The following is a 57,671-nucleotide window of genomic DNA, read 5'->3' as shown; positions in this document are numbered from 1 at the left end:
TAGCAATTTTTTGCTCTGCCTTTGTAGCTTTTGCCTTAATTAAAACTGGGCCAGCTATAGCCCCTGCTGCATTTATATCACCTAAAACATTATATACACTAGGAATAATCACAGATGGATTTATTTTAAAGACTTTCATTATTGGAATAAAAATTCTGATTAGTGCATCTGTAAATCCTAATTTCTCTAAGATTCTACCTACTATCACACTTATAATAATTGCTACACCAACTTCACTTAATAGAAATACATTTACTACTATTGGGAATACCTGCTTTGTAATACTATCGAATAAACCTGATATAGATTGTGGAGATACTAAAAGTGTTATAAAGGATAAAATAACTAATGCTAGACCTAATATTTCAATACCTCTCCACTTCTTCCTAGAATTCTTGTTTAATTCCATTTATATTCTCCTAATATTTTTGTGTAATATATACTATTAGTAAGCTTTAAAATTGTTTACTTTAGATTGTAATATCTTCTAACCGATATCTTCTTTTAAAATATTTAATCATGGCCACCAAAGTAATATTGTATATAAATTGTAAAATTGCTTTAATTTTACTTTTATTGCTGTATAATAAATATATAGTCTAAGGAATCATTGTTATATATGGTGCTAACCTATAAAAATATCAAAAAATTTGAATTTAGGAGGTAATTTTATGAGGCAAGACAAAAGATTTGAAATTATATCTACACAAGGAGCTATAGAAAGTTATAGAGTAATAGTTGATAAAGAAACTGGTGTTAATTACCTATATGTTAGTAATGGAACTTCTGGTGGATTAACTGTTTTATTAGACTCTGAAGGAAAACCAATCATAACAAAAGATAAATAATAACTCTTAATATTTAAGTTGTTTTACACAAAACTATATATAATTTATATCCAAAAATATTGAAATTTATTATAATATAAGACAAGCTATTATATAATTAGTGTGTATTAAGAAAATCGTTAGATAAGTATAATTAAATTATAATAATAGATTGGGGGTAAATTTTAATGGCTGAAAATGGTAATACTGTAGTGAAAGAGACTATTAAAAAAGGAATTTCTTTCGGCTCTTGTTTAGCAATGATTATATCTTATACTGCATGGAAATCAATACCTTGGGCAATTTTTCACGGTATTCTAAGTTGGATGTATGTTATTTATTACTGGATTACATATTAGTAATATAGACTGTGTTAGATGAATGTGTTGATAATATATTTTTAAGAGAAGTCATTCTGATTTCTCTTAATTTGCATAATAAAAGAACCCTATTTCTAGAGTTCAATTGTTATCTTAGTTCCCAATCCTACTTTACTTTCTATATTAATACTTCCACTATGCCAAGTTATAACTTCTTTAGCTATTGCCATTCCAAGTCCTGATCCCTTAGATGATGAACTTGTATTTACACCTCTATAGTATCTATCAAAGATATTTTTTAAATCCTCTTCTATTATTCCTTGTCCATTATCTTCTATTATTATTTTTATATGTCCTTCTACTTTTAAAATAGATATATCAACTATAGTATCTTTAGAATTATGCTCTAATGAATTAATTACAAGATTATTTAATGCTCTTTTTAAATAATTTTTATCACAATTTAATAGTATTTTTTCATCATCATAATTAAAGTTTATTTCTCTTTCACTGTACTTACTATTATTTAATAAATCTATTATAATTTCTTGAGATAAAGCTACTATATTCTCTTCTTTAAAACTAATTGGTAGTACCTTATTTTTTAATTTGTAAATTAAGGATAAATCATTAACTAATTCTTGAATATACTCACTATTGTCTAAAATACTACTACCATACCTTTTAGCATCTTCAATATTTATTTCATATGCATCACCTTTTAGAAGTTCTGCATACCCCTTAATTGAGCTTAGTGGAGTTTTTAAGTCATGACTGATATTAGCTATCCATTCTTCCTTTGCTTTATCTACTTCTTTACGATGAATTTCATTTTCCTTTAAAATAACAGATAAATCATTTATATTTTCACTTACTTCTTTATATATTCCTTGCTTATTTTTCTTATCTTTATATATTCCATTTTTTAAATCATCAATATCCTCAACTACTGATACCATTGGTTTAACTAAATTCTTGCTGAAGATATACGATACAATAATCATTACAATTAAAGCAAAAATTATAATTGCTATATGATACTTTAAACTTTCTTCTGTGAAAGTCATCTTAACTTTAAAAATCTTATTTATTGGTAATCCAACTAATAATGTATAGCTTTCATTTCCACTAACTATATTACTTGTTGATATAGTAGTAGGTGCCTTACTTTCCCATGGGTTTTGTATAAATTCTATTAAATCTGCTGTTAAATAGCTACTTGGTACATTTTCTGGTTTATTTACTTCATATACTTCATTATTTTCTTTGTTTAAAACTTGTATCCAAATATTATTTTCTATTAATGTATCAATATTTTTATCATCTAAATTAAATTCATTATCTCTCTCTAAATCTTCTATATATGTTTCTACAAACTCTGAAGGTCTAAATGATACGCTAAATAGTTTTTCTCCAAATGTTATATTACTATTATATATTACTAAATTTAGCACTATATAAACTGTCATAGTTATATAATAAACTAATACCATAGATATTAGTAATTTTATCGTTAATTTTACTTTCATATTAATCAACTAGCTTATAGCCAATCCCCTTTAATGTTTTTATATGCTTTGGATCACTTGGATTATCTTCTAGCTTTTCTCTTAAATGTCTTATATGAACCATAATGGTGTTATCATAACCATCATAATCATATCCCCAAATTTCCTCACATAGTGAACTTTTACTAAATACTTTGTTCTTATTTTTTGCAAGATATAAAATTAGTGAATATTCCTTTGCAGTTAGTGATATATTTTCTCCTCGCTTTTTTACTTCTCCTGTATCTTCGTTTATAGATATATCGCCAAATACATATATCTTTTCTTTTTTTGTTTCACTGATGATATTTCCTCTTTTTAACTGTGATTTTACTCTAAGTACAACTTCTTTAATATTAAATGGCTTAGTTACATAGTCATCTCCACCAGCTTCTAACCCTTTAATTTTTTCTTCATCCTCACCCTTTGCTGTTAAAAAAATTATTGGACACATTGAAAATTTTCTAATTCTATCACAAACTTTGTATCCATCTATATCAGGTAAATTAACATCTAAAATTATTATATCTGGATTTGTTTCTTTAGCTAATAAAATTGCATCTATTCCATTATCAGCCTCATATATTTCCTTAAATCCTTCTTTGATAAATACTTCTTTTAATAATGATAATAATTCTCTTTCGTCATCTACTAGCATTATTTTTTTGTCTAATATTTCATCTATAGCCACGATAGTTCAGCCCCCTTATCATTAGTTGTATTTTACCATAATTAGACTTTATTTTATATCTGATTTTGTAAAACTTATAAAATCTAAAGAGAACATTGCTAAAGATAATAGTATAGAAGCACCTAATATTATATATCTTTGTGAATTTGTTATGTTACCTCCAACTACCATCATGGAATATGTCCATGGAGCATAAACCCAAAAGCTACTTTGTGCAATAAATATATTTGTAATTAGCATAATAACTCCAGCAGATATTACTGGTATTATACTTGAAAAGTTTCTACCAATTATAAATAGTAAAATTATTATTGGTAATGTTGTAATAAAAATTTGTACTCCATAAGATAATATATTTAAATTAAAGCTTACGCTTTTGCTTATATAGAATCCTCCTAAGGTTGTGCAAACAATATATGATAATAATGAAGTAATTAAAGTAATTATCATTACCCTGTACTTAGAGAAATAAATACTACTTTTCTTAATAGGTAAAAGCATTAACTGTTTCCAGCCACTATTGTCATTTTCAACCTTTGTTATTACACATGCTGTATATATATTTAGTAGTGGTAAAAGTAGTGACAAATAAGCAACTGATGAAAATACTAATATTGCTTCTGAAGGATTTAGTCCACCTACAGAGCTTAAGTTTTGTGCTTGCTTTACAACTATTAATATTATTGGTATTGGAAGAAGTAACGCCATAAATAATAATGAGCTCTTTTTAATTTTTAATAATTCTACTTTTAATAATTCCATTTCTATACCTCCACCTAATAAACTTCCTTATTATTAAAATATCTTTTTATTAATAAGGAACCTATAAAAATTATAACTGCTGATATAATTAAAACTAAAGTTATTTCATCTCTACCTTGAGTTATTGAAAGTAATGAAAAACCATAAGGATTAATATTTTTAATAAAGTTTTCACTATAGTATAAATTTGAAGAAACAATACTTAACACTGCAGCTATACCTAAGGATACAAGTAAGTTCTTATTTTTTATATTTAAGAATAAATGTATAACCATTATTACTAATGATGCTATTAACTGTATAGCAAACATAACTATAAAAAATCTCCAAGGTATAGGCTCTTGAAACTTAAATATTTTACCTACTGCTATTAAAGAGAAAATATTTAATAATAACATTACTATAGAATAAAAACTTGCTACTATATATTTTGATAGTAAAATATTTGTTCTCTTTATTGGTTGAGTTAATAAAAATGTCCAAGAATTATTTTTATATTCACTTTCAAATACTGTTGCTAAAATCAACGCTGCAAATATAGGCATAAAGTCATTAAAATATAACATTCTTTGCTCCTTTATTAAAACTTGCCATGATGTTAAGCCATTTTCAATTGCTTTTGGTAATAGCCAACTTTCATATCTTATTAATAAATCTACACCTAAAAGCACAGATACTCCTAAAGGAATAGCTAGTACAAATAAAATAACTAGATTTCTTTTTTCCTTAGCAAATTCGTTTTTTATTAAACTTATTAGCATGCTTCACCCTCCTTAGTTAATCCTAAGAATATTTCTTCCAAAGAGCTTTTTTCTTCTGATAAATAATTCAATGCATATCCTGCCATAACAAGTTCTTTGCAAATTGTAGATGCAGATACATTATTTCCTTTAACCTTTAACTTACCACTTTCTTCATTAACTCTATAACCTCTTGAAACTAATAGCTTACATACTAAGTCATTTTCCTCATCATTTTCTATACCTATTAATACTTCATTAGTTGAATTTTTCTTTAAATTATTTAAAGAGCCTTGATATAGTAACTTTCCTTTATTTATTACAGCAACTTCAGTAGCAACTAATTCAATTTCACTTAATATATGACTAGAAATTATTATAGTAATATTTTTTTCTTTAGCTAAGTATTTTATTAAATTTCTTATTTCTATAATTCCAGCTGGATCTAGACCATTTGTAGGCTCGTCTAATATTAAAAGCTTTGGATTTCCCATAAGAGCTTGTGCTATTCCTAACCTTTGCTTCATACCTAGTGAAAACTCTCTAACTTTCTTATTTCTAGCATCCCATAAATTCACTAGCTTTAACTTCTTTTCTATTTCTTCTTTATTTACTTTTAATACTCTTCTTAATATATCTAGATTTTCATAAGCTGTTAAATGACCATAATATGATGGGCTTTCAACTAAAGCTCCTATATCCTTTAATATTTCTTCTCTATTATTTCTTATTGATTTTCCAAAAACACTAATTTCTCCACTAGTAGGCTTTACTAGCCCTAGTATCATTTTTATTGTTGTAGATTTTCCTGCACCATTTGGTCCTAAAAACCCATAAACCTCTCCTTCTCTAACCTTTAAATTTACATTATCAACGCTATTTGCATTATTAAATTTTTTAACTAAATTTTCTGTTTTAACAATATATTGACTCATAATTACTCTCCTCTTCAACTTTATGAGTTAATTATAAGTTGCTAACCTTAATGTAAATTTTAGGTTACCTTAATTCTAGCTTAATTTTAAGACTCTATTAGATTAAAATCTTGATTGGTAAAACCAAATAAGGTAGTCAATATTGACTACCTTATTTTAATTAGAACTTAATTATCTTTAATTAAATCTATATGGATTTTTCTTTTTCATTAAACAATAGCACATATATATACCCCAAACGATTATAAATACAAAAGAAATTCCTTCACAGAAGCCAAATGTAAAATCTGATAATGAACTCTTTAATATATGACTTAAAGATAAAATCAAGTAACCCAATGCTGAAAATAATAGCATTACAAACTGAAATCTTTTATTCATTTTACTAACCCCCATAAAATTATTATATATCATTCTACTAAATTATATGACTATCTCAAATAAATTGAAATTAATTTATTGCTTATTTAAATTACTAATATCTTTTATCTCCTATCTTCTTCACTATTCCCGTAATTAAAGTTATCAGTGGCCAAGATAATACTACTAAAAATAATGCTATAAACATAAATACACCACTTAAAGGAGTAAATATGAATACGTTTCTTGCTAAAGGAATTATAAAACTTATCATGAAAATGCCTATCATACTTACCACTAGAGTTAGTCTCCAAATATTTAAAGGATAAGCTACTCTAGCTAATACTACAAGACCTATTCCACCTGCCACTATTACAGATAATGTTCTGCATTCCTCTAATGAAAGGCCTGCAGTATATGTAAGAATAAATATGGTTACTGTACTTAATGCTATTACCACTCCATTAGGAATGGAAACTTGTAATATTCTCTTTAAAAATCCTTTTTCCACTCTATCCTTATTAGGTCCTAATGCTAAAAAGAAAGAAGGAATTCCTATGGAAATAGATCCTATAAGAGTTAGTTGTATTGGCATTATAGGGTAAGGAAGAAGTGCTATTGCAAATATAGTGGATAGGATTATAAAATTCATTGCCTTAGTTAAATACAACTCTGATACTTTTTCAATGTTATTTATCATCTTTCTTCCCTCTGACACTACTTCAGGTAAAGCACTAAAGTTAGAATCAAGCAAAACTAATTGAGCTACTGCCCTTGTTGCATCACTACCTGATGCCATGGCTATACCACAATCTGACTCCTTTAATGCTAATACATCATTAACCCCATCTCCAGTCATTGCAACTGTATGCCCCTTTGACTGAAGGGCTTTAACTAACTCTTTCTTCTGATGAGGAGTAACCCTTCCAAATACAGTATTTTCCTCAACCACCTTAGCTAATTCCTCTTTGTCATCTGGCAAAGTTCTAGCATCAACATAATTTTTAGCTCCTAAGACTCCAGCTCTCTCTGCTACTGCAGCAACTGTAACTGGATTATCTCCAGAAATTATCTTTAAAGTAACTCCTTCTTTTCTAAAATACTCTAATGTTTTTGGAGCTTCTTCTCTAATTATATCCTCTATTAGTATAAGAGCTCCTTTCTCCATATTATTAGGTAACTTTTCACTTAATTCTTCTCCATTAAAGTTAGCTAATAATAATACTCTTCTTCCTTTTACTGCTTCTTCCTCAACCTGTTCTCTTATATCTTCGTATGAATCTCCTAAAATCATTTCTGGAGCCCCTAATACCCAATTTCCTTTATCTTCAATGGTTATTCCACTCCATTTTCTAGCTGATGAAAAAGGTACCTTTTTTAATATATTTAAGTTTGATGAAGTGCTATATCTTTCTAAAATTGCATGTTGAGTTGGATTTGTGTGAGGAAATGCATGAACTATAGCTGATAATACCTCGTCTATATCTTCCTTACCTCTTTCACCTAAGGCCACAACATCAATTAACTTTAAAGCTCCCTCTGTTATAGTCCCCGTTTTATCCAAACAAAGTACATCAACTCTAGCTAAAACCTCTGTAGCTGGCAGTTCTTGAACAAGAGTTTTCCACTTGGATAATCTAACTACGCCTACAACAAAAGTTAAGCTTGTTAATAATACCATTCCTTCTGGAACCATTCCAACTATTCCAGCTGTAGTCCCTATTACTGCTTCCTGCCAGCTTCTCTCACTAAAAAGAATTTGCGTTGTTACCAACAATCCTCCTATTGGAATTATTAACCACATTATTATTTTTAATATTTTATTTGTGGCTCCTTGAAGCTCTGAATTAATCAATTTAAATTTTCTTGCCTCATCCGCAAGTTTTGCGGCATATGTATTGGCTCCTACATTGCTTACTTTAGCATAACCCTCTCCTGCTACTACAAAGCTTCCTGATAGAAGATTACTATTTTCTTTTTTCCCAACAGAATCTGCTTCTCCAGTTAATAGTGATTCATCTACTTCAAATTCACTATCTTTAAGCACTATTCCATCTGCTACTATTTGATTTCCTGGAGTTAAAATCATTACATCATCTAAAACTAGTTCTTCTACATATATCTCCTTAGCCTCTCCATTCCTAATAACCTTAACCTTAGACATATTAAGTACAGAGAGCTTTTCTAGTATAGACTTTGCCCTAAGTTCTTGTATTATTCCTAATAAAGTATTACTTATTATAACTCCTGCAAAAAGTGCATTTTTAGGAGAACCTGCAGTTATTACAATTACTGCCAGCACTGCATTTATAGCATTAAAAAGAGTAAATAAGTTTGCCCTTATTATTTGTCCTATTGTCCTTGAGGGTGCTTTAGGAAGTATATTTACCTGTCCTTTTTTAATTCTTTCCTGTACTTCTCCTTCGGTTAAACCTACAACTTTTGCCCCTAGTTTGTCATTATTCACTGATTCATCCTGAGTTTCTAAATTTCTATCCATCTATCGCTTTAACTCCTTATTATAAAAACCTAAAATTAATACTTTTAATCTTTATTAACTTTAAATAATTCTATTTAACCATATATTAAATATACTTATCCTTTAAGAGGATTTTAATACAATGTAGTCACCTTAATTTCTTTGCTTTATAAATATTTTATATCATTAATCTTCACTTAACCTTAAAAACTTCTTAATTTTTACTTAAAATTTATTTTTAAAATAATTAATTCTTATTTTGCTGCCATTGCAAGTTGCATTGATATTCTAATAGGTAATGACGGACCTCCCATTTGATTTAAGTCACCTACAAAAAACAAATCCTTTTGAGGATAATAAAAAGCAAATGAACCTGTTGATCCTGTATGACCAACTAACTCACCTTCACCTGAAAAGAGCGTCACTACGCCACTCAAAGGAACTTGCATATATCCGCCTCCGTATCTAATTGGTCCCATTAAAAATTGTAGCTTTCTATATATTGATAACTTGCCAAAAATAGCTTTGCTAAATAATTTTCCTCCAAAGAATGCTTTGATAAATATCATCATTTCACTAGCAGTAGTAACACCTCCCCCACTTGATCCACAACAAGAAAGGTATTTAGGACGTTTCAATACTGTGTTTTTATAATAAATGTTAGGCACAACATTATCTTCATTTTCTATAAGATATGTTTTCTTTAGTCCCAAAGGGAAAAATATAAATTGCTCATATGCTTCCATTAGCGTAGTACCATTTACCCTTTCGACAATTTTACCTAACATATCAAAATTTATATCAGAGTAATAAGCTTTTCTCTTTGTTCTTGGTGCAAAGTGTGGTTTTACTTTCTTTATACACTCTACAGTTTCTTCAAATGTAATACAGAAATCCTTTTTTACTATTTTATTCTTCGTGGATGCTTTTCCCTCTTCAAATATATCTGGCAAACCGCTTGTTTGGAACATTAAATCTGATAATGTAAGATCAAAAGAGTATTCTTTCCCATAATAGACATGTAATCCCCTTAACATAGAATTGTTAAAATACTTTGTAATCTTATCATCAAATGATAGCTTACCTTGTTCTTGTAATACTAAAATACAAGTAGTTGTAAATAATTTTGTAATGCTAGCCATTAAAAGTGGAGAATCTAACTCTTTTCCACCATAACTCTTACTAAATGAAAAGTCACCACTTGTATTTTCAATAAATAGCACACTTTCATGAATTTTTTTTAGGCTTGTAAATTTATTAAAGATTTTTTCAAACTTTTCTATTTTATTTATTTTCATAGACCCTCCTTTCCAAATTACATATACACTATATTAGGATTATATTCTTTATTATCTGTAAACTAATATAATTTAGCCATATAATATTCATCTACATACTTTCCATCAACTATCATAGAATTCTTTTTAATTCCTTCTACATTAAAACCATTTTTCTCATATAGATGTTTTGCAATAGTATTAGGATACATTACTGTTAACTCAAGTCTTGTAACAGAGTTGTCTTTTGCCCATACATCTAATTCTGAAAATAGTTTCTTGCCAATTCCTTTACCACGAAAAGCCTCACGAATACCAACAACAATATAAGCTGTATGTTTAATTCTTCTTGGCACTCCCCTTTGAGCAGAAATGAATCCAATAATATTATTATCTTCTGTTGCAACTAAAAGTAAATTACTACCTTCAGTACATTGTTTTATCATTCCATGTATTCTACTGACATCATTAGGCCTCTCACCTGGTTCAAGCATCATATATTTTGTTTCTTTATCTAAAGCTAATAACATATTTAACAAATTATCTGCATCTTCAATTTTTACTTTACGAATATTCATTAATGCTACCTCCATTATAATTTTATTTTACTATATCTTATAATTATTTTTCTATTAAATTCCAAAAATTTCATCAATTATACCAATTATATATAAATTATTACGTTTTTAAAATTACTATTAAACATAAAATAAAGGAATCTCTTTAGGGATTTTTCATTGTTATTAAATAAAAGCTTTGAAACTAGCTGCATATTTTGTAGGAATAAATTCAATAATTTCATAACTAGCTATTTTTTCTTTGTAAAATTGGTCTTCACTAATAAGTTTGATATAACTGAGACTTAGTATAAACATATTGATTCTATCATTTAAATGGGTTATTATAATGAAAAAAGTTATTCTCTATAAGAAAGGATTATAAATATGAGCAAAAATATTGTAGTTATAACAGGTGCTGGCAGTGGATTAGGTGCTGCATTAGCCAAAAAATATTCCAGTTTAGACTATCACGTATGTTTACTCGGTCGGACTAAATCAAAGCTTGAACAAACAGCAAAATTTTTAACTAACAGTTATTCTATTTATGAAGTAGATGTTACTTCAAAACAAATGGTATCTCAAGTAATTCAATCTATACAAGATGATTTTGGATCAATTCATTTACTTATTAATAACGCTGGCGTTGGATTTTTTGATTATGCAGAGAACTTGAGTGAAGATTCAATCCACCAAATGATTGATATTAATTTAAAAGGAACAATTTTTTGTACTCAAGAAGTGTTAAAAGGGATGAGAAAACATAATGAAGGAACAATTGTAAATATTGTTTCTACAGCTGGTAAAGAAGGAAAAATAACAGAATCCGTTTATTGTGCAAGTAAATTTGGTGTAAGGGGATTTACAGAGAGTCTATCCCTAGAATTGAAAAAAACTTCTATTAATGTATTGGCTGTATACATGGGCGGTATGAAAACTGAGTTTTGGGATGGTGTATTTTCAGAGGAACAAGCCAAGAAATTAATGGACCCTAATGATATCGCGGATATTATCATTGATAATATTAAACCAAGAAAATATTTAGCTGTAACCGAAGTTGTTATTAAAAATCAAAAGGCTAATTGAGCTAAAAAAAGTAGTTACTAAAGCTAATAGATTTAGTAACTACCTCTCTTTTAATACTATATTTAGATATGTATTATAGACATTTGTATTTCTAGATTTATTAATGATATTAGATATTATTTTTAATATATTCTTGAACTTCATCAACATCAATATCTAAAACTATTGCTAATTCCTCATATAAATGCTTTCTTGCACTAATCATAATATCTTCATCAGTTTTATTAAGTTTTTTACCTAATAAATTTTTTTCATTTTCTTCTATTTTTATAGAGTTAATAACCTTTATAATTTCTTCATTATTTCCACTTTTAATAATAGATTTAAACTCTTCGTTTCTCCTTCTTGTATCCTCTATATCAATAGTCTCATTTTTAGAAATTCCTTCTATTAAATTCATTACTTCACTTTTTGTTAGGAGTTCTCTCATTAAAATTTTCTTATTATTTACAGGAATTTTAATAGTCATTTTATTATTATAAACTGGAGATAAAATATAATATTCTAACTCTTCATTTCTTGAAGAAACCTTTTCTATGTCTATAATTTTGCAAACACCGTTTGAACCATATACAACATAATCATTTATTTCAAACATAAATTTCCCTCCTTATATATTTACTTTATACTAAAAAAAGTAGCCCCTACAGCTAAAAACTTTTAGGAACTACCTGTTGTATATTAATTATACCATAAATATAATAATATTGCTTAAATCTTTCTAATAATATATATTGTTAAATATTTACTTTATAATAATTCATCACTGATTCTTCTTTAAAGCCACAGGATTTATATAAATTTAGAGCATTTTTATTTTTAACTTCTACATCTAACTCAACATCATATATACATTCTTTATTTAAATTACTCAAAACTTCCATCAAGGTTTGTCTTCCATACCCCTTACCCCTTAATTCTGGAATAATTCCAAATCCACTTATGAAGGCCGTATTTTTATCCTTACTTACTTTTATTTTACCAATAGTTTTCTTATATAATTGGATTAAATAAGTAATAGTATTATTCTTTTCTTCATCTTCTGGTAATATTAATTCACTACTTACATATCCAAAGAAAACCTTATTTAAATTTTCAACTTGATCTATATCTTCATTTTTACACTTCACTAAAGAAATATCTTTATTATTTTCCCGTATATCATAGTTTAAGCACTTCATTCTACATTCAGAAAAGGAATAAATAGCTTCTGTATTTTTTATAAATTCTATTGCTGAAGTTGACTTATCATCACAAAGTAATAATATCTCATTAAAATTTCTTTTCTTACATTCATCAATAACTAGTTTAATAAGTTTTGCAAATATACCTCTTCTTCTAAAGCTAGGATGAACTATTCCATTTATTTCAGCAACATTTGCTCCAAAGCTTGAAATTCCTATATATCCTATTAAATCATCATTAATATAATATAAAAATTCATTTACATCATTTAATGATTTTTCATAATCTTTATAAATTTGTGTTCTATACTCTAACTCTAACTTCAAATTTACTTTATCTTCTTTTATACAAATATCTTCTAACTCTTTTATTTCTCTATGTTCCTTTTCATTTATATACTTTTTAAGAATAATATGCTGATCTAATACTTTATTATTTATATTAACCAAACAAAGCCCCTCCCCATATTTATATTTACTCTTCCTCTTTCATAAAAAAATAATTTATATAGTAAGTCCTTCAAAGAAACACTAAACTTCTTTACATCTTTCAAAGCCTCATTAAAATGTTCTTTTAATTCATTAATATATATATCACTTTCAAACGGGAAAACAGTGGTGATATGTGGGTCAATACAATTTGCAAGTGGGTCATACTTTTCCCTTATATTTTTAATAATATTAATGTTATTGAAATCTAGAAATAAAATTACTGACCTTTTCGAAATATGATTCCTATAAACTTATAATACATTTAAAACTTGTGAAAATTAAAATATATACTAATTATAGCATTATATTCATATATTATTTCAATATAATAGTTAAATTTATAATTTTTGTATATAATATATATTAGAATAGTGGAGGTGATGATGTATATGAAAAAGTTAAATAATTATACAAATTGGGGATTGCTATTTTATGTTATTTTCTTGCTATCAAATTGCTTTAATTTATTTCCAGAATTTATAAAAGGATTAGGTGTAGGATTAGGCTTTACATTAATCTTTATTGGAATATATTCCAAAAAACACGATATGTCTAAATTAAGAAATTATAAAAAAATGCTATTAAGACGAGTATTATCAAAATAGCATATGCAATGAATATTTAAATCTATTTTTTATCTATAATAATTCACATCATAAGAATAGGATGAATTTTAAATCAATGCATTAATCTAAATAATTTGAGTTTTTAAAGTATGTTTGATTGCTATAAATAAGTCCTATTCCAATCAATCTTTTATCAATATCTTCAATAACAAATTCATAACTACCATAATCTGTTTTATGTGGTTTTGATACTATATGAACACCTTTGGAAACAAACTCTTCATAAATTATATCAACTCCACCAACTGTGTCAGTATCAATATAAGCATCATAACCCGCACCATATCTTTTAGTATTTGATTGTATTTGCCCAAACTTCGATTGTACAATTACAAACTCAATAGAATCTCTATATATCGTTGCAAAATTATCACTCTTATCATAATGTGCTGCAAATTTAAATCCCAATTTTTCAGCATAGAAATCTACAGTTTTTTGTACATCTTCAGATATAAAAACTGGACATACATTTATTAATTTAACTTCATTATTTTTCAATAAGTTCCCCTCCTTAATTTTGTAATTAGCAATGTCAATATTAGAATATAATTATTCATAGTATATTAAATTTGCTCAATACATACAGGCTGCATCACTTATTTTTACGAAATAAATTAACTTTAGATAAAATGCATATAAGCAAAATAAATCCTAATCTTAGCTAAGTATCATCAGTAAATATTCCTTTATTTAATAACTTGATAACTTAATAAATAATCATAATTTCATCTCATAAAAATTAATTATTTCTAAATATATTAAGATTATTGATTATTAAATCAGGAAATTATAGTGATTCTTTACATGCAGGACTTCACAAAATCTATAGGATGCTGAATTATTGCAGATGTTTCTTCAACAGAATATCCTTCTGATAAATATCTTTTTGCAATAATAGCCATAGATTCACCAATTTCAATCATATGGTAATCAGGATCATAAATTCTAATAACCCGTTGCTTCCATTCATGCATTTTAGTTTTATGAACATACTCAATATTAGTGTACGACTCTAACTTCCTAACAAAAGTATCAAAATCATCAACCTCAAAATACAACTCCATATTGTTAGACTTTTTACGTATAGATTCTTTTCGTATATCTGTTAGCCAATGAAAATCTTCTTGTATAGCAAATCCCCCACTAAATGTCACATTTCTACCAAAGTCAAAAGTAACAGTTTGTTCAAATAATTCACAATAAAACCTCTTCGATACTTCAACATCTTTTACAGCCAATAAAGCTAATTGGAATTTCATATAACACTCCTTAATAATCTAACTGAATTTTACTTTACAATATCTTACTATCATTAATCATAACACACTTTGTAAATATATGGTTATTTAATTTTAAGATATAATAGCTTTTATCCATTTCATAATATAATTAGATTATGTATAATAAAATGATGTCCGTATTTATCAGTCATTATTTTTATCTAAAAACTTTCCCATTATAACCGTATTATAATAATTTCCATCTTTATGAATACGATCATTTATTAATAATCCTTCTTCTACAAATCTATATCTTTTATATAATTCAATTGCTTTTTTATTTATTTCTACAACAGTTAATGAAATTTTTTTAATTTCTACAGTATTTGCTCATATCAAAATATTTTCTAGCAGTACTTTACCAATCCCATATCCCCAGTATTCTTTTAATATACATATTCCAAACTCTGCTTTATGTCTAAATCTACTTAGTTTATTTCCTTCACAACGTGTAAATCCTACTATCTTTCCGTTTACCTCTGCTATTAAAAATAAATTTGTTTCTGATACAGTGTCCTCATAAATTATTCTTTCAAAATCTTCTGGAGTTAACAATCCTTCCCCTGGCTCCCTATCAAGGTTTTCTGTTTCTCCATCTATTTTAACTCTTAGGTTAAATAATTCCTCAGCATCTGCTTTTGTTGGACAACGAAGTATCCATGTTAAATTTTTACCTTCAATTATTTTATCCTTAATTACCATAAACTTCTCCCATTAATATTCTTAAATAAAAAATATCGTATACTCTATTTGAATAATACGATATTTTCTATTATTAATTTTATCCTTTACTTTTGTATTCTTTCTATGATTAATATTCATTTATAATATAAACTATATAGTTGAATATACTTTTTATTTTTGATTACTTAATCATTTTAACCAGTGATCTGGTTTAATTAGTGATTTAGGTAATCTTGTATTAACATCACCTTTAGCACTATTAATTTGAGCTTGAGTTAAGAAAATGCTGTTAATTAAATTTGCTCCACTTAAATCCGAATCCCTTAAATCAGAACCAATTAAATCTGCCCAACTTAAATCTACGCCTCTTAAATTTGCTGCAATTAGAAAAGCTCCACTTAAATTTGCACCTCTTAGGTCTTTTTTTCTAAGATCTGCACCCATAAGATTTAAGCCCCCACCTATTGCTTTCCTTCCTTTTAAAGAATTCTTATCATTATTAACTTTTTTCCTCAAAAATTCACTAGTTTGTAGAAGTAAAGAATTAACTCCTACTCTAATGGATGTTAAATCCAAATTTATAATTGATTCTGCCTCTAAATGAGTTAGATTTTCTATTTCATCTATCTTTTCAATCAGCTTGTCTTTATTAATACTGCTATTGTATTGTAACCTAACAGCTTCATTAAGATACCAAAGCATTTCATGAAATTGCTTCATAATAATAAAAACATCAAACATTTGCTTTGAAGACTCAGGATTTTCCTTCCAGTCATGTCCAGAATAAGTGACTTGGGCTACCTTTTGACCTGCACCAATGCAATCATATGCTATACAACCTTTTAGTCCTTTCTTATTAAGATCTTCATGAACTTTACATTTAAAATCACCTTTTAAATTAATACAAGGCTTACCTGCATCTTTATTAGCCGGAAATCCATCCATAGATGAAAAATATAGCGCAACACAACATAGTCCAAAGCACTTTTCACAATCAGGCTGTAGTTCTTTATAATTCATTTTTATCCATCTCGCATTCATAAAATATATTATATAAATTATATCATATACATATTATTATTCAATTTCTAAAGATATTTTCTCCCTATTATTCATTAAAATCTATAGTTATTGTATTCCTACCCCCTGCTGCTCTTATAGTAAATTTATTTTCATAAATCACTATACTAATTTATCTCATTCATCATATAACCACAGAAATTATTAATTTCATATTTTTTACCTTACAATAAATAATTCTTTTGGTAATAAGATAATGCTTATAGTATTTAGAATATAAAATTAAAAATCATATTTAAAATACTCCTTAACGAATTTAGCCATAGGTTCTTTTTCATTTTCATCTCCTATATAATCTAAATCTTCATCATAAAAATACAAATATGCTATACTTTTTTTCTCTTCAGATATTCCTATCATACCAAAGGACTTAGGATATTTCGTATTAGGAGCACAATCTTTGCCTATAACTCTAAATGTATACCTCTCTACTGAAAACTCATATTCAGGAATGTAGTATTTACTTTTATCAAATTCGGACTTGATTTTTTCACCTAAAAAAGTATATTGTTCATTTAATTTCTCTTTTTCACTCTCAAATGTATTATCATCATAGCTCACAATAAGGGCAACTGAATGAGATTCAAATATTAACATAGATTTATGTGTATATTTGTATTCTATATTCTTATATTCGGGTAAATCCTCTAACTCTGGCATAATATATTTTGCCTTTGAATCAATTAATGTTCCACTATTAAGATAATCTTCAGCATTTAAGCTTTTATTACTACAACCAGTAATAAAAAGACTAAAAGCAATTGCAATAAAAATAAAGTATTTTTTTCTCATTAAAAATCACCTTTCTAAAAATAATTACTTATTTTATTTAATTAGAATCTTAACAAGTTGCTTTCCTATTCCATCTTTTAAAAATCCTACTGTTCGAAATATTGAATTTTTTTGAATGTAACATGTTAATATAATAAATTCTATAATACTTAGGCTTAAAATAATTGAAGTATCTATAGATACTCTTTTAGCAATTTATTTATATTTAAATAATATACACACACTGAGCATATGCTAAATAAATAAGCAGTATTAATACAAAACTAGAAAAAATTATAATTTTCTTTCTTCTATCAATATTATGGCTATTATCAACAATTCGTCTATTTAAAACACCAGTAAGCATTGGTAACATAAAAAACAATGATATTCTTTCACTAACTGAATATATTAACAAAATTAAAGTAACTATATTTATAGCTACTGCTGAAACAACTGGGTTTTTATATATTATTGACATCATATCTTCTTCCCGCCCCCTTAAATCATGATTAATTAGAATATATATAACTTATTTTTAATAAATAGCTTAACTCTAAATAAAATGCGTATCAATAATACAAATTCTAGTCTTAGATAATCCATGTAAATCCAAAATCAGCTTCTACATTTTATCCTTAAATTAATTATAAATAACTTCTCTATCCTTTTAACTATCAAAGTCCTCTACAAAATATCCACAATCACAACATATATATTTTGTAGATGTAGAAATTCTAAAAGCATTAATACTTAAGGCATTATTGTATCTGGTTTTATCATGTGCTTTCACTATTTTATTTGAATTACATCTTAAATCTTGATGTTTCAACCCATTTATCTAATGCTTTTTTACTAAATATAAATTGTCCAGATATTTGCACACATGGTATCGATTCATCTTTAATAATTACTTGAGTTAATCTTTCCTGGCTTATACCCAAGTATTGTGATGCCTCATCTAATGATAAACTATCTTTTGAATCTAAGTTATTATTTTCTTGACTAATTGTATTAGTAATATTAAATAATCCTTGGCTTATCCCCTCTCCAATGAATCGTCCATTATTTTGCATACCATTAGATATTATTGAAGCACTAATAATAATTGAAAGTGATAAACAAAAAATAGAAATAGGTAATAATTTTTCTTTTGACATAGCACATTCCCCCTAGTATTAATTAATATTTTAAAGTATCTTTATAGTAAACCAATGCAATTATTCTATATGATTTTAAATTGACCTCTATCTTAATTGATACCTTTGCATCTAGTCTATAAAAAATTATTTATTCACTTTAAAGAAACACTCTATATAAATCTTGTACGATACTATATTAAATTAGTGATGATATAGCAATGAAACCTAGAAAAATTGTAGATAAAGCCATTCCTGCTTTTCCATAATGATTTTCTCTATTTTTATATCCAATTAAAATAGATATACAAAATAAAATAATAGATGTAATTGAATGTGGAAGTGGTATTCCTAAAGCATTATAACTAAAAATAAATCCATTTTTTAGGTTATATGTAAATAATAACATATATTCCTTCTATTTAAATAGTAATTTAAATAATCCCTAATAAAAATAATTAAAGAAGCTATCGTACTAATAAATATTGATTGCATGATACTAGCTAACGATTCATTGCGTTTACTAAGTCAATTCGTAGAGAAACAACTAAAATTGAGTCTGCATAGATGAATTAGCTATTAAGGTATATATTTTATTTAAAATTAGTAAAAAATATGACACAAAAATGGCTGAATAATAATAAAATATTTTGTAATAACTTTAATGAGTATAAGGAATATTTTATGAAAAAACTTAAATTTCTATTTATTTGTTTCGCTATGATGATATTACTTGCATTAACAAACTATAACCCAGGTATGAAAGTAGTCTTTGCAGCAGATACTACCAATATAGCTTTGATGAAAGTCGCAACGGCAGATAGTTGGCAAGCCATATATGGAAACAACCCTGATAAGGGTAATGATAGTAGTTTATCCACAAAATGGTGTGCTAATGATGGAGCGTGGGGACATTGGTGGAAAGTAGATTTAGATGGATTTTATTCAATTACTGGTTCAGAGGTTACTTGGGAAAAAGATAATAAAATTTACAAGTACAAAATAGAAGTATCAAGCGATGATAAAAATTGGACTACAGTAATAAATAAAACAGATAATACTAATAAAAATCAAATACAAAAGGATGATTTTGTTATAGATAATGTTAAGTTTGTGAAGATTACAGTTACAGAAACAGAAAGTGGAATCTGGGCCAGTTTTTATGATTTTAAAGTATTTGGAAAGGAAGCTCTTGGGGAGCCATATGTTTCTAATACTTTTACACCAAGTAATACAGAAAGAAAGAACATGAATTTTAATACTGACTGGTTATATAGTAGTGAAGATATATCAAATGGTATGGACATTACTTTAAATGAAAGCAGATTTACTAAAGTAAACATACCTCATGCAAATAAAATTTTAACAACTAGAGAAAATATTGATAGCAGTCAATTTCAATTTATATCTTGGTATAGAAGGCATTTTAGTTTGCCTTTAGATTATAAAAATAGCAGAGTTATTGTTGAATTTGAGGGAGTAGGTACATTTTCACAGATATATGTTAATGGTAAATTTGTTACAGATCATAAGGGAGCATATACATCCTTCAAAGTTGATATAACAGATTATATAAACTTTGGAGATGCTGATAACGTTATCGCTGTTAAAGTTGATTCTACTGAAAGAAAAGATATTCCACCAGAAAATTTCTTAGTGGACTATTATTTATTTGGTGGTATCGCAAGAGATGTGAATTTAATAATTACAAATCCTTTATATGTAGATAGAACATACCTAGTTACATCTCCAATTGATTACAATAATACAAAAAGTGTAGTAGTTTTGACTAAGACAAATGTAATTAATACAAGTGATAGTTTAGTAAACTGCAAAGTTAAAACAAATATAGTAGATAAAGATAATAATCTTGTGGCTATTGCAGAAACAGTTGGAGATGTTCCAGCTAATGGGTCTTATGAATTCAACTCTCAGACTACTAGAATAGTAAATCCCGATCTTTGGCATCCAGATAGCTCGTATATGTATAAAGCTTATACGCAAGTAATTTATAATGATGAAAACGTAGATGAATATATAACGCCAATAGGTCTTAGATGGATTGAGTTTAGTAGTAAAGATGGCAAATTTTATATAAATAATCAATACTTAAAGTTGAGAGGATTAGATAGACATGAGACATTTCCTTATATAGGACGAGCTGCTGCAAATAGGTTACAAAGAAAAGATGCGGATATTCTTAAGTATGATTTAGGATGCAATATGATAAGATGTTCTCACTATGTTCAAGATCCAGAATTTTTGAATAGATGTGATGAGATTGGATTATTAGTATTAGAGGAGGCTCCAAGCTGGGGAAATATAGGAATGTCTGATTGGAAAGAAGTATTTATTAATAACATAAAAGAAATGATTTTAAGAGATAGAAACCATCCAAGTATAGTAACTTGGGGAGTACGGGTTAATGAATCTATAGATGACAATACTTTTTATAAAAAAACAAATGAAGTTGCAAGAGGACTAGATCCAAGTAGAGCAACTACAGGATCAAGGTTTACTTCAAATTATTTAAGTACATTTTTAGAGGATTTATTTGGATTTAATGATTTTACAGGAGGAATAAAGGCTCCTAGGGTATTACCTTGGCTTGTTACAGAATATGAAGGTCATATTTTCCCAATAAGATCATTTGATGAGGAAAGTAGACTCTTACAAAACTTTACAAGACATGCTAGCGTTCAAAATGAATCTTATGGAAGAAGCGATGTATCAGGAGCATTAGGATGGTGTGCATTTGATTATAATACCCCTATAAGTGATAGTGTTAGTAGCAATAATATAAGATATCATGGCACATATGATCTTTTTAGAAATCCAAAGCCAGTAGCTGCGTTTTATAAATCTCAAAATAATAGAGATTTATATGGAAGTATGGTATATATAGCAAATTATTGGACACCAAATGTTCCATCAAATATAACTGTTGCAAGCAACTGTGATGAAGTTGAAATTTTTGTTAATGGAGTATCTAAGGGCATAAAGAAACCAAATACTTATATGAATTTACCGTATCCATTAACTGTTTTTGATAATATTATCTATGAAACTGGAAATATACGAGCAGAAGGAAGAGTTAATGGTAATGTTGTAACAACATTTACAAGATATACTCCAGGAACTCCTAAAAATATTATATTAAAAGCAGATGATACATCTATAGTAGCAGATGGAAGTGATACAACTAGAGTTTATGTAGCTGTTGTTGATGAGAATAATCAAGTAGTACCTTATGCTGATAATAATATAAAGTTTACTGTTAATGGATCATGTACATTAATTGGAGAGAACCCATTTAAATTAGAAGCTGGACAAGGCGCAATATTTATACAAAGTAAACTGGATGATTTAGGACAGATCACTATAAATGCAGAATCAAATGGATTAATTAGTAGTGACATAACAATAGATACAACTGAACTTAAAGAGTCAAGAGTACCTTGTAATTATAGCTATAAAACCATTGATCCACAGCCAGGCGATAATTTGGCTTTAAATAAATTTGCAACTTCTGATAGCGAACAATTAGGAAAAGGAAATGGTTCATATAAAGCTAATGATGGAAATTTATCAAGTAGATGGTGTGCAAACAATAGCAATGCTGATCATTGGTGGAAGGTTGACCTTGGAGATATTTATCCTATAGATGGAGTAGAAATTAATTGGGAATATGCAGAATTATATAATTATGTACTAGAGGTTTCAATTGATAATAATAATTGGATAAAGGTTATAGATAAGAGCACTAATGATAGCAATGAGAAAAGTCAAATGAGTGGTTTTTCAAAAGAAAATGCTAGATATGTTAGGATAACAGTTACAGGACTAAAGAGTGGTTATTGGGCTAGTATGAATGAATGTAAAGTATTTTATGCAAAGTGATATATTGAATAGGCAAATTGAAGACGTTATGATATCTTTTGTTAATTTATAATCTATAAGGTTTACGAGGTACTACTCTAATGATTAAAATAAAGGTGCTAAAAATAACATGAATTTCATGATGTTAATTTATAATATTTTTAAGGGGCTGTCGCACTAAAATAATTAGTGCACAGCTCCTTTATAAATTACTTTCTAGTATATTTTTAAACTTTTAAGATTTTATTTAGTTTTACTGCAATGTATGAACTTAAAAAGCACTTAAATATATCACCAATTATAAATGGAAATACTGCTAAAGATAATGCAGACATAATACTATTTTTTTGTGCTATGCTCATAAAGACTGCTCCAAAAGCGTATAGTACAGGCATTCCTACAAATATTGTAACAGCTAAATATCTTTTAAAGCTGTTATTCTTTCCTTTTAAATAGCTCATTAAGGGAGCAATAGCTAAAAATCCTAATATAAAACCACCTGTCGGTCCAAATAATTTACCAAATCCACTTGTTCCTCCTGAAAAAACAGGTAATCCAAAGGTACCTAATAAGATGTATAATAAAACAACTATAAATGATTGCTTAGGTGTAAGTATTAATGCTACTAAATTAATTGCAATTGTTTGTGCTGTTACCATTGTAGGAGTAAATGGTAGTGGAAAAGAAATATATGCTGATATACAAATTATTGCTATACAAATTGACATTCTTGTTAATTCTTTTATTTTCATATTAATCCCCCATTTCTATGTCTTCTGTAAAATTACATTTAAAACACAATATATTGTTAACATTTTTATATCTTTCATCACTTATTTGAGTTAATGATTTTGCAAAATCTTTTATAAAGTACTCTAATATATTCTATATAATACTTCCTATCTTTATAATAGTCAACTATTTTTATAGTTTAAGGTGACAATTATTATGGTATAATATATTGATAAGATAACAATAATGAAAATAAAATAGGTGGAAACATGAGTGTAAAAGATAAAACTTTAAGTGTACTTGAAAATAACAAAGGAAATTACATATCTGGTGCTGATCTTGCTAAAGAACTTTCAGTAAGTAGAAATGCTATTTGGAAAGCAATAAAATCATTACAAAATGAAGGATATAATATTTGTGCTGTTACTAACAAAGGTTATTGCCTTTCTACTGATACAGATATCCTATCTTCTCAAAGTATTTCTAAATATTTAAATAAAGGTGATAATGATTTTAATATTAATGTTTACAAAACAATTAATTCAACTAATAGTGCAATAAAAGGACTTGCAATTAATGGAGAAAAAGAAGGTACAGTAATTATTTCAGAAGAACAAACTGAAGGAAGAGGAAGATTCGGTAGAAAGTTTCACTCTCCTAAAGGTACAGGAATTTATATGAGTATTCTTCTCCGCCCACAAATGCATGCTTCAAAGGCTTTTCTTATTACTGCTGCTACTGCTGTTGCTGTTGCTGAAGCTATAGAAAATGTTTCTGATAAAGAAGCTAAAATAAAATGGGTTAATGATATATATTGTGATAATAAAAAAGTCTGTGGAATATTAACAGAGGCATCTTTTGATTTTGAAAGCGGTATAATTGATTATGCTGTTTTAGGTATTGGTATTAATGTAAGAGCACCAAAAGAAGGCTTTTCAGAAGAAATTAAAGACATTGCTACAGGTATTTTTGAAGATGAAACTTCAGCTTTATCTGATATTAGAAGTAAGCTTATAGCTGAAGTTTTAGAGCGCTTTTGGAACTATTACAATAATATTGAAGATAAATCTTTCCTAAAATCATATAAAGAAAGATCCCTATTAATCAATAAGGAAGTAAATATACTTTCTAGTAAATCCTCTGAAAGAGCTGTAGTTCTTGATATTGATGATGAATGCAGACTTAAAGTTAAAATGGAAGATGGTTCTATTAGATTATTATCTTCTGGTGAAGTTAGTATTAGAGTATAAAAAGAGGATGTATCAAAATAAATTTTGATACATCCTCTTCTAATTTTTATTTATACAACAACTTTCTACTTCCGTCTTTATTAAAAACTTTTCTCAAGTGTACTTCATCAAGAACAATCATAATAACAACACCTATTAAAACTATTATATTTTGATAACCTATACTAATATTTTTAATTAAGTAATTTAAAATAAATTCTAAAGCAACATAAATTAAGCCCAATATAAGAAAAGTATTGCCTGAATATTTTTGTGCCTCATTCCATGTATCTTGATTTTTCATTGACAATGGGGTTCTATAACCATATATAGAATTCATTTTCCGTGGTGGAAAAGCCTTAAGTATGAAACCAGCGACTATACATATTATTCCTACAAGACCTATCATATTTACCTCCTAAATTTATTAAGAATTTGAACATTGCCATAATAAATTAATACTATCTAACTATTTATCAAATATAAAGGTATAAGTTTCTCCTCCAAATCAAACAAAACTGTAGTTACTTAAAATAATTATTTAATACCTACAAGAGTACCTTGATGAAAAATCATCTTCCAATTTCCATCATTGCATTTCCATATTGAACTACGAATTGAAGATTTTTCATTATAATACACAACTTAATGAAAATACTCTGAATTTAAAATGCTATAATAAAGTATATTAACCTCTTTATTGTCTAAGAATTTTAATCTTTCTTTTTTAGTAAACCTATATTTAAATCCACACTTTTCATTTACTCTTTTAGAATTATTATTAAAATCAAAATGACCACACCAAATTAAGTCTAAATTTAATTTATTAAAACCATAATCAACTAAGCAATTTACAGCTTCAGGAACATAACCATTTCCCCAATATTTAGGATTTAAAACATATCCTATTTCTCTTTGCTCTAAATTAGCCAAATTAATATCAGGCTTTCTCCTATGCAGCCCAATACCACCAATAACTTTATTTTCAGCCTTTAAAACTATGGCATAAGTGTCATTATTACGTATAAACATTTTTATTTTTTCTTTACTTTCATTTTCATCTTTATGAGGTGGCCATCCAGCATTTGGACCCACTAAATCACTTTTAGCATATTCATATAAATCCGCGCTATCACTTTCCTTCCATTGCCTTAATACCAATCTATTGCTTATCAATTTTTCCATTTAATACTCCCCTTTTATCTCACAACTTAATACAATTTTAAACTAAATAACCATATAATCACATATACTTCTTTTATAGCAAATTATTAATAGAATTTATTGATAATATTTTATTTCTTTTAAGTGCTGAATGTGTATTCCTATATGACCAATCCCAAGAATTATTATAGATATAATCATCCAAATTACCTTTCCATATACCCCTAATAGTAAAAATGCAACAACAGGAAGAGTTGCTCCTGGCACAGGAATACCATAGAAACTGCTATAAAATTTTTTTAAAGTATGTTCCCCTATAAAATATCTAATCCAATATGTCTCGTATAAAATCATCAAAATGAATGATGAAATTAACCATAGACTCCATAGAGAAAAATGAGTAGGATTGAAATCAGAAAAAATCAAAGCACACCATGTTACATATACTTGTCCAATACGTTCAAATAACAGCAATAGTTTATTTTCATTGCTATAATCATAATCTTCTGGCTGATGCTTCGTCCATATAATGTTTGGTATAAATAACATCAACAAATAAATTAATCCTATATATGAAAATCCTAAATGTCCTATCATAGAATCTCCTCCAAATAATATATATAGTTATATTAATATTCAATAATTGTGTCATTATTTACTATACCTACAAAATATTCTGGCTCTTCTGAAGCAAACTCTTTCGCCTCCTATAACCACTCCTACAACAACAGGTATCTTTTAAGTTCATTAGTTATATCATTTTAAATTTTGTAAATATTAGATATTTTAAATTTAAAAATCCCAGCACCAACATATATTTTATTTTCTCTTAATTTAAGACTATTTTAAGTATGACATATCACTTAGTCGTTTAATAATACGTTTTCCATCCTTTGTCTCACTTAAAAATGAAATACCACCTGCCATACCAAATAATTCACATTTATTTAGCATACTAACATCTAACCCCAACCACATCGCATTAAAAATACTTAGTGTATCACCATGAGATACTATAATGATATTTTCATGTTTATCTGATAATATCATTTCATAAAACGATATTAATCTATTCCATACATCTTAAATGAATTTTACTACTAATAAAATTATCTTCTCCCTTTTCCAGAAATATGGTCTATACTTATCTTTATAACTTTAGTTTTATCATTTGCATTTTTAATATATGTTTTGCCTTTTTCTATATAATCTGCTGAGTATTTATTTATTAACTCTAAAAGAGCTGCATTTTTTTCGTCATCAAAAACTTCTTTTGCTCTTCCAAATATTATTACACTTTCATATTTAGTACTAAATTTATCTGGTAATACATCAGTTTGCCCAACTACACAAAAAGATACTTTATCATTTTTCTTTATATTCTCTAACTTATGTCCTTCTACAGCACTATGAAAATATATTGAGTCATTTGCATAAACATAACTTAACGGTACTCCATATGGATACCCATTTTCATCTACTGTAGATAAAATTCCATACTCACATTTTTTTAATACTTCTATTGCTTCTAAAGCTTCAATTTCTCTATCTTTTCTTCTCATTTCTTTAAACATATTTAACTCTCCTTTTATAAAATATTTATTATCAAATAAATTTCGTTCAAAGATATTGGTGTATCTTAATTTAATTTTATTCTATAAATGAGGACTCATTCCCATAATTTCATCTTCATTTTCTGTTACTCTAATAATGTCTAAAAAATACCGTATATTCACTCTGAATAATACGGCGTTTTATTAATTTAGATAAATTAGAATTTAGTCAAATAATGTTTTCCAGTTTGTACTTTGATATGCTTCAAATCACATTTTGATTTGTTCTTCGTTATTTTTTTCTGTTGCTAACAATGGTAAGTTATCTAATGAAAAATAATGACTTTTTATTGTTTCAATATTTTTCTCAAATTCTCCATCTATCAAAGAACATAACACAAAAACTTTACATACTTTATAGGCATATACAGGTAAATTATGTTTTTCTCTATCTTGAACAGCAATAATCATATCTGCTGTAACATTTAAGCCTGCCTCTTCTTTTACTTCCTTTATTGTGTTTTCCTTTACTGATAAGTCTACATCTACCCATCCACCTGGAAATGACCAAGTACCATTGCTTTCTTGAACTAGTAAAATCTTATTATCATTAAATATTGCTGCTCTTGTATCTAGCTTAGGTGTTTGATACCCAATTTCATTACAAAACAAGCTCTTTACCTTATCTAAAGGTATATCTGACTTTAAGCTTATCATTTCTGCTGAAATTTCTCTAATTCTTTCGAAACGTTCTATATCAAACTTATCTTTGCAATAGTATAGTGCTCCTTGTGAAATACTTTGCAGTTCAACAGCCCACTCTAATAACTTATTATCCATTTACTATTCCTCATATTATTTTTATCTATATTTTATAAATTCCATTAGGATTTTTCCTAAAAAAATCCTCAATCTCATCTAATTTTCTCAAAGCTTCGTCTTCATCTTCATAGCTACATATCTCAATTGTATTTTTCAAAAAGAATAGTTGAGAACCATAAGTTCCTTCTAAAATAAATCGTCTTAGAATTAACCTCTCTTCTCTAATAGAAAATATCCTTATGTTTATAAGCTTCATGTTATCCCTTGTCCTTATTATCATAAATGTTCTTACTTTTACTTAAATTTAAATAATTATTTATCAATTAACTTTATAGTTTGTTTTCATATACTACTTTTTAATACTTAAATAAATTTCATTACCTCTTGTTGATTTTTACCATCCATAAATATCAAATTGAACACCAGACATATAATTTTCTATTGCTCTCTTGATATATGGTATAGTATTAATTGGAAGATTTTTTATTTCAAACCATGATAGATCATCGCATTTTTCTGGCTCCATATTAACTATCTCATTATTCCATGAGTCTGTTGCAAGAAAAAAGTCTATTCTTTCAACTTCTGACTTCCTATGCATAACTCCCACAATCTCTAGGTTATTTGGATTAATATCTATTCCTGCTTCTTCCTTTGCTTCTCTTATCATTGCTGCTTTTACATCTTCGTCTCCATCTAAATGCCCTGCAACTACACTATAATTTCCATCTTCGTATCCTGTATTAAGTCTTCTTAACAACAATATCTTGCCTTCTTTAATAAGTAAAAGATGTGCAGCAACTGGCATTTTAAATTTTTCACTTGCCAAATGAATCTCCTCCTTTTATAGTACAAAATATAAAACAATTATGCATAATTGTTTTTATAAACTTCAATAAAGTTTTAAATATCTCACTATTTAATTTTCTAATCTTATATTTTCTTAATTACCTTACAATAACTTCACATTCTGAAATAAAGATTAAACTAATTTGTATTATATCAAAATTATTTCTATAAAATTTTATCTAATTTCTTAGTTAAATTGAAATTTGACGGGCTGAGGTTATGCTCATAATCTCTATGGTAAACTGAAATTATAGTTCAACATCTACCTTGTATTCTTCATCAATCAGAATATAATCGCATCTATATTTTTTACACATTTCTAAATTGGAATCATTTTCTTTTATCAGCATTTCTGGACTTAAAAATGAATCATCAAGGCGACCCTCTATTACATTTGCATATCCTTTAATATCTAAAAAGTTATTATCAATATATTTTTTTGTCATTACAAGACAATAATACTGAATGTGTTCAAGATATTCATCGCTGAAATCATCCTTCCAGTTGAAAGGAATATAGCACCCTTCAACAACCAAATTTTGATTGTTTTCTATTGCGATTTTTGCCATTTCCCTTACAATCGGCCATAAGTAATTTGTTAATAGGTCATCATTTTCCGGCGTAAGGGTAGTCTGTCCACTGCGAATTAAACCCATCTTCAAATGGTCTATAGATAGATATGGATAACCGTATTTTTTAAGTAACTTCTGTGCTAAAAGTGTTTTTCCTGTATGTGAACTACCGGCAATTAGAATTATCATTAAAAATTCACCTCCTAATATAGATTATATAAATAATATTAAAACAATCTTTATTTCATATTATATTATTCTTTTTGAAATTGATTTAAATTCCTTAATAAATTGGAATTTATCATTATTTTTGTTGTGCTCATTTTATTCATATCATTATTACTCAATAGCAATATATACATCCATATAAGAGACACCCTCTTTATTATATTCCTTTTCAAAACATGATAAGACTTCTTTATTTTCTTTATGACGTAGACCATTTACTTCCATATATCGTATAAGTGTTTTATATGCATTCGGAATCATGGAAAATGGTGACTTAAATGGCTCCCTAATCGTAATGATTGCATACTGCTGATTTGCTTGTATAATTTTCTCCGAACAATCTAGTGGAAAATCCTTCGGTATTATACACGCAACTGCATAGCCATGCATATGGTATACATTTATCTGTTCCTGTGAAACAAAAGGAAAATCCCAGCCAATTATTTCAGGTTTCTCAATACCACAAAAAATAGCCCAATCGTATATATGTTTTTTTGCATCATCTTCTGGTTCACTACTAATTACTACATATTTGACATATTGGAATAAAGGCACCATTTTTACACGAATATTTGTATAAGCTTCGTTGTCCGAATTCATATTTCCCAGTACCATTTCATCTAAAGAACAAGAAAAAAGTTTGCAAAGTGTAATAGCCTTTTCCATTTCTGGAAAAGCAGAATCCATCTCCCATTTTGATATTGTTTGTCTAGATACATTCATTTTTTCAGCCAATTCATCTTGCGTCATTCTTTCATGCATTTTTCTAAGGAACTGTAAATTTTGTCCAAAACTCATTTTATTATCCTCCTATTTAATTGATATCTAAAGTGTAACTGATTAAAAATGAGAAGTACACCAACTTACATTTTCTCTTTTTTAAGTATGTGCAACTTGAAGTTGCACGCTATAAATACTCCATATATAAATGAGTTTCTATATCTATTATATAAATTCTATTTTCCAACCTACTCTACATATTGGAATTTGTATAACTATATATTGTAGTTTATATTTGCCAATTTAGCTTGTTTACATAAATCTTTCACTTGCAACTTATACAGTTTTCCATCCTTTATAAAATTTGTGCCACACTGCCTAAATTCAAAGTTAACATTTGCCTTTACACATTGACTCCTTATGTCAAGTACCCAGTCATAATCTAATGTTCTTGCGTTCTTATCAGATTCACCACCAGCTACAACAAGCTCAATATCTTTTAAATAATTTTCAATATTTATTTTTTCTAATAATGGTTGAGCTGTTATACATTTATGCTTTATAGGTAAATCTTTAAAAATAGATAATTTATAATCAGCATTTTTTTGATTTTCTATAGTGCAACATATAATCACATTTTCGTAACCATCATTCCAATCTTCAGGTATACAATAGCTAAATCTATCTATTCTTTTAGTTAAAAATAAGAACTTTAAATCACTTCTTTTCTTTATCATTCTCCAACATTCAGCTCTCCAAGCATCTGCTTCTTCAATAAAGAAATCTGATGAAAAGCATAAATATACTGTACCTGATTTAAACTTATACGTACCATTAGTTAATTTTTCTATTGGTTTATAAAAATCATTTGTTTTAATTATATTATTAGTATCTATATTCTTTTTAAAATCACCTTTATGAATATAACAATATTTGCAACCATCACTACATTTTTTACACCCACGCCAAGGATTCCACATAGCCATACTTAATTACCTGTTAAAACCTTGACTTATCATAATTATACGGAATACTGGTACCAACCACTACATCATCTATTTTTTCAATAATTAGCCAATCATCCATATTGCTTTTATGGTCAAATTCTAAAGGAGTTATTTCTTCTACATTCTCAAACTCTACTAAACATAAACACTTTTTATGCCATCTTTGTTTTTGCTTTTCCGTTAATTGTAGTTTATTATTATTATCTTCAATATTTTTTTTTATTTCTTCATCATTTAGCTTAATGAAATTTTGAACATCACAAACCACGGCTTTAGCTGTTATTTTCTTTGAACCTTTTTCCATGAAATATAACACTTCATCCTTGAATACTCTACTATGTGGGATTTTTCTACCAGCCGCACCTCTGATAATCATAGTTTTACTTCCTTCTAAAATTTTTGATAATTCTTTTGTTTTATCATCACAATAAACCAAGTGTACCATTCTCTATACCTCTTTCTTTTAGTAATTTATCTTTTATACTTGAATAACAAATTCCTATTTTCCTGTATGTTATACAAATTATACCATATAATTGTTGGTATAATTAGTTTATTTCTCTAAATCAAATTTTAGTGAAATACAAAAAGCCAATGATTTAAATCACTGGCTTTTATTTATTTTTTATCTTACCATTTTTATTAACTTCATATATCCCTTTTATAATTCCTACTATTACAACAAAAGTCTCTGCAAAAATTACATAATTATAATACTTACTATTCAAAAAAACACCTATCAAACCTAATATAATAATAATTAAGCCAGTATATAGCATGTTTCCTCCCATTATCCTTGATACTTTATCTTTGTCATGTTTTTTTTCATCAAATCCATTTAGCATATCTCCTGCATTTTGACTTTTAATTATCCAACCTAAGAAAGTAAAAAATCCTCCAAGAAGAAATGTAATTATAACTAATCCATAAATATCTACATCCCTCATCACTAACACTCCCATATCCCTACTTATTTATCTATTCTTCTTTTCTCATATGCTTACTTGCATAAATTGCAGCACCTAGCATTCCAGAAGCATCCCCTAAGGAGGCTATTAGAATCTCACAAGTATTTTTTGAAATTTGCAACGCATGTTCATCTACAATTTCCCTTGCAGGTTTCAACAATCGTTCCCCAGCTGCAGCCATTCCTCCGCCAATAATAATACATTCTGGATTATATAAATTGAGTACATTAGCAAGCCCATAACCAAGCAGTTCTCCAGTTTCATAAAGAGTATTTATAGCAACCTTGTCACCTTTGTCAAACGCTTCAGATACCATTTTTGCAGTAATTTTATCATAATCGCCTTTTACCCATTCATGGATTATGCTATGCTCTCCTTCTTGCATTTTTTCTTTTAATGTTCTTAACATGCCAAGAGCAGATACATATCTACCTAAACAGCCAGAACTTCCACAACGACAGGGACGACCTGAGCGATACATGTTCATATGACCAATTTCTCCTACACTTCCAGTAGCACCGTATAATACATGACCATCTATTACAACACCAGACCCTAACCCAGTACCTAAAGTTAGAAGAACAACATTGCTTTTGCCTTTTCCTGCTCCAAAATGCCATTCTCCATATAAATTCATCCGCACATCATTATCAATAAATGAGGGAATTTTTAATTTGGTTTCAAACCATTGTGATACAGGGACATTTTCCCACTTTGAGAAATTCGGTGAAAATTTTGATATTCCTGTTTTGGTATCCAATAATCCAGGAACTCCAATTCCCATACAAAGTATTTGACTTTCTTGAATTCCGGAACCTTTTAATAATTCTTGAATACTATTTAACATTCTTGATAGAACAACATCAGAACCTTTTTCAGCTTGTGTCTGTATTCGATATTCTGCCACTTTTTCAAAATTGGTTGTAAATATAGCAGATTTTATATTTGTGCCACCTAAATCTATACCAATATAATAATTATTCATATTACTATCTCCCTAAATCCCATTTTTCTAAAAGTTAAATAAAAAGTTAATGCATAATAAAATACACCTACTCATAATATAAAAAAATCCTTTTGCTAACAGGTTACTTCTAGCTTTTATAAATCTTCAAATTTTCTTTCTATACCTTCAATAACTTCTAAATAATGCCTAACTGATTTAGATATATTATTTGAAATAGCTTCTGATATTACAGGAAATTCATCTATAAATTGAAGATTCTTAACTTCTTTAATTCCAAAGCCATTTAAAGCTTTTATTAGAGTTTCTTTTTTATTAGTCCATATTTTTATATATTTAAAGCTTGAAACAAATATTTCATTAAATGAATTCTCATCGTAATATGCTATACCAAATTCTAGATATCCATCATTTGTGAGTTCAAATTTATACTCTTGAAAAATCTCTATAATATTTTCTGTATCTGCAAATTTACTTAGTATAGGCTCTTCATCCTTAAATCCTAAAATTCCATAAGAATTATCACCAATTAAATTCTCTATTAATACACAAAATATATTCCAAATTCTATCAGAATCAATATTCATTTCAATATAATGAGAAAATTTTTGATCTGAAACTTCCTTTATTGTAAAACCTTCAACTATATTGGCTAAATTTCTTTTCTTATTTATTGCTTCAACATCATAGTCTTTTGGATATTGATTGTCATTAGGAATTTTAATACCTAAAGGTAATTTATATAAAGTCATAGCTTCACTCCTTTGAATTTTTTACTTAAATAAATTATTATTTACTTTTAGATTTTATATATAAATATCTAAATACAATATCTTCTGGTAATTATATCATATTTTTATATAAACTGTATATTGTTAACCCTTTCATTTGTTTGTATATACTATATTTTTTTGTTTTATATTATCATCATTTACGAGTATCTCTTTTTCTTGTATTAATTCAAGATATAAAAGAACACCTATAAATTCATAAGGTGTTTTCACTTTGTTATTTTCTTTATCCCATCATTTAAGCCTTCTTTTTAGCATTTAATGATTTATTTATATAAACTAAATTATGCCTTGGTATATTTTTGTATGTCCTGGAACTAAAAACATATCTGGTTTTATATTTTCTCCTTTTAATTAAAATTTAAAGATTAAAAACATTTTCATATAATAAATATCCTTAAATTTTAATTATTGAGAAAATTTTTTAAAATTTTTTATTTCTATATATTTTAAAGGAATTATATAAAAATTTGGCTATGTTAGAGGAAAATGTTGATATGAAAATAACTATAAGTAAAAAAAATATATAATTTGATAAATTATAGTAATTATAGTAAGCTATATATAATAAATGAAAGAGTTAAGTATGATAAGAAAGCTAAATCTAAAGATATTATCATAATGGCAAAAGATAAGAAAAGATAAGAAAATTAAAGAACTTAAAAAAGAAAATAAGAAATTAAAAGAACAGTTAGATATCTTAATGTGAAGATTTTATTAAAGACTCTAGTTTTGTTACTTTACACTTGTAACTTATTGTGAACATTTTTAAGGGAACCTAAATGATTCTCTTAAAAATGTCATGATTTTTCCAGCATTTTCAGCTGTTTATTTAAATTTATTCATGAATTAGTTTTTAAACCATTCACTAGCTATTGGCTGAACGTAATGAGGTGTGAACTCTGTAACACGATATTCCTGTACACCAGAAACCTTAAGTGGTTCAGCAGATAGATAAGCCTCCACTTTCTCTAAGAACTCAGCTTTCATAATAAGCATTCCACCACTCATATCAGCCTTAACTCCAGACACTAGTATCACCCCTGCATCTATTGCCTTCTGAGAATAAGCTATATGTTCATTCATAAGATTTTCGTCCATTGGAACTGAATTTTTTAATATACCTTCAATAACAAAATATTTCATTTTTTATTATCCTCCTTTATACGAAATATATTTATACTATATTATATTATACTAGTAGCTGGTGGACAATATAAAAATATGTTAATAGGAATATACACTATATATTTATTTCATTCTTTTTTTCAAATTCCCCTTGTTCTTCTCCCCAGTCCTTTAAAGCTTTTAATACAGGTATAATCTTCTTTCCTTGTGTTGTTAATCCATACTCTACATGTGGTGGAACTTCAGAATATTGAATTCTAAAAATCATTCCATGGCTTTCTAATTCCTGCAAAGAACGAGTAAGCATAATATTTGTAATGCCTTGAACCTGCCTCTTTAATTCATTATATCTAACACTTCCATATGATAAGCTCCATAAAATAGGAAGTTTCCATTTTCCGCTAACAAAATTAAATGCGTTAATTACATCGCAGGAACCATCGTACCAATCCCCTTTATTCATTTTTATCCCTCCATTTGAAATTATGAATCTAAGGCACAAAAATGTGCGTACTTGTAAATATATACCTTATAAATATAATAATAGTAGCAAATAATTATAAAAAAGAAAAGGAGAACCCTATGATATTCTATTTTTCTGGTACTGGAAACAGTTTGTGGGTAGCAAAAACCCTAGCAAAATACCAAAATGAGCAAATATTATCTATTGCAGATTTAATGCAAAAAAAGAACACTCCATTTTCATTTTCCATAAAACCTGATGAAATGATTGGATTTGTGTTTCCAATTTATGCTTGGGCACCGCCTAAAATGGTTATGGATTTTATAAGAAATCTTAAGATTACTAATTATAACAATCAATATACTTTTGCAGTATGTACCTGTGGCGATACTTCAGGACATGCTATAAATGCCTTACGTACAAATTTAAAACATCAAAATATTATACTTAACAGTGGATTTTCTATTTTCATGCCAAATAACTACATTATTCTTTATGATGTAGATTCAAAAGAATTAGCATCGGAAAAACTAGTACAAGCAGAACAAAGAATTGAATATATAAATGATATGCTTTCACAAAAAAAGCATGATATATTTGATTGTTATGAGGGAAATATGCCTAGCCTTAGAACTAAACTAATCAATCCACTGTTTAATACTTTTGCTATGAGCGCTAAAGCTTTTTATGCTAAAAGTAGTTGTATTTCTTGTGGACTATGCTCCAATGTTTGTCCAACAAAAAATATTCAATTAGTAGATGGAACTCCTAAATGGGATAAAGAATGCACAAAGTGTCTTGCTTGCATTCATAGATGCCCAGTTAAAGCTATTCAATATAGAAAATCCACAGAAAGCAAGGGTAGATATTATAATCCAAATTGCTGATAACCTTTTTACGTCATATTATCAGTCCGTTATCTTCTTAAATGCTTTATTTTTCTTCCTACTCCTTTAACAAAAGAGGAAAGATTAGAATAAATAGCTAGTAAAACTCAATATATTTTACTAGCTATTTTAGCATTCCTCATTTAAAAATTTTATATAAAATTTAACTTAAATTATCAATTTTTATTTTCACAACATTGTATATCTGGATTATCTACTATCTCTAATTCAATTGAAGGCATTTCTATACCTATAGTACTCATATTCATTATAAAATCTTTTAATATTATTTCTGGCGCTTCACAATTAATTTCATATTCTCTACTTATTAGATTATCTATAGTAATATTTTCATAGCCAATGTTACTAAGTACCAATTTAAGATTTCTTTCTCTACTTAATGAACTTGCTACACATGCCATTTGAAAAAAACCATACATTGCTACTGACATTTCAAAATTACCCCAGTTTTCTCTAAAGTAATCAAGAAAATAAATATCTTCTCCAATTGGTCTAGGAATTTTTTTTAAAGCATTAGTTACTATATCCTTAACTTTTAATAAATTACTATGTTTATCTACTTCCATCCAATATGCAACTGCAAAGTCATTAACAAACTGCTCTTCATCTGCATTTGAAAATGAAAGCCCTCTATGTGAAATTAAAATATGTCCAAGCTCATGTATTATGTTATACCAATGAAAATATAGATCAAAATTTTCTTGTATGTTTTTATCTCCAAATAGCATTCTATAATTATCCTTTTGTTCTTCTGTACCAGTTTCATATTTACCTGTTATAATTTTATATCTCATAAGCCCCTCTAACCCTCCATAATATTCCATATATTGAATATAATTATATAAAATACATATGAATTTTTCAATCATTTATAAAATTATGTAAACTTTAAACTATATTAGAATAAATTATTGATTCTATAACTATACAACTTCTTAGATTTATTGTAAATATATTCCTTAGACTTAATCCTTTTCTTATAATTTATCTATTTCAAAGTAATAAAATAAAAATAGCTATAAACGTAAATGAATTAAAACTCATTTACCGTTTATAGCTTCTTATTTATTATAAATAACCTCATAGCTTATTTGGAGATAATCTAGTGTTATTTATAAATGATATAATTTTACTAATTTTACTTTTTATGAACTGCTTTCTTAGATTTATCTTCTAAAGCTAACTTTCCCATATATATCATAAATAAAGATATTATTATTAACAATAATGAGCTATTTACAGCACTACCGGTTTGGGGTAATTTCCCGGAATTATTATCTTCTGGTTTATTTGTGTTATCACTGTCTTCATTTCCCCCATTATTATTGTCATCTTCATTATCTTCTATAACTGTAACATTTATTTTTTTAGAAGTACTAGCACTATTACTATCAGAAACGCTATAGTTAACTATATATTCTCCAACCTTACTAGTATCTACAGTATTCTCTACAACTTTTATAGATGATGTTAAATCTCCATCTTCCTCATCATAAGCTGTTACATCTTTTAATGGATCAAAGTTTTCATTTAATTTTAATGTTTTATCATTTGCAGTTATAGCAGGAACTCTATTAATAGTTGACCATGGTATATATATTCTATATTTCTCTATTTCAGATTTGAACTCAGAAGATTCTTTATCTACTATTTCAAATAATTCTTCTAATGTGTATTTCCCCTCTCTTACATAACTATTTCCTGTTAGCTTGTCTATAAAATTAGTACTTAAATATTTAAACTTATCTGGATACATATCTCTAACTGTATATAACATAGCATAACCTGTCTTAACTGAGTTGAAGCTATCTCTATCTGTTACATATACTTGTACTCCACCACAAACTTGATTTTTTCCTGTTGGATAATTTGCGGTATCTGATGCTGAATACTTTGAAAATTGTGGTGTGAATGAAGCTGCTCTAAATTTTACTCCTGGTAAACTTAGAGAATTTAGTTCATTAGCTAAATCTATAGCATTAATCCATGGTGCTCCTATTAATTCAAATGGTCTTGTTGTTCCTCTTCCTTCTGATACATTTGTTCCTTCAAAGACGCAAGTTCCTGTATATACTATTGCTGTATCTAATGTTGGCATATTTGGTGAAGGCATTACCCATGTATCTAAACCAGTTTCATCATAATACATATCTTTTGACCATCCACTCATTTTTACTACTTTTAAATCACAATTAATATTAAACTTGTCATTAATATATTGTGCATATTCACCAACAGTCAATCCATATCTTTGAACTATAGGATACATTCCAACAAATGAACTAAAATCAGTGTTAAGCAAATTACCTTGAACTTCACTGGATACAGGGTTAGGCCTATCAAATACAACAAATGTCTTATTATTTTCAGCACATGCTTCCATTGCATAAGCTAGAGTATTTATATATGTGTAGAATCTAGCTCCTACATCTTGCATATCATAAGCTAGTATATCAACATTTTTAAGCATTTCTGGAGTTGGTTTCTTAGTTGATCCATATAAGCTATGAACTGGAAGTCCAGTAATATTATCAACTTCACTTCCTACATTATCTCCTGCTTGTGCATATCCTCTAATTCCATGTTCAGCTGCAAATAATGTTGTTAAATTAGTATTTTGATATAATACATCTATAGAGCTTTTAAAATTACTATCTATACCAGATGGATTAGTTATAAGGCCTACTCTCTTATCTTTAAATATATCTAAGTTTTCTTCTAGATTATCTATACCAAGTTTAATACTATTAATATTTTCTTCATTGTTATTTGATTCCTGATAAATATAATACTTTTCTGTTTTAGCCTTAAAATCATTAGACTCCTTATCTACTATTGCAAATAATTCTTCTAATGTATATTTTCCTTCTCTTACATAGCTATTACCTGTTAACTTATCTATGAAATTAGTACTTAAATATTTAAACTTATCTGGATACATATCCCTAATTGTATATAACATAGCATATCCAGTTTTAACAGCATTAAAGTCATTTCTATCAGTTACATATACTTGCACTCCACCACAAACTTGATTTTTTCCAGTTGGATAATTAGCAGTATCTGATGCTGAATATTTTGAAAATGTTGGAGTAAATGATGCAGCTCTAAATTTAACACCTGGTAATCCTAAAGAATTTAATTTATTACTAAGAGCCATTGGATCAATCCAAGGAGCGCCAATTAACTCAAAAGGTCTAGTAGTTCCTCTACCTTCAGAAACATTTGTTCCTTCAAAAACACAAGTACCAGTATAAACTATTGAAGTAGTTAGGGTAGGCATATTTGGAGATGGCATTACCCATGTATCTAATCCTGTTTCATCATAATACATGTCACGAGTCCAGCCTTCCATTTCAACAACTTCTAACTTACAATTTATATTAAATTCTTCATTTATAAATTTAGCATATTCTCCTACTGTCATTCCATATCTTTGCACTATAGGATACATTCCAACAAATGAACTAAAATCAGTGTTAAGTAAATTACCTTGTACTTCTCCACCAATTGGATTAGGTCTATCAAATACAACAAATGTTTTATCATTTTCAGCACATGCTTCCATTGCATAAGCTAGAGTATTTATATATGTGTAAAATCTAGCTCCTACATCTTGCATATCATAAGCTAGTATGTCAACGTTTTCAAGCATTTCTGGAGTTGGTTTTTTAGTTGATCCATATAAGCTATGAACTGGAACTCCAGTAACCTCGTCAACTTCATTTCCTACATTATCTCCTGCTTGTGCGTTACCTCTAATTCCATGTTCAGCGGCAAATAAGGTTGTTAAATTAGTCTTTTCATATAATACATCTATAGAACTTTTAAAATTACTATCCATACCAGATGGATTTGTTATTAGCCCTACCTTTTTCCCTTCAAAAATTGTTAAATTTTTTTCTAAATTGTCGATACCTAATTTTACTTGAGCATTACTACTTGCATTTACAGTTTTTATATCTTTAATCTGAAATAATACTGAAGAAATTAAAAATCCACATGTAATTATTCCAATTTTTCTTTTTAACTTTAAATTCATGAAATTATCCCCCTATTTTATAACTATTTCTTAATAGATTAATAAGAAATATATACTAATTTTTTCATTTAAAAGTTTAAATAGTCATACAGTATAATAGAAACTTTAGTGCATCATAGTATAAATGATCAGGATAAAACTACCTAATCAACTTATCTTACGTATAGTTATTTTTATATTTTAATTCATTACAAATCTTTATTTCACATTATTCCCTCCATTCTTTTTAAAAGGTACACCTTTGTTTTTTATTAAATTTAAATATAGTTTATATTTAGTAATATATTCATATTTATAACAAATTATTAATTTTTCCTTATTTCATTTACCTATTTCAGGAATTTTCTTCGATAATAGTTATAGATAAATTACTTTAACTTTTTATTATAAAAAAATCTCAAGTACATATAATACTTGAGATTTTCATGTCTATTGTAGCTCAAAAGCTCCTGTATAAAGTTGATAGTATTTTCCCTTTTTCTCAATTAAATCATCATGGCTTCCACGTTCTATAATTCTACCTTGCTCTAGAACCATAATTACGTCTGAATTTTTAACTGTAGATCAACATCATTTAAAAATAATTTTATTTATATCGTATAGATTATCATTAGTTCTAAATTCTGTAGGCGACACTCCAAGGCTCTTCTTAAAAACTTTACTAAAATAATTCCCACAGGAAAATCCTACATTTTGCGAAATTTCTTCTACGGTCATATCCTTGGCAAATAATAAAAGCTTAGCTGCTGCTTGTATCCTTACCTTTAATAAATAATTTCCTGGAGTTAACCCAACCTCTTTCGAAAACTCTCTACATAAATAATATTTTGATACTCCTACTTTTTCGCATATTTCTTCAAGTCCAATTAATTTATCATAGTTATTATCAATATATTCCTTACTTTTACTTACTTTTGGATTTAAACTTAACTTCTTCTGACTATGGTTATAATAATCTAATAACTCCATAATTAATCCGTAAGCATAATTAGAACATTTATATACACTATCTATTTCATCAAATAAAGCTGCTTCGTAAACCTTCCACATTTGTTTTAAGAATTTTGAGTCTTCTTCTATATGTATTACATTTCCCTTAATATAATTTATATTATGAAAAAATGCCATTGCTTCTTTTGAAAACTCTATATAAAGAATTTCTAAATAATTTGAGCTTTTAGGAAGACAATAACAATGCTCTCCTGGTACATTAACTAAAAAACAATCTCCCTTTTCTAAAGAATAGGTTTTATCCTTTATTTCAATTTCCCCTCTTCCTGAAATAGTGTATTGAAGTAAACAATAATCTCCACTTCGCTTTCTCCCATCCCATATATAATTATGGTCAGTTATCTTTTCCCAACCTATTCCTCTAACCATAATTAGTGGAACATTAGATATAAATTTAAATCCTATTGATTTTGGAACTATTTCTCTAAGCAATATTTTACCCTCCCATAGCCTTTTTTACTCTTGTTTATACCACTACTCTCTATATATTATTAAATCATAGATAATTTTTTATGAAAAGAGGTTATGTGTAATGGCAATATTTTATAGCGATAGCAAAAAAATTTTCCACCTTCAAGGTAAGAATACAAGTTATGTCCTTGGAGTAATTAATGATGGATATTTAGTGAATTTATATTGGGGTGCTAAGGTTAAAGAATATAATATAAGCAATCCTATAGTTTTTGTAGATAGAGGCTTTTCACCAAATCCAACTCCTTTTGATAGAACATTTTCCTTAGATACTATTCCTCAGGAATATCCATCCTATGGTAATGGTGATTTTAGAACTCCTGCTTTTCAAGTACAATTAGAAAATGGCTCTACTGTAATGGATTTACGTTACAAATCACATAAAATTTATAAAGGAAAGCCAAGCCTTAATGGACTACCAAGTACTTATCCATTAAATAAAGATGAATGTGAAACTTTAGAAATAACTCTTCTTGATGAGTTAACTAACCTAAATGTAGTATTAATTTACTCAGTATTTAATGATTTTAATGTTATAACAAGATCTGTAAAGTTTATAAATAAAGGCAAAGAAAATTTAAAACTTTTAAAAGCATTAAGTGCAAGCATAGATTTCCGTGATGATGAGTTTGAGCTTATTACTCTTTATGGCTCTCACGCTAATGAAAAAAATATTGCAAGAAGAAAAATTGTATCAGGTACACAAAAGGTTGAAAGCTTAAGAGGTTCAAGTAGTGCTCAGCAAGCCCCATTTTTAGCTCTTGTCAGAAAAGACACTAATGAAGATAGAGGTGAAGTATTCTCATTTAACTTTGTTTATAGTGGAAACTTTACTGCTGAAGTTATGCTTGATCCTTATTACAACACAAGAGTTGGAATGGGAATAAATCCTTTTAACTTTAACTGGTTATTAAAAGAAAATGATGAATTTCAAACACCAGAAGTAGTTATGACTTATTCTTCTAATGGACTTTTAGAAATGTCTAAGACTTACCATGAGTTCTATACAACAAGACTTTGCAGAGGAAAATTTAAAGATAAAGAAAGACCTATTCTTATAAATAACTGGGAAGCTACTTACTTTGACTTTAACGAAGAAAAAATTAAAAATATTGCTTCAATTGGCAAAGAACTTGGAATAGAATTATTTGTTTTAGATGATGGCTGGTTTAAAGGAAGAAATTCTGATCTTACATCTCTTGGTGATTGGATTGTAGATAAAGAAAAACTTCCAAATGGACTTAACTCTTTAGCTAAGTATGTAAATGACTTAGGAATGGAATTTGGTTTATGGTTTGAACCTGAAATGATTTCTGAATATAGTGATTTATATAAAAGCCATCCAGACTGGTATATTCATGTTCCTAATAGAACACCTACAATTAGTAGAAATCAATTAGTTTTAGATTTATCTAGAAAAGAAATTTGCGATTATTTAATTAAAACAGTTAGCAAAATTTTATCTAATGCAAATATCACTTATGTTAAATGGGATATGAATAGAAATATAACTGATATATGGTCACCTTCTCTTCCTTATGATATGCAAGGTGAAGTTTCTCACAGATATATGCTAGGACTTTATTATATTATGGAAAAAATAACTTCAGCTTTCCCAAATATTCTTTTTGAAAGCTGCTCAGGTGGCGGTGGAAGGTTTGATGCAGGTATTCTTCATTACATGCCTCAGACTTGGACTAGTGATAATACAGATGCTATTTGCAGACTTAAAATTCAATATGGAACTAGCTTAGTTTATCCTCCAATAACTATGGGTTCTCACCTTTCAGCTTCACCTAACCATCAAGTTGGAAGAGTTACCCCTATTGAAACTAGAGGTCATGTTGCAATGTCAGGTAACTTCGGATATGAATTAGATTTAACAAAGCTAACTGAGGAACAAAAGAATATAATTAAAAGTCAAATTTCACTTTATAAAGAAATCAGACCAATAATTCAATTTGGAAATTTTTATAGACTACTTTCACCATTTGAATATAATAAAACTGCATGGAATTTTGTATCTAAAGATAAAAAAGAAATGGTTGGAATGTATTTTAAAATTCTTTCAGAACCAGGTGCAAAAATTAGAACTTTAAAATTTAAAGGACTAGATGAAAATGCTAAATATCAAAACCTTGAAACTAAAGAGATTTTTGGTGGAGATGAGCTTATGAATGTTGGTATAAGCATACCAATGGAAAAAAGAGACTTTGAAAGTATGCTTTGGAGATTTAAAAGAGTTTAAGTTATATAAAAATACTGTTTAATATAAACTATCAATTTTAATATAAATTTAATTTAATAAAAAGCAGCTAATATAAATGAACTTCATAGTAAAACCTTAGTTGTTTTACTCTAACAATTAGATAGTTCAAAGTACTGGCTGCTTTTTAAATGTTTTACTTTATTCTTCTTCTCTTTAAATTTAAAGGTAACCTATTTTATAGGAAATATTACTCGAAGTTATTTCCCAGAAAATACCACGACATTTTCTAGTGACCTTTCTTTTTTTCTTTCTTCTTTTGTTGTCTTTTTTGAAATTTTATTCTTTCTTCAATTTCTCTTTTTTCTTTTGACAAAAGCTTCTTTTCACTTTTTTTATTTTCATAATCAAGTTTAAGGGCTTGTTGACATTTTGTACCTAGTCCCTTTTCTTTAGTTGATTTTTTGATTTCTCTTTGCATTCTTTTAGGATTAATCTTTAATTGTGACTTTTCATCTAATATCATATCTTTACTAAATTTAAGCTTAAAGTAATTTTTTAAGATAAACCCATAAACTTCATAATCCTTAGGTTCCTGTCCAAAAACTACTCTACATACTTGAATTTTACCATTTTCTATCCTTTCAAAAACACCTATCCAAAAAGGATTATCAAAAAATACTGTTAACTTTATCATTTTTCTCCTCCTGTTTAAAGCCTAATTAGAGAAGGGACAACCCCAGGAGGGCAGGTTACTGACGAATTTATTCGCATCCGGACTACCAACCGAATAGTGTTTTTATCTCAAAGCTATTTATTTCAGCAATATTATATCACTAATAAAAATTGTTGAAAATATATTTCTCTATCTATTATTTTTATCTCTATACTAAACTAATAAATTAGAAACTAAATCTTCATTAATCTCTATATCGAATTAATATTATAAAAAACTATTTATTCTTTTTCATTCTTATATTATTAGAAATAACTGTTGTAACCCCTGCTACACAACCTCCTATTCCCCATGCTCGTCCTTTTAATACTCCTACTATACCAATAGCAACAAGTCCTACTCCAAGTGATTTTCCAATAGTTCCTTCTACCCTCGCTATTTTTTCTGATGGATTTGTAAGTTTCTGCATTGTAGCATTAGATTTCTGTAAAGTTTCTCTTGATAATGTTTTTCTTGCTTCTATTAGCTTTTCATTATATTTTTTCATAATATATCCTATCTTTAATTCAATTATTTCTAATCAACTTCCATATTATTTATTTTATTTGCTAACTCTAAGATCTCCAAAGCTATAGAGCTTAAAATAATTAAAACAAATATAATTTGTTATTTGTAAGTCCATTTATAAATCTTTATCTTCTTTCCTTCAGCATAATTTTACTTATTGCTTCAATACTAATTCTTATGAACTTAATCACTAAGAATTATATATTGACTTGTGAAAAATGTGGTGAATCTTTTGAAATTAACTTAAAAGAAAATATTTTAGGAATTAACTCTGGAGTAAATATAAAAACTCTTTATTGTTCAAATTGTAATTGTAAAACAATCTGTAAAGGTGTAAGAATAAAATAAAAAATAGGAACAAATAAACTAATACCTATAGACTATGTACTAAAAAAGTATTTAAGTCTATAGGTGTTTTTTATAGGTTAAATAAAAACAGGATTGTACTAATAGTATAAATATTATTTACTAAAGAAAATATTAAGCATTATAACTTTTAGACAATTCTCTCCAAATTTATAGTAAATTCATTGTAAAAATGATACAATATAAATGGTATTTTTTGTTCTTTATAAATTAAATTTAAAATTATATTAACTTTAATTTATATTCTAAAATAACACTAATAATGGGGGTATATTATGAGGATTAAAGGTATTAAAATTAAAAGTATTAAAGCAAAGATGCTATTGCTATTACTTCCTGTAGTTATAGTTTCAATGCTTACATTAGGCTTTACCAGTTATTTAAGCTCAAAAAAGATAATAAGTAACGAGCTTGAAATAAATATGAATAGTGAGCTAGACAAAAAGTCACAGGAAATTGAGAAAAGTTTAGAAAGACATAAAAAAATATCTGAAGGCTTAGCTAAAGTGGTTCAATCTTCCTATTCATCTTTAACTAAGGACAATTCTGCAAACATATTAAAAGGTTTAATCGAAACTAATGATGAAACCTTTGGAGCAGGAGTTTGGTTTGAACCTTTTAAATACAATAAAGACATTGAGTTTTTTGGCCCTTATGCTTATAAAGATGAAGGTAAAGCGACTTATTCAGATCAATATAATAATACCAATTACACATCAGGCGATTGGTATCAATTAGGCAAAAATACAAATAAAAATGTTGAATGGTCATCACCTTATTATGATGATTTTTTAAAAATTTCCATGGTAACGTGTACGACTCCATTTTATGATTCAAATAATAATTTTATTGGAGTTACTACTGCTGATATAAATTTATCTACTTTACAACATAATATTAAAAATATGAAAGTAGGTACTAATGGTAGAGCATTTTTAATAGATAAAAATGGATTATATATTGCAGATGAAGATTTATCTAAAGTAATGAAGAATAATATAAAGGATGATAAAAACTCTACACTTGCATCTTTAGGTGAAAAGATACTATCTGATAAAAATGGACAAGGAACATTTGAGGATGATTATGGAGTTGAAAAAGTATACTATAAAACTATAGCAGATACTGATTGGATCATTTCTATATGTATTCCTGAGAATGAGGTTTATTCACAAGTTAATTCACTTATGTATAAAATTGGATTTATAATATTAATTTCAATTTTAATAGTAGTAGCATGTATAGTATTATTTACAAATTACATAGGAAAGAATATAAAAAAAGTTAATAATTTTGCTATGAAGATGGCAAATGGAGATTTAACAGAACAGCTAGAAGTAAATAGTAGTGATGAATTTGGTGAAATGAGTAATCATTTAAATAAAATGACTAAAAATATTCATTCTATCATAGAAGGAATAATGGAAAACTCTGAGAACATAAGTGCATCTGCTGAAGAACTTTCAGCAACAGTTGAAGAACTGTCTGCTAAAACTATAACAATTAATGAAGCTGTAAATACTATTGCAAGTGGTATGCAAGAATCTAGTGCCGTTACTGAAGAAATAAGTGCATCTATTGAGGAAGTAGATTCAAGTATAAATGTTCTATCTTCAAAGGCTATGGATGGAAGTAATAATGCAAGTAAAGCTAAAGAAAGAGCAAGCAAGGCACAAGACAATAGCAAAGTTGTAAAGCAAATAGCTAAAGATTTATATATTCAAAAAGAAGCTAATATGAAAAATGTTATAGATGAAAGTTCAGTAATAGATACTATTAGAGTTATGGCAGATACTATATCATCAATAGCAGATCAAACAAATTTACTTGCACTTAATGCAGCTATTGAAGCTGCAAGAGCAGGAGAACAAGGACGTGGTTTTTCAGTAGTTGCAGATGAAGTAAGAAAACTTGCTGAACAATCTTCTTCAGCTGTAGTAGAAATACAAAACACTATAGAATCAGTAAAACAAGTATTTAATAAAAGTATAGATACTGGTAGTGATATACTAAAGTTTATTGATGTAGACATAATGAAAAATTATGATGAATTTGAAGAAACAGGTAAGAAATATCATTCTGATTCTGATTTTGTAAGTAATATGTCTGAAGAAATAGCTGCTATGTCTGAAGAAATTACTGCTACAGTAGGACAAGTAACTGAAGCAATTCAAAATATGGCTGAATCTTCACAAGAGTCTAGTGAACAAGCAGAATCCATAAAGGAGAATATGCACGAAACTACAAAAGCTATAGAGCAAGTGGCTCAAACAGCACAAAGTCAAGCTGAACTTGCACAAAAATTAACTGAAATGATACAACAATTTAAAATATAAACTATAAAGAGGAACAAAAATTTTGTTCCTCTTTTAATTTAATAAACTCTACTTAGTCTATAATTTTAAAATTCTTACCTATAATAATAAATCTATGCTCATAGCTTTCAATATAAGACTTAACTTTTAACTCTTCATACATTTTGCATAACTCATTAAATGCATTATCTACAGTAAATCCTGGGAACTCCCATTGAATAATTTTCGCAAAATACACAACTGCCCCTACGTCGTAAAAATGCAAATATGGAAAATATTCATTTTTATATAATACTTGAAATTTATTTATATTAAATTCATTTAAGGCATAATCTAAATTCCAGCATTTATATTGAGGTAAAAAGTCTTTTATAAGCCTTTTTGAAAGTATTTCATTATTACTTCCACCTACTTGTTGGGTAATAAATATTCCATTAGGCTTTAATATTCTTTTTACTTCTTTCATACTATAGGATGCATGCTTATTTATAATTATATCAAAGGTATTATCTTCAAATGGTAAGTTATCATCATCAATAACTTCTTTCACTGTGATTCCTAATGGTTTTAATTTTTCCTTACATAATTCTATATTAGGTTTCCAAGATTCTGTTATTGATGTATTTTTATATGGATGCTTTAATGATAACAAGAATTCTCCTCCACCTGTCCCCATATCTAATAAATTATAATGAGGCTTTAAATAACCTTGTAATATCTCTTTATAATCCCAAGGTAATTTTTCCTCTTCCCATCTATTATCTAAATAAGAAAAATCCCACCCCTTAAAGCTCTTTTCTTCATCTATCTTCCATTGCTCTTTTAATTTATTATAATTCATAACTAATCCTCTTTTCATATTATTAAAATTCTATTTTTAAATTTCATATGAAAATCGATGCAGTTAACTGATAGTAAATTAAATTTTCTCGATACAATCTACTATCAGATTATACTAACTGCATTGAGTAGTTACTTCGAATTTTTTTCACTTTTAATACCCTCCTACTTTAATATTTCTTCTATTGAAATATTTTTAGGTTCAAAATCAAACTTTCCAATTTCTATATTAGGCTTAATTTTCCCATGAAAATCACTTCCACAAGTTATTAGCATATTATTATTTATAGCTTTATTATAAAAATACTCAACTTGATCTTTTGTATGATAACTACTATAAACTTCTATACCATCTATTCCTTCTTTTATTAATTCATCTATTAAATCTAAGTTATCCTTTAAATTATTCCCTGGATGAGCTATTACTGCTTGACCACCACTTCTATGAATTAAATTAATTGCTTCTTTTAAGCTGATAAATTCCATTGGAATGTAAGCAGGCTTTCCTTGTGCAAAATAATCCCAATAAAAATTTACATAAGGCATATCACTTCTATCTCCACCATCTTGATATGGCTTTAGTATAGGAGATTTTCTATTTTCATCGTCTTCTAAAAAGATTTCTGCAATTAACTCTCCTGTAACTACTCCATTCTCTGATCTTTTAAGTACCTCATCCTCACTAAGGTTTAATGCTGTATATTCTTTTATCTTTTTTATTTTTTCCTTTGAAGCTGCTATTTCTTGATTAAATATACTTTCTTCAAGTTCATAAAAATCTTTTTCTTTGTAATCTATATTATATCCAAGTAAATGTAAATCTATATTATTAAAGGTACAATCTATTTCTATGCCTGGTATTACCTTTATATTTTTTCCCTTGCTATAATTTAAAGCTCTTTCTATTGCCTTAACAGAATTATGATCACTTATAGAAATAATTTCAACATTATTTCTAATTGCCCTATCAATAACTTCTTCAGGAATAAACTCTCCATCACTAAAGCATGTATGCATATGCAAATCTATTTTGCTCATTTCTACCTCCTAAAATTTAATAAATTAATCAGTATATTTATAATAATATATTACATCATTTAAATAATATATAATTTTCAAATATAGAAAATTTTCCTCTCTATTTTTAAATAATCTATAAATATGACTAACATAAAAGAATGCCTTTCCTCATATTCCCATAAGAAATGAATAAAAATCAAAATTTTTAGATGGATACATTATTCTATGCGTATAGAAATTTCGAAAAGTAATTGACTTGATGAATCGGTACACAATTCGTCAATAAATGCAATCTCATAAAAAGGATCAATTAATTTAAGACTGTTTTTTATTGCATAATCATATATCTTCTTATAATAGTGGCTAGCACTTTCATATCCTCCTTTATGATACGTAATAAGGTATCGTCCAGCTTGTTTTTTAATTAATTTACTATTCACACTTTTATTAAAAGCTTTTACAAATAACTGAAAATATTGTTGTGTCAATTGTTTATCTATTTCACTTACACTTGTCATAGAACCAACTTCGTATGATGTTTGGATTCCATTGGATTTACAATAATCAAATAAATTTGTAATTTCCTTTGACAACTTAGCGGTATCAATAAATTGCATTTTAGAATTAACAACTAGGTATTCAGAATCAAACTCTTTTATAAAAATATCTGAATTGTTAATACTACTGCTTTTCTCTATCTTTTCAATTTTATAAGTAATAGCTTTTTTAATCCCATTCAAATATTTAATTTTGTTTTCAACTTCATTTAACTGAAGTTTCAATAAATCAATTAAATTATAAGGAGTTTTATTGTTAATGTAATTTTTTATATCTTTTAAAGAAACATCTAGTTCCTTTAATATGCTGATGACATAAAAACTTTCTATTTGATCAGTTGAATAATATCTATAACCATTATCTCCCTTTTTCAAAGGTGATAAAATTTTTAGTTTATCATAATGGAATAAAGTATCTTTAGAAACGTTGCATAGTTTTGCAAATTCTCCCGTAGTTAATAGAATTTTATTATTTAAAATCATATAAATCACCTCTTGACTATGGTGTAGCACTATACTTTAAAATTATAGCATAGGATAAAAAACAAATAAACAAGGCTAATTTAAAACTAAAATATTAATTATTTAGATGAGGTGCTAACATGATTAGAAAATTAAAAAAAAGTGATGATTTAGAAAAGGTTTGTGGATTAATATATGATACAGATGTAGGGATATTTAAAATGCTTTTTGGTGAAAGAGAAGAAGCTATTTCTATTATTATGAAGTTAATTGAGAGAGAAAATAATTCTTTTTCTTACAAGCATATATTCTGCTATATAGATGAAGAAATTAGAGGAATTCTAATTGGATATAATGCTAAGGATATTGATGAAAAAGAAGAAATGGCAGAACTTAAACAGATTTTACCAAGGTACGTACTGTTTAAACTCTTATTTAAGAGCTTAATTTTAAAACCAGTTATAGAAAAAGAAGAAATTATTGAATTATATATTCAAAATATATGTGTCGAAGAAAGTTATAGAGGAAAATCCATTGGAAATAAACTTATAGATTACTATTTTGAATATGCTAAAGAATTAAATCATCAAGCAGTTTTTCTAGATGTTTCCTGGGATAACTACAGAGCAAAAAAACTATATGAAGAAAAAGGATTTCTTAAAATGAGCTCAAAAAAAATCAAATTTATTAATGAAGGAATATACCGAATGAAGACATATTTATAGAATTAATATACTGCTGTTTTTCAAAATGTTCATTACTAATTTAGACAAATTAAGTAATAATTCACTTGATATCTAAATTCGATAAGATATGTATAAACAGAAATATAAAATTAAGTTAGGATATTTTACCTGGTTACGCCTGATTGGAAAAATTCCAATCAGGTCTTTTTGTACCTCTTTCATTAAAATCCTCTTATCTACTTAAATTACTCTTGTATTTTATAATCAGTAATTCCTATAAAGTTTCTTCCCTGTGCTCCTATAGTCCCATCAACATCAATATCCATTGGAATTACCTTTTGTGATCCATCAAAATATTCTACTAATGCAAAGCATACTATTGGTAAAGTAAAATCTCCATCTTCCTCACTACTATATTCAGCATAAATATCTCTTGAATTAGGTATTATTTGAATTATCTTATAATCTTCCATATGACCTTTGCCCTTTCTATAAAATTTCCTTATCTTTATATTTAAGTATTAATTGTACTATATGTAAATCAATTATATCATAAACATATTTTTATAGTTTATTTTAAATTTAGGCTCTATTAAACACTTTCCTCTAACATAGGCTAATTTATAAATTTTGTAAATTTTTAAACTCTTCAAATTTCTTAGCTAAATATGGTTGAATTAAAGGATATGTTAAATTTTCTGGTATTTTATCAAAAAGCTTTATTTCAACTATTTCATAATTAGGTAACTCACCAAATTCATATACTTCTGCATAATTTAAACTTCCAAAAGATTCGTCTTTATTGGTTTCAACAGAATATGTACAAATAGGAGTTATACTAAAACTTTTTGCACCAGTTTCCTCTACTAGTTCCCTTGAAGCTGCATTAGTAATACTTTCATTTTCTTCTCTATGTCCACCAGGCATTTCCCATGTTTGTCTATCTTTATGTCTTACATATACTAATTTCCCTTTATATTTTGTAACAATAACTGCAAACTTTAATTTACTATCATCTATTGTATTTAAATCATAAAAATTTACTTTTATCATAACTTCCTCCCATTATTCTAGTTATTACTTTCTAATATTATTCTTTTGTTTCAATTATATGTTCTACACAGCTTGGTAAATCCATAATTTTTTCTTTTATAAATAAAGGATATATATATAAATCCTTTATTTTTTCTAATGATACCCAAGTAAACATAAGGTCATGCTGTCCATTTTCATTAGTAATAAATTCATTACCTTTTTTAAATATACTTTCATCTTTAATATCAAGTAAATAATATAACCCTATTTCATGAAATCTATCTTCACTCTGCTCTTCAACAAATAAATTTTCAACTACCCACAGCAATCTATTTATTTTAGTTTCTATTTTTACCTCTTCTTTAATCTCCCTAATTATGGCGCTTTCACTAGTTTCATGCATTCTCACTCTACCACCAGGAATATAATAATAAGGTGAGTTATCATCCTTCATTATAAGCAGTTTATTATCATGAATTAATATACCTGCAACCCTATAGTTAAAGCGTCCAACTTCTGTTTTAAATGTAATATCCACTAATCTACCTCCTAACAAAGTTATTAATATACTATATAGCTTTAAAATATTTTCTTATTAAAAATTACTTTATAATTTAATCCAATAACGTTGTATTAATATATCGTTTTCTAATACTTCATTTTCAAGTACAGCACCATTTTTTATCATTGTTTTTGCTGAAGCCACATTGCTACTTTTACATGTAATTAAAACCTTGTCCATTCCCGTTTCTCTACATATATCAAGAGCTAATTTTAACATTTCTGTTGCATATCCCTTTTTTCTTTCTGTTGGACGAATTCCATATCCAATATTGCCTCCATAATTATATAAATAATCATTTAAACTATATCTAATATCTATAGCTCCTAAGATTCTTTTACTTTTATTATTGACAAGAAAAAATATATCTGATGGAACTCTATCATCTTGCAAATTAACTCCTAATGAGTTATTTTTAGCATTTTTAAGATATTCATTGTAATTAGTAGCTTCACCCTTAAGTGCAAATGGTGTTATTCTCTCCTTTACATTTTCTATTTCTGTAATAATATCTTGCCATTCTTCTCTAAACTCTTCTGATGGAAATACTAATTTTAAGTTATTCATTTTTACTCCTCCTTAAATCTATGTATTACAATAATTAATTTATGTATTATATAATAACTTTTAAAGTTTATCCTTAATATGCTTTTTTCATAATGTACATACATTCATATTTATCCATTGGATTATTAATTTTTACAATATGAATATCACATTTATTTATATACATTAATTATACCTAAATATCTATAATATAAAATTAAAAATACCAATTATTATATATTTTTACTGCTTCACTATGATAAATTTATCTATTACGGACCTTAATTAACAATTATAAATTTATAGCCTTTTATTTTATATATAGTATATAATTTTAATATACATTAATTAATATTTGTATTATATTATGTAGTAAAACAACTATTATTAATTGAAATAGGTAATAGGGAGGAAACCTTATTGATTAAGACAATAATAACTGCCTTTGTTTCATTTGCTAGTACAAATATTGATGATATATTTTTACTTATGCTGTTTTTCTCTGAAATAAATAATGGTATGAAAAAACAACATATTGTTATTGGACAGTATTTAGGCATTGGACTTTTAACTATAATAAGCATTATAGGTGCTTTAGGTATATCAATAATTCCAAGTGAATATATTGGATTACTTGGATTAGTTCCTATATATTTAGGAATAAAAGCTTATGTTGATCATAAAAGGGAAGGCAATAATAATGAAGATATAGTTCAGCAAAAGCTTCAAAATGGTGAGAATAAGAAAATTGGAGAAGCAACTGATGTACAAGAAAAACCTACACTGAAATTTTTAAAGAATTTTATTAATCCAAGTGTTATAAAAGTATTCAGTTTCACATTAGCTAATGGTGCTGATAATATCGGAATTTATATACCTCTTTTTACAAGTATGAATTTAGTTGATATTGTGATAACAGTGATAATGTTTATGCTTCTAATAGCACTCTGGTGTTTTTTGGGTATAAAATTATCAGAACACCCTTTTGTGCAAAAAAATATTGAGAAATATAAGAATATTTTTGTTCCAATAATATTTATAGGGTTAGGAATTTTCATCTTAATAGAAAATGAAACAATTGGTTTTATTTATACAAAAGTCTTTTAGATAGTTGATAATTTTCTTATTAACAATATTATCAATTAGATAGTAAAAGAAAGAACATACTATATATACATAGTATGTTCCTTTGCTTATTTTTTGACATTTCTTAAAAATTAGGTTTTGGTAATTTAAAAGCCTCTTTTAAGTAATTTTCTAATAAATCTATTTTAGAATTATTTATTAGGCATTAATTCTTTACCAAAAATTTGAATTTGACTTAATGCTGGGAAAGGTGATGGGTCATCAGCTTTTATTAAATCGCTAAATGTTAACCATTCTATTTCCTTCTCTGGGAAAGTTATAACATGAGCTTTATCACTTTTTTCTAAATCACATGTTAATTCTGAGTTATCTGAGAATCTAAAAGTAACCTTTACCCACCAATTATCGTGAGGAAAATCTGATCTTGTGTATAAAACAATTTTATCAGTTACTATAGTTCTACCAAAGTCTAGCTTAAAACAAGCATCATCTCGCATTCCTATTCCCCATGATTCATAAGGCCATTTTCCATGATCATGATTCTCGCAATTTCCATTTATCGCATTTCTAGCTGCAAAAACGGCTTCGCCTCTAGTTTCTATATTAGCTGATGCATGTGGGTATACACCAGTGATTCCTTGCTGATCCATTTTGTTAAGCGCTAAATTTTTATAACATTCAATTTCATCTTTTCTAGCAACTCTTACTGATAATAAATGTTTCTCTCCATAGAATACTTTCGGTGAATAGCTTACTCTTTTTTCTTCAAATGGAATTTCATAAGTTATTTTATTTTCTGTTACATAAACAAATGACTCTCCCATTGCATCATCAATTTCTGCTACAAGATAAATCCCGGTTTCTGATGTTTCTATTTGGATTTTATCTCCATTCTTATATTCTTCTTTAAATACAAGCCTAACTTCATCATATTCTGATATTTCAGCTTTAACATTTCCTTCGTTATCTAATATTTTTAATGTTAATTTAACCATAATATCTCCTAAATTTAAAATATATTAACCTAAAAGATTTTCAATATATTCTTTTATTTCATCATTTTTGCAGTTAGCAAAGAAGTGTTCTTTAAACTTAGCTCCACTTACAGCACCTTTTAACAACTCTTGGTCTATGTTCTTTAAAATTGTTAACATATCTGTATGTGTAACTTTCTTAACTTCATCTAGTATTTTCTTATTTCTTTGTTCTGGAATAACTCTATCTCTTGGATATCCTTGTCCGCTTTCTCCTTGGAATAATTTCTCAAATATATATTCAAGGTTTAATTCTGCTCCCCATCCAAATCCTTTTGCAAAAGGTAATGCTATTGCATTTCCATCGTTAATTTGTGCAAACATATATGCATCTGATGGATCTACAACGTGTCCGCATAATACTCCTGGGAAAGAATTGCAAGCAAGCATTGCTCCTTCTCCAGTTCCACAACCTGTAATTACATAATCTGCTGCTCCAGAGTTTAGTAATATAGCTGTTAAAATACCATTTTGAACATATGTTAATTGTGCTTCGTCTTCTGCACTATACATCCCATAGTTAAAAACTTCATGACCTTTTGGTTCTACTACTTTTTTTAAAGCTGCATATATCATTGAATTTTTTGCCGCTTGGCTATTTTCATTTATTAAAGCAATTTTCATTGTTCTCTCTCCTTTTTCATTTATTATATCCCTCCGGGCATAATATTTTCCATTTAATGAAACTTTAACACCCTAGGGGAGGCTATTTTACAATATTATTTTGGTTGTTTTCCGATGTATGCTAATATACCACCATCTACATATAAAATATGTCCATTAACAAAATCTGAAGCATCAGAAGCTAAGAATACAGCTGGACCGCTAAGATCTTCTGGTGTTCCCCAACGTGCTGCTGGAGTTTTAGCTATAATAAACTCATTAAATGGATGTCCGTCTGTTCTAAGTGGCTCAGTTTGTGGTGTAGCGATATATCCTGGTCCAATACCATTACATTGAATGTTATATTCACCATACTCAGATGCTATATTCTTTGTTAACATCTTAAGTCCACCCTTTGCTGCTGCATAAGCTGCAACTGTTTCTCTACCAAGTTCACTCATCATGGAGCAGATGTTTATTATTTTTCCATGACCTTTTTTAATCATTCCTGGTATTACTGCCTTAGATACTATAAATGGTGCATTTAAATCTACATCTATTACCTTACGGAAGTCTTCTGCTTTCATTTCAAGCATTGGAATTCTTTTTATTATTCCTGCATTATTTACAAGTATATCAATTACTCCAACTTCCTCTTCTATTTGCTTAACCATTTCATTTACTCTTTGTTCATCTGTAACATCACATACATATCCATGTGCTTTTATTCCATGCTCTGCATAAGCTGCAATTCCTTTGTCAACAAATTCTT

General features: G+C 27.4%; 63 protein-coding genes and 3 pseudogenes (1 of these 66 running past the window's edge). 12 read left to right on the top strand and 54 right to left on the bottom strand.

The features are described from left to right. Positions 1–409, bottom strand: partial view of a hypothetical protein gene (locus ACYUEX_RS14580; RefSeq protein WP_460288843.1) — the beginning only. It extends 662 nt beyond the left edge of the window; 409 of the gene's 1,071 nt are visible here — the first part of the coding sequence; its start codon is at positions 407–409; the stop codon falls past the left edge of the window. A 262-nt stretch (positions 410–671) separates the two neighbouring features. On the opposite strand from ACYUEX_RS14580, the gene ACYUEX_RS14575 reads away from it, so the two are divergent. Next, positions 672–848 (top strand): DUF6440 family protein, encoded by a 177-nt coding sequence (locus tag ACYUEX_RS14575; protein ID WP_460288842.1) that lies wholly within the window; start codon positions 672–674, stop codon positions 846–848. Positions 849–1,015: 167 nt separating this feature from the next. Further along, a complete protein-coding gene (locus tag ACYUEX_RS14570; protein ID WP_460288841.1) occupies positions 1,016–1,186 on the top strand; it encodes a hypothetical protein in 171 nt (56 codons plus the stop codon). Positions 1,187–1,281: 95 nt separating this feature from the next. Here ACYUEX_RS14570 and ACYUEX_RS14565 read toward each other — a convergent pair whose 3' ends face one another. From ACYUEX_RS14565 to ACYUEX_RS14525, 9 genes are all read right to left on the bottom strand, one after another. Then, positions 1,282–2,676 (bottom strand): sensor histidine kinase, encoded by a 1,395-nt coding sequence (locus ACYUEX_RS14565; protein ID WP_460288840.1) that lies wholly within the window; start codon positions 2,674–2,676, stop codon positions 1,282–1,284. 1 nt (position 2,677) lies between these two features. Then, positions 2,678–3,385 carry a response regulator transcription factor gene (locus tag ACYUEX_RS14560; protein ID WP_411167393.1) on the bottom strand — a complete coding sequence of 236 codons (708 nt, stop codon included), beginning with the start codon at positions 3,383–3,385 and terminating at the stop codon, positions 2,678–2,680. A 48-nt stretch (positions 3,386–3,433) separates the two neighbouring features. Next, positions 3,434–4,147 (bottom strand): ABC transporter permease, encoded by a 714-nt coding sequence (locus ACYUEX_RS14555; protein WP_411167392.1) that lies wholly within the window; start codon positions 4,145–4,147, stop codon positions 3,434–3,436. A gap of 14 nt (positions 4,148–4,161) precedes the next feature. Then, positions 4,162–4,908 (bottom strand): ABC transporter permease, encoded by a 747-nt coding sequence (locus ACYUEX_RS14550; protein WP_411167391.1) that lies wholly within the window; start codon positions 4,906–4,908, stop codon positions 4,162–4,164. Then, positions 4,902–5,822: an ABC transporter ATP-binding protein gene (locus ACYUEX_RS14545; RefSeq protein ID WP_411167390.1), complete on the bottom strand. Its 921-nt coding sequence runs from the start codon at positions 5,820–5,822 to the stop codon at positions 4,902–4,904. Before ACYUEX_RS14545 ends, ACYUEX_RS14550 begins: the two co-directional genes overlap by 7 nt. 177 nt (positions 5,823–5,999) lie before the next feature. Then, positions 6,000–6,203 (bottom strand): hypothetical protein, encoded by a 204-nt coding sequence (locus ACYUEX_RS14540; RefSeq protein ID WP_411167389.1) that lies wholly within the window; start codon positions 6,201–6,203, stop codon positions 6,000–6,002. A gap of 94 nt (positions 6,204–6,297) precedes the next feature. Next, complete coding sequence (locus ACYUEX_RS14535; protein ID WP_460288839.1) at positions 6,298–8,682, bottom strand: cation-translocating P-type ATPase; 2,385 nt, start codon at positions 8,680–8,682, stop codon at positions 6,298–6,300. Between the two features lie 233 nt (positions 8,683–8,915). Continuing rightward, positions 8,916–9,959: a serine hydrolase domain-containing protein gene (locus tag ACYUEX_RS14530; RefSeq protein WP_460288838.1), complete on the bottom strand. Its 1,044-nt coding sequence runs from the start codon at positions 9,957–9,959 to the stop codon at positions 8,916–8,918. 62 nt (positions 9,960–10,021) lie between these two features. Then, complete coding sequence (locus ACYUEX_RS14525) at positions 10,022–10,516, bottom strand: GNAT family N-acetyltransferase (RefSeq protein ID WP_460288837.1); 495 nt, start codon at positions 10,514–10,516, stop codon at positions 10,022–10,024. A 366-nt stretch (positions 10,517–10,882) separates the two neighbouring features. On the opposite strand from ACYUEX_RS14525, the gene ACYUEX_RS14520 reads away from it, so the two are divergent. Continuing rightward, positions 10,883–11,581, top strand: a complete 699-nt coding sequence (locus ACYUEX_RS14520; RefSeq protein ID WP_460288836.1) for an SDR family oxidoreductase — start codon at positions 10,883–10,885, stop codon at positions 11,579–11,581. Between the two features lie 109 nt (positions 11,582–11,690). On the opposite strand, the gene ACYUEX_RS14515 is transcribed toward ACYUEX_RS14520, so the two are convergent. The 3 genes from ACYUEX_RS14515 to ACYUEX_RS14505 form a co-directional block, all read right to left on the bottom strand. Further along, a complete protein-coding gene (locus ACYUEX_RS14515) occupies positions 11,691–12,179 on the bottom strand; it encodes a CarD family transcriptional regulator (RefSeq protein ID WP_411167385.1) in 489 nt (162 codons plus the stop codon). Between the two features lie 139 nt (positions 12,180–12,318). Continuing rightward, positions 12,319–13,215, bottom strand: coding sequence for a GNAT family N-acetyltransferase (locus tag ACYUEX_RS14510; RefSeq protein ID WP_460288835.1), 897 nt, complete (start codon positions 13,213–13,215; stop codon positions 12,319–12,321). Then, positions 13,203–13,433 carry a 2'-5' RNA ligase family protein gene (locus ACYUEX_RS14505; protein WP_460288954.1) on the bottom strand — a complete coding sequence of 77 codons (231 nt, stop codon included), beginning with the start codon at positions 13,431–13,433 and terminating at the stop codon, positions 13,203–13,205. The genes ACYUEX_RS14510 and ACYUEX_RS14505 overlap by 13 nt, the downstream gene beginning before the upstream one ends. A 213-nt stretch (positions 13,434–13,646) precedes the next feature. Here ACYUEX_RS14505 and ACYUEX_RS14500 point away from each other — a divergent pair, with 213 nt between their 5' ends. Further along, positions 13,647–13,862, top strand: a complete 216-nt coding sequence (locus tag ACYUEX_RS14500) for a hypothetical protein (RefSeq protein WP_460288834.1) — start codon at positions 13,647–13,649, stop codon at positions 13,860–13,862. Between the two features lie 81 nt (positions 13,863–13,943). Here the strand turns inward: ACYUEX_RS14500 and ACYUEX_RS14495 are convergent, their stop codons facing one another. The 8 genes and pseudogenes from ACYUEX_RS14495 to ACYUEX_RS14460 form a co-directional block, all read right to left on the bottom strand. Beyond that, positions 13,944–14,381, bottom strand: coding sequence for a VOC family protein (locus ACYUEX_RS14495; protein ID WP_460288833.1), 438 nt, complete (start codon positions 14,379–14,381; stop codon positions 13,944–13,946). 302 nt (positions 14,382–14,683) lie between these two features. Next, a complete protein-coding gene (locus ACYUEX_RS14490) occupies positions 14,684–15,142 on the bottom strand; it encodes a VOC family protein (RefSeq protein ID WP_460288832.1) in 459 nt (152 codons plus the stop codon). A 165-nt stretch (positions 15,143–15,307) separates the two neighbouring features. Further along, positions 15,308–15,865, bottom strand: a pseudogene (locus ACYUEX_RS14485) (GNAT family N-acetyltransferase). A gap of 171 nt (positions 15,866–16,036) precedes the next feature. Next, positions 16,037–16,867, bottom strand: coding sequence for a pentapeptide repeat-containing protein (locus tag ACYUEX_RS14480; RefSeq protein ID WP_460288831.1), 831 nt, complete (start codon positions 16,865–16,867; stop codon positions 16,037–16,039). Between the two features lie 282 nt (positions 16,868–17,149). Then, a complete protein-coding gene (locus ACYUEX_RS14475; protein ID WP_460288830.1) occupies positions 17,150–17,719 on the bottom strand; it encodes a hypothetical protein in 570 nt (189 codons plus the stop codon). A gap of 205 nt (positions 17,720–17,924) precedes the next feature. Further along, positions 17,925–18,182, bottom strand: a complete 258-nt coding sequence (locus ACYUEX_RS14470; RefSeq protein ID WP_411167378.1) for a hypothetical protein — start codon at positions 18,180–18,182, stop codon at positions 17,925–17,927. A gap of 322 nt (positions 18,183–18,504) precedes the next feature. Then, complete coding sequence (locus ACYUEX_RS14465; protein WP_460288829.1) at positions 18,505–18,858, bottom strand: helix-turn-helix domain-containing protein; 354 nt, start codon at positions 18,856–18,858, stop codon at positions 18,505–18,507. A gap of 178 nt (positions 18,859–19,036) precedes the next feature. Beyond that, a complete protein-coding gene (locus ACYUEX_RS14460) occupies positions 19,037–19,246 on the bottom strand; it encodes a hypothetical protein (protein ID WP_460288828.1) in 210 nt (69 codons plus the stop codon). A 275-nt stretch (positions 19,247–19,521) separates the two neighbouring features. On the opposite strand from ACYUEX_RS14460, the gene ACYUEX_RS14455 reads away from it, so the two are divergent. Beyond that, entirely contained in the window at positions 19,522–22,737 is a 3,216-nt protein-coding gene (locus ACYUEX_RS14455) for a galactose-binding domain-containing protein (RefSeq protein ID WP_460288827.1), read from the top strand. A gap of 206 nt (positions 22,738–22,943) precedes the next feature. Here the strand turns inward: ACYUEX_RS14455 and ACYUEX_RS14450 are convergent, their stop codons facing one another. Beyond that, a complete protein-coding gene (locus tag ACYUEX_RS14450; protein WP_460288826.1) occupies positions 22,944–23,468 on the bottom strand; it encodes a biotin transporter BioY in 525 nt (174 codons plus the stop codon). Positions 23,469–23,717: 249 nt separating this feature from the next. Here ACYUEX_RS14450 and ACYUEX_RS14445 point away from each other — a divergent pair, with 249 nt between their 5' ends. Next, complete coding sequence (locus tag ACYUEX_RS14445) at positions 23,718–24,698, top strand: biotin--[acetyl-CoA-carboxylase] ligase (RefSeq protein WP_460288825.1); 981 nt, start codon at positions 23,718–23,720, stop codon at positions 24,696–24,698. A gap of 46 nt (positions 24,699–24,744) precedes the next feature. Here the strand turns inward: ACYUEX_RS14445 and ACYUEX_RS14440 are convergent, their stop codons facing one another. The 15 genes and pseudogenes from ACYUEX_RS14440 to ACYUEX_RS14370 all read right to left on the bottom strand — a co-directional run bounded on the left by ACYUEX_RS14440 (position 24,745) and on the right by ACYUEX_RS14370 (position 34,276). Then, complete coding sequence (locus ACYUEX_RS14440; RefSeq protein ID WP_460288824.1) at positions 24,745–25,086, bottom strand: SdpI family protein; 342 nt, start codon at positions 25,084–25,086, stop codon at positions 24,745–24,747. A gap of 236 nt (positions 25,087–25,322) precedes the next feature. Further along, entirely contained in the window at positions 25,323–25,862 is a 540-nt protein-coding gene (locus ACYUEX_RS14435; RefSeq protein WP_460288823.1) for a GNAT family N-acetyltransferase, read from the bottom strand. 96 nt (positions 25,863–25,958) lie between these two features. Next, positions 25,959–26,438 carry a hypothetical protein gene (locus ACYUEX_RS14430; RefSeq protein WP_460288822.1) on the bottom strand — a complete coding sequence of 160 codons (480 nt, stop codon included), beginning with the start codon at positions 26,436–26,438 and terminating at the stop codon, positions 25,959–25,961. A gap of 243 nt (positions 26,439–26,681) precedes the next feature. Continuing rightward, positions 26,682–26,912: pseudogene (locus tag ACYUEX_RS14425) on the bottom strand (histidine phosphatase family protein); the annotation flags it as partial. Between the two features lie 38 nt (positions 26,913–26,950). Further along, complete coding sequence (locus ACYUEX_RS14420; protein ID WP_460288821.1) at positions 26,951–27,415, bottom strand: pyridoxamine 5'-phosphate oxidase family protein; 465 nt, start codon at positions 27,413–27,415, stop codon at positions 26,951–26,953. Between the two features lie 249 nt (positions 27,416–27,664). Further along, the gene (locus ACYUEX_RS14415; protein WP_460288820.1) at positions 27,665–28,234 is read right to left on the bottom strand and encodes an NUDIX hydrolase N-terminal domain-containing protein; all 570 of its coding nucleotides are present in this window, start codon (positions 28,232–28,234) and stop codon (positions 27,665–27,667) included. 25 nt (positions 28,235–28,259) lie between these two features. Beyond that, entirely contained in the window at positions 28,260–28,472 is a 213-nt protein-coding gene (locus ACYUEX_RS14410) for a hypothetical protein (protein WP_460288819.1), read from the bottom strand. A gap of 138 nt (positions 28,473–28,610) precedes the next feature. Next, positions 28,611–29,045: an NUDIX hydrolase gene (locus ACYUEX_RS14405; protein ID WP_460288818.1), complete on the bottom strand. Its 435-nt coding sequence runs from the start codon at positions 29,043–29,045 to the stop codon at positions 28,611–28,613. Between the two features lie 268 nt (positions 29,046–29,313). Next, positions 29,314–29,826 (bottom strand): adenylate kinase, encoded by a 513-nt coding sequence (locus ACYUEX_RS14400; protein ID WP_460288817.1) that lies wholly within the window; start codon positions 29,824–29,826, stop codon positions 29,314–29,316. 150 nt (positions 29,827–29,976) lie between these two features. After that, positions 29,977–30,663, bottom strand: a complete 687-nt coding sequence (locus tag ACYUEX_RS14395; protein WP_460288816.1) for a helix-turn-helix transcriptional regulator — start codon at positions 30,661–30,663, stop codon at positions 29,977–29,979. Between the two features lie 197 nt (positions 30,664–30,860). Then, a complete protein-coding gene (locus ACYUEX_RS14390) occupies positions 30,861–31,571 on the bottom strand; it encodes a DUF5131 family protein (protein WP_460288815.1) in 711 nt (236 codons plus the stop codon). 13 nt (positions 31,572–31,584) lie between these two features. Continuing rightward, positions 31,585–32,037 carry a hypothetical protein gene (locus ACYUEX_RS14385; protein WP_460288814.1) on the bottom strand — a complete coding sequence of 151 codons (453 nt, stop codon included), beginning with the start codon at positions 32,035–32,037 and terminating at the stop codon, positions 31,585–31,587. 169 nt (positions 32,038–32,206) lie between these two features. Beyond that, a complete protein-coding gene (locus ACYUEX_RS14380; RefSeq protein WP_460288813.1) occupies positions 32,207–32,539 on the bottom strand; it encodes a DUF3784 domain-containing protein in 333 nt (110 codons plus the stop codon). 31 nt (positions 32,540–32,570) lie between these two features. After that, a complete protein-coding gene (locus tag ACYUEX_RS14375; RefSeq protein WP_460288812.1) occupies positions 32,571–33,545 on the bottom strand; it encodes an ROK family protein in 975 nt (324 codons plus the stop codon). 116 nt (positions 33,546–33,661) lie between these two features. Further along, a complete protein-coding gene (locus ACYUEX_RS14370; RefSeq protein ID WP_460288811.1) occupies positions 33,662–34,276 on the bottom strand; it encodes a hypothetical protein in 615 nt (204 codons plus the stop codon). A gap of 606 nt (positions 34,277–34,882) precedes the next feature. Between ACYUEX_RS14370 and ACYUEX_RS14365 the strand changes: the two are divergent. Then, positions 34,883–35,024, top strand: a pseudogene (locus tag ACYUEX_RS14365) (DUF6262 family protein); the annotation flags it as partial. 140 nt (positions 35,025–35,164) lie between these two features. Here ACYUEX_RS14365 and ACYUEX_RS14360 read toward each other — a convergent pair. After that, a complete protein-coding gene (locus tag ACYUEX_RS14360) occupies positions 35,165–35,461 on the bottom strand; it encodes a YciI family protein (protein WP_460288810.1) in 297 nt (98 codons plus the stop codon). Positions 35,462–35,558: 97 nt separating this feature from the next. After that, on the bottom strand, positions 35,559–35,906 hold the full coding sequence (locus ACYUEX_RS14355) for a winged helix-turn-helix transcriptional regulator (RefSeq protein ID WP_460288809.1): 348 nt from the start codon (positions 35,904–35,906) through the stop codon (positions 35,559–35,561). A gap of 119 nt (positions 35,907–36,025) precedes the next feature. On the opposite strand from ACYUEX_RS14355, the gene ACYUEX_RS14350 reads away from it, so the two are divergent. After that, the gene (locus tag ACYUEX_RS14350; RefSeq protein WP_460288808.1) at positions 36,026–36,793 is read left to right on the top strand and encodes an EFR1 family ferrodoxin; all 768 of its coding nucleotides are present in this window, start codon (positions 36,026–36,028) and stop codon (positions 36,791–36,793) included. Positions 36,794–36,969: 176 nt separating this feature from the next. On the opposite strand, the gene ACYUEX_RS14345 is transcribed toward ACYUEX_RS14350, so the two are convergent. The 3 genes from ACYUEX_RS14345 to ACYUEX_RS14335 all read right to left on the bottom strand — a co-directional run bounded on the left by ACYUEX_RS14345 (position 36,970) and on the right by ACYUEX_RS14335 (position 42,299). Further along, entirely contained in the window at positions 36,970–37,608 is a 639-nt protein-coding gene (locus ACYUEX_RS14345) for an ImmA/IrrE family metallo-endopeptidase (RefSeq protein ID WP_460288807.1), read from the bottom strand. A 344-nt stretch (positions 37,609–37,952) separates the two neighbouring features. Continuing rightward, entirely contained in the window at positions 37,953–40,856 is a 2,904-nt protein-coding gene (locus ACYUEX_RS14340) for an exo-beta-N-acetylmuramidase NamZ domain-containing protein (protein WP_460288806.1), read from the bottom strand. A 570-nt stretch (positions 40,857–41,426) separates the two neighbouring features. After that, complete coding sequence (locus tag ACYUEX_RS14335; RefSeq protein ID WP_460288805.1) at positions 41,427–42,299, bottom strand: AraC family transcriptional regulator; 873 nt, start codon at positions 42,297–42,299, stop codon at positions 41,427–41,429. 100 nt (positions 42,300–42,399) lie between these two features. On the opposite strand from ACYUEX_RS14335, the gene ACYUEX_RS14330 reads away from it, so the two are divergent. Further along, positions 42,400–44,586, top strand: a complete 2,187-nt coding sequence (locus ACYUEX_RS14330; protein ID WP_460288804.1) for an alpha-galactosidase — start codon at positions 42,400–42,402, stop codon at positions 44,584–44,586. Positions 44,587–44,833: 247 nt separating this feature from the next. Here ACYUEX_RS14330 and ACYUEX_RS14325 read toward each other — a convergent pair whose 3' ends face one another. Both ACYUEX_RS14325 and ACYUEX_RS14320 read right to left on the bottom strand, forming a co-directional pair. Further along, positions 44,834–45,241 (bottom strand): YjdF family protein, encoded by a 408-nt coding sequence (locus ACYUEX_RS14325; protein ID WP_460288803.1) that lies wholly within the window; start codon positions 45,239–45,241, stop codon positions 44,834–44,836. 256 nt (positions 45,242–45,497) lie between these two features. Further along, the gene (locus tag ACYUEX_RS14320; protein WP_460288802.1) at positions 45,498–45,767 is read right to left on the bottom strand and encodes a hypothetical protein; all 270 of its coding nucleotides are present in this window, start codon (positions 45,765–45,767) and stop codon (positions 45,498–45,500) included. A 661-nt stretch (positions 45,768–46,428) separates the two neighbouring features. Here ACYUEX_RS14320 and ACYUEX_RS14315 point away from each other — a divergent pair. Next, positions 46,429–48,489, top strand: coding sequence for a methyl-accepting chemotaxis protein (locus ACYUEX_RS14315; protein ID WP_460288801.1), 2,061 nt, complete (start codon positions 46,429–46,431; stop codon positions 48,487–48,489). A gap of 52 nt (positions 48,490–48,541) precedes the next feature. Here the strand turns inward: ACYUEX_RS14315 and ACYUEX_RS14310 are convergent, their stop codons facing one another. The 3 genes from ACYUEX_RS14310 to ACYUEX_RS14300 form a co-directional block, all read right to left on the bottom strand. Further along, entirely contained in the window at positions 48,542–49,309 is a 768-nt protein-coding gene (locus tag ACYUEX_RS14310; protein ID WP_460288800.1) for a class I SAM-dependent methyltransferase, read from the bottom strand. Between the two features lie 164 nt (positions 49,310–49,473). Beyond that, positions 49,474–50,346, bottom strand: coding sequence for a PHP domain-containing protein (locus tag ACYUEX_RS14305; protein ID WP_460288799.1), 873 nt, complete (start codon positions 50,344–50,346; stop codon positions 49,474–49,476). A 200-nt stretch (positions 50,347–50,546) separates the two neighbouring features. Next, positions 50,547–51,368 carry a MerR family transcriptional regulator gene (locus ACYUEX_RS14300; RefSeq protein ID WP_460288798.1) on the bottom strand — a complete coding sequence of 274 codons (822 nt, stop codon included), beginning with the start codon at positions 51,366–51,368 and terminating at the stop codon, positions 50,547–50,549. 119 nt (positions 51,369–51,487) lie between these two features. On the opposite strand from ACYUEX_RS14300, the gene ACYUEX_RS14295 reads away from it, so the two are divergent. After that, positions 51,488–52,072, top strand: coding sequence for a GNAT family N-acetyltransferase (locus ACYUEX_RS14295; RefSeq protein WP_460288797.1), 585 nt, complete (start codon positions 51,488–51,490; stop codon positions 52,070–52,072). Positions 52,073–52,278: 206 nt separating this feature from the next. Here the strand turns inward: ACYUEX_RS14295 and ACYUEX_RS14290 are convergent, their stop codons facing one another. The 4 genes from ACYUEX_RS14290 to ACYUEX_RS14275 all read right to left on the bottom strand — a co-directional run bounded on the left by ACYUEX_RS14290 (position 52,279) and on the right by ACYUEX_RS14275 (position 54,197). After that, entirely contained in the window at positions 52,279–52,506 is a 228-nt protein-coding gene (locus ACYUEX_RS14290) for a hypothetical protein (protein WP_460288796.1), read from the bottom strand. 148 nt (positions 52,507–52,654) lie between these two features. Further along, positions 52,655–53,086 carry an NUDIX hydrolase gene (locus tag ACYUEX_RS14285; RefSeq protein ID WP_460288795.1) on the bottom strand — a complete coding sequence of 144 codons (432 nt, stop codon included), beginning with the start codon at positions 53,084–53,086 and terminating at the stop codon, positions 52,655–52,657. Positions 53,087–53,123: 37 nt separating this feature from the next. Then, positions 53,124–53,606, bottom strand: coding sequence for an NUDIX hydrolase (locus tag ACYUEX_RS14280; protein ID WP_460288794.1), 483 nt, complete (start codon positions 53,604–53,606; stop codon positions 53,124–53,126). A 69-nt stretch (positions 53,607–53,675) separates the two neighbouring features. After that, on the bottom strand, positions 53,676–54,197 hold the full coding sequence (locus tag ACYUEX_RS14275) for a GNAT family N-acetyltransferase (RefSeq protein ID WP_460288793.1): 522 nt from the start codon (positions 54,195–54,197) through the stop codon (positions 53,676–53,678). A gap of 399 nt (positions 54,198–54,596) precedes the next feature. Between ACYUEX_RS14275 and ACYUEX_RS14270 the strand changes: the two genes are divergently transcribed. Then, the gene (locus ACYUEX_RS14270; protein WP_460288792.1) at positions 54,597–55,283 is read left to right on the top strand and encodes a cadmium resistance transporter; all 687 of its coding nucleotides are present in this window, start codon (positions 54,597–54,599) and stop codon (positions 55,281–55,283) included. Positions 55,284–55,453: 170 nt separating this feature from the next. Here the strand turns inward: ACYUEX_RS14270 and ACYUEX_RS14265 are convergent, their stop codons facing one another. The 3 genes from ACYUEX_RS14265 to ACYUEX_RS14255 all read right to left on the bottom strand — a co-directional run. Then, entirely contained in the window at positions 55,454–56,257 is an 804-nt protein-coding gene (locus tag ACYUEX_RS14265; protein ID WP_460288791.1) for a carbohydrate-binding protein, read from the bottom strand. A gap of 24 nt (positions 56,258–56,281) precedes the next feature. Then, complete coding sequence (locus ACYUEX_RS14260) at positions 56,282–56,920, bottom strand: RpiB/LacA/LacB family sugar-phosphate isomerase (RefSeq protein WP_460288790.1); 639 nt, start codon at positions 56,918–56,920, stop codon at positions 56,282–56,284. 95 nt (positions 56,921–57,015) lie between these two features. After that, the coding region (locus ACYUEX_RS14255) for a gluconate 5-dehydrogenase (RefSeq protein ID WP_460288789.1) at positions 57,016–57,671 on the bottom strand (656 nt) is incomplete at its 5' end.

The organism is Clostridium sp. CTA-7 (assembly GCF_054768095.1).
Note: the sequence above shows the minus strand (reverse complement) of the source record. Positions and strands in the feature narration are given on the sequence as shown.

Bases quoted from the DNA above. Each gene is read 5' to 3' on its own strand.
- ACYUEX_RS14575 (WP_460288842.1), top strand. From the start codon at position 672: ATGAGGCAAGACAAAAGATTTGAAATTATATCTACACAAGGAGCTATA.
- ACYUEX_RS14570 (WP_460288841.1), top strand. From the start codon at position 1,016: ATGGCTGAAAATGGTAATACTGTAGTGAAAGAGACTATTAAAAAAGGA.
- ACYUEX_RS14565 (WP_460288840.1), bottom strand. From the start codon at position 2,676: ATGAAAGTAAAATTAACGATAAAATTACTAATATCTATGGTATTAGTT.
- ACYUEX_RS14555 (WP_411167392.1), bottom strand. From the start codon at position 4,147: ATGGAATTATTAAAAGTAGAATTATTAAAAATTAAAAAGAGCTCATTA.
- ACYUEX_RS14550 (WP_411167391.1), bottom strand. From the start codon at position 4,908: ATGCTAATAAGTTTAATAAAAAACGAATTTGCTAAGGAAAAAAGAAAT.
- ACYUEX_RS14545 (WP_411167390.1), bottom strand. From the start codon at position 5,822: ATGAGTCAATATATTGTTAAAACAGAAAATTTAGTTAAAAAATTTAAT.
- ACYUEX_RS14540 (WP_411167389.1), bottom strand. From the start codon at position 6,203: ATGAATAAAAGATTTCAGTTTGTAATGCTATTATTTTCAGCATTGGGT.
- ACYUEX_RS14535 (WP_460288839.1), bottom strand. From the start codon at position 8,682: ATGGATAGAAATTTAGAAACTCAGGATGAATCAGTGAATAATGACAAA.
- ACYUEX_RS14530 (WP_460288838.1), bottom strand. From the start codon at position 9,959: ATGAAAATAAATAAAATAGAAAAGTTTGAAAAAATCTTTAATAAATTT.
- ACYUEX_RS14525 (WP_460288837.1), bottom strand. From the start codon at position 10,516: ATGAATATTCGTAAAGTAAAAATTGAAGATGCAGATAATTTGTTAAAT.
- ACYUEX_RS14520 (WP_460288836.1), top strand. From the start codon at position 10,883: ATGAGCAAAAATATTGTAGTTATAACAGGTGCTGGCAGTGGATTAGGT.
- ACYUEX_RS14515 (WP_411167385.1), bottom strand. From the start codon at position 12,179: ATGTTTGAAATAAATGATTATGTTGTATATGGTTCAAACGGTGTTTGC.
- ACYUEX_RS14500 (WP_460288834.1), top strand. From the start codon at position 13,647: ATGAAAAAGTTAAATAATTATACAAATTGGGGATTGCTATTTTATGTT.
- ACYUEX_RS14490 (WP_460288832.1), bottom strand. From the start codon at position 15,142: ATGAAATTCCAATTAGCTTTATTGGCTGTAAAAGATGTTGAAGTATCG.
- ACYUEX_RS14480 (WP_460288831.1), bottom strand. From the start codon at position 16,867: ATGAATTATAAAGAACTACAGCCTGATTGTGAAAAGTGCTTTGGACTA.
- ACYUEX_RS14475 (WP_460288830.1), bottom strand. From the start codon at position 17,719: ATGAGAAAAAAATACTTTATTTTTATTGCAATTGCTTTTAGTCTTTTT.
- ACYUEX_RS14470 (WP_411167378.1), bottom strand. From the start codon at position 18,182: ATGATGTCAATAATATATAAAAACCCAGTTGTTTCAGCAGTAGCTATA.
- ACYUEX_RS14465 (WP_460288829.1), bottom strand. From the start codon at position 18,858: ATGTCAAAAGAAAAATTATTACCTATTTCTATTTTTTGTTTATCACTT.
- ACYUEX_RS14460 (WP_460288828.1), bottom strand. From the start codon at position 19,246: ATGTTATTATTTACATATAACCTAAAAAATGGATTTATTTTTAGTTAT.
- ACYUEX_RS14455 (WP_460288827.1), top strand. From the start codon at position 19,522: ATGAAAAAACTTAAATTTCTATTTATTTGTTTCGCTATGATGATATTA.
- ACYUEX_RS14450 (WP_460288826.1), bottom strand. From the start codon at position 23,468: ATGAAAATAAAAGAATTAACAAGAATGTCAATTTGTATAGCAATAATT.
- ACYUEX_RS14445 (WP_460288825.1), top strand. From the start codon at position 23,718: ATGAGTGTAAAAGATAAAACTTTAAGTGTACTTGAAAATAACAAAGGA.
- ACYUEX_RS14440 (WP_460288824.1), bottom strand. From the start codon at position 25,086: ATGATAGGTCTTGTAGGAATAATATGTATAGTCGCTGGTTTCATACTT.
- ACYUEX_RS14435 (WP_460288823.1), bottom strand. From the start codon at position 25,862: ATGGAAAAATTGATAAGCAATAGATTGGTATTAAGGCAATGGAAGGAA.
- ACYUEX_RS14430 (WP_460288822.1), bottom strand. From the start codon at position 26,438: ATGATAGGACATTTAGGATTTTCATATATAGGATTAATTTATTTGTTG.
- ACYUEX_RS14420 (WP_460288821.1), bottom strand. From the start codon at position 27,415: ATGTTTAAAGAAATGAGAAGAAAAGATAGAGAAATTGAAGCTTTAGAA.
- ACYUEX_RS14415 (WP_460288820.1), bottom strand. From the start codon at position 28,234: ATGGATAATAAGTTATTAGAGTGGGCTGTTGAACTGCAAAGTATTTCA.
- ACYUEX_RS14410 (WP_460288819.1), bottom strand. From the start codon at position 28,472: ATGAAGCTTATAAACATAAGGATATTTTCTATTAGAGAAGAGAGGTTA.
- ACYUEX_RS14400 (WP_460288817.1), bottom strand. From the start codon at position 29,826: ATGATAATTCTAATTGCCGGTAGTTCACATACAGGAAAAACACTTTTA.
- ACYUEX_RS14395 (WP_460288816.1), bottom strand. From the start codon at position 30,663: ATGAGTTTTGGACAAAATTTACAGTTCCTTAGAAAAATGCATGAAAGA.
- ACYUEX_RS14390 (WP_460288815.1), bottom strand. From the start codon at position 31,571: ATGGCTATGTGGAATCCTTGGCGTGGGTGTAAAAAATGTAGTGATGGT.
- ACYUEX_RS14385 (WP_460288814.1), bottom strand. From the start codon at position 32,037: ATGGTACACTTGGTTTATTGTGATGATAAAACAAAAGAATTATCAAAA.
- ACYUEX_RS14380 (WP_460288813.1), bottom strand. From the start codon at position 32,539: ATGAGGGATGTAGATATTTATGGATTAGTTATAATTACATTTCTTCTT.
- ACYUEX_RS14375 (WP_460288812.1), bottom strand. From the start codon at position 33,545: ATGAATAATTATTATATTGGTATAGATTTAGGTGGCACAAATATAAAA.
- ACYUEX_RS14370 (WP_460288811.1), bottom strand. From the start codon at position 34,276: ATGACTTTATATAAATTACCTTTAGGTATTAAAATTCCTAATGACAAT.
- ACYUEX_RS14360 (WP_460288810.1), bottom strand. From the start codon at position 35,461: ATGAAATATTTTGTTATTGAAGGTATATTAAAAAATTCAGTTCCAATG.
- ACYUEX_RS14355 (WP_460288809.1), bottom strand. From the start codon at position 35,906: ATGAATAAAGGGGATTGGTACGATGGTTCCTGCGATGTAATTAACGCA.
- ACYUEX_RS14350 (WP_460288808.1), top strand. From the start codon at position 36,026: ATGATATTCTATTTTTCTGGTACTGGAAACAGTTTGTGGGTAGCAAAA.
- ACYUEX_RS14345 (WP_460288807.1), bottom strand. From the start codon at position 37,608: ATGAGATATAAAATTATAACAGGTAAATATGAAACTGGTACAGAAGAA.
- ACYUEX_RS14340 (WP_460288806.1), bottom strand. From the start codon at position 40,856: ATGAATTTAAAGTTAAAAAGAAAAATTGGAATAATTACATGTGGATTT.
- ACYUEX_RS14330 (WP_460288804.1), top strand. From the start codon at position 42,400: ATGGCAATATTTTATAGCGATAGCAAAAAAATTTTCCACCTTCAAGGT.
- ACYUEX_RS14325 (WP_460288803.1), bottom strand. From the start codon at position 45,241: ATGATAAAGTTAACAGTATTTTTTGATAATCCTTTTTGGATAGGTGTT.
- ACYUEX_RS14320 (WP_460288802.1), bottom strand. From the start codon at position 45,767: ATGAAAAAATATAATGAAAAGCTAATAGAAGCAAGAAAAACATTATCA.
- ACYUEX_RS14315 (WP_460288801.1), top strand. From the start codon at position 46,429: ATGAGGATTAAAGGTATTAAAATTAAAAGTATTAAAGCAAAGATGCTA.
- ACYUEX_RS14310 (WP_460288800.1), bottom strand. From the start codon at position 49,309: ATGAATTATAATAAATTAAAAGAGCAATGGAAGATAGATGAAGAAAAG.
- ACYUEX_RS14305 (WP_460288799.1), bottom strand. From the start codon at position 50,346: ATGAGCAAAATAGATTTGCATATGCATACATGCTTTAGTGATGGAGAG.
- ACYUEX_RS14300 (WP_460288798.1), bottom strand. From the start codon at position 51,368: ATGATTTTAAATAATAAAATTCTATTAACTACGGGAGAATTTGCAAAA.
- ACYUEX_RS14295 (WP_460288797.1), top strand. From the start codon at position 51,488: ATGATTAGAAAATTAAAAAAAAGTGATGATTTAGAAAAGGTTTGTGGA.
- ACYUEX_RS14290 (WP_460288796.1), bottom strand. From the start codon at position 52,506: ATGGAAGATTATAAGATAATTCAAATAATACCTAATTCAAGAGATATT.
- ACYUEX_RS14285 (WP_460288795.1), bottom strand. From the start codon at position 53,086: ATGATAAAAGTAAATTTTTATGATTTAAATACAATAGATGATAGTAAA.
- ACYUEX_RS14275 (WP_460288793.1), bottom strand. From the start codon at position 54,197: ATGAATAACTTAAAATTAGTATTTCCATCAGAAGAGTTTAGAGAAGAA.
- ACYUEX_RS14265 (WP_460288791.1), bottom strand. From the start codon at position 56,257: ATGGTTAAATTAACATTAAAAATATTAGATAACGAAGGAAATGTTAAA.
- ACYUEX_RS14260 (WP_460288790.1), bottom strand. From the start codon at position 56,920: ATGAAAATTGCTTTAATAAATGAAAATAGCCAAGCGGCAAAAAATTCA.